Raw genomic sequence first — 56483 nt, forward strand, 5'->3', positions numbered from 1 at the left:
GCCGGCCGGAACCTCGAACGGGTTGCCGGCGATGCTCAGTTCGGTGAACAGGCGGTTGGGGCCGCCGATATCCCGCGACAGGCCAAAGGGGACCGTAAACTGGCCAGCCCGCAGGCCCAGGTGTTCACCCATTGCGTACTGCAACCAGATGTCGCGCATGGACACCTCGCCGCTGCTGAAGTCCGGTTGCAGGCGGAAACTCAGATCGGGGTGGAACAAAGTGCCCGAGGTGTCCAGCCAGGCGCGACGGAAGTCGAATTCGCTGCTGGAGCCATCCGGGTCTCGTTCGTAGCTGTAGCGGCCCTGGATCAGCGGATCCAGGGTGACGTGCAGGCCGTCTTCCGCGTCGCCAAACTCGAAACCGGCATGTGCCGGCGCGATGCCCGTGGCTGTCATCAGGCACAGGGTGGCCAGGACCGGAACGGCGTGTTGCCCCGGTCGGAGATGGGTATGGTTCATTGTCGGGTTGCTCCCTTGGACGCGCGACCCCGCACGCCGTGGATGAAACGACGCCGGGGACTGGACAGGGAGCAGGGAGGCCGGGCGATGCGGGCACGCCGGTCTGGCCCGCTCGGCCGCCCACCGCGGCGTCGGGTGTTCTCCAGGCCGGTCTCCGGACTCGCGGAGGAGATGCGCGATGCATCCAGGGTGGATCGCGTTCCCGCGGGCATCCCGGGGATGCGCCGCAGTGGCATTGGATCCGCCCGTCTCCGCCTACCGTTACGGGGGCAGTGCCGGCATTGCGAATGTCGATTCGCGCACCGGCTTCCCGATTATCCCCGGCGACTGAACGCCGGGGCACCTGGAGAGGGGCGAACCGTAGTGGAGGGAAATGAGGGGGGCAAGTTTGTCGGAATCCGGGGAAACGGTGCAGCGGGCGTACATTCGGGTTCCCCTGGAGGCCGCTGATTGATCCAGACCATCTCCCGGCCGGATTTTGATCGCGACCCGGTTCCCGCGTCTGCAGGGTGGGTTTCAGGTGGTTTGGACCGAGTCTGGTTCGGTCCGTGCCGATATCCATTCCTCCGAAGGATCGCTGGCGGGTCGGAGACGAGGGCGCGATGACCGAACAGCAGATGCGCGGGATGAAGCTGTTTGCCGACATTGGCTGTGTCGCCTGTCGGGCGGGCCCGGCGCTGACCTACCCCTACATGAACAACGGCGAGACCGCCACGCTGGACGAAGCGATCCGCATCATGGGGGAAGAGATGCCAGGGCAGGACTTCACGGACGATGAGGTTGCGGATATCGAAGCCTTCATGCAGGCCCTGCCGGGTGAGATGCCGCAGTTCGAGATCCCGGCGCTGCCGTAAGCAGCCGCATCCGGAGTCGACCAGACCCAGCCCCCTCCGTCTGTGGAGTGGGCTTTTTCGTGGGGCCCCTATTCGACCGTGATCGTGATTTTCTCGGAAACGACGGGCGGGTCGAAGCTGATGTGGCGGTAGTCCATGAACAGCAACTGCAGGGTGTATTCGCCGGGTTCCAGTTCCAGCTCGCCCTCGGTCTGCCCGCCGCCGAAATGACGCTTGTGGTCGGAGAACGGCAGGGAGGCATCCAGGTCCACTGCGTCGAGCGGCTTGTTCACCAGCAGGTGATGATGGCCGGTGTTATCCATCTCCACCCCGGCCGGGGCGACACCCATGCCGCGCAGTCCCATCCGGACCCGTACGGGGCTTTCGAGTGTTTCGCCATCCTGCGGACTGATGAAATAGGCCTTCGCGCCATCCGGAGGTGCAGTGCGATCGGTGGCCGTGGCGTTCCCGGCGAGCAGGAGGCCCCCGGTCAGCGCGAGCAGCGTAACGCAGCGAGTGAAGGCGGTCTTCATGATGACTCCTTGAGCCCGCATGCGGGCAGTGGCTGTGCCTATGCCGAGTATAGTCAGCCGTGCACGCGGCAGTACGGTGGCGTTCTGCTACCCTATGCGCCTTCGTTTTCCACCTCCCGATCGACGACGAGTAGCCCGCATGAGTTTTCGTACCCGCTTTGCCCCCAGTCCGACCGGCTATCTGCATATTGGCGGTGCCCGCACCGCGCTGTTCTCGTGGCTTTATGCCCGTCACCATGGCGGCGAGTTCGTGCTGCGGATCGAGGACACCGATCTGGAGCGCAGCACCGCGGAGTCGGTGAACGCGATCCTCGAGGGCATGAACTGGCTGGGGCTGACCTACGATCATGGGCCGTTTTATCAGACGGAGCGTTTTGATCGGTACAAGGAAGTGATCGACCAGCTGATGGCCGCAGGCCATGCCTATCGCTGCTACTGCACCAGGGAAGAGCTGGACGCGATGCGCGAGGAGCAGAAGGCGCGCAAGGAGAAGCCGCGTTACGACGGTCGCTGCCGAGCGCGCACCGAGCCGCGCGAGGGCGTGGACCCGGTGATCCGTTTTCGGACGCCGGACGAGGGCGTGACCGTTGTGGACGATATGGTGCGCGGCAAGGTCGCCTTTCAGAACAGTGAACTGGACGACCTGATCATCGCCCGTTCCGATGGCTCGCCGACCTACAACCTCACGGTGGTGGTCGACGACATGGACATGGGGATTACCCACGTGGTCCGCGGCGACGACCATCTGAACAACACCCCGCGCCAGATCAACATCCTGAAGGCGCTGGGCGTGGAGCCGCCGCGCTACGGCCACCTGCCGATGATCATGGGCCCGGATGGCGCCAAGCTGTCCAAGCGCCACGGCGCGGTCTCGGTGATGCAGTACCGCGACGAGGGCTACCTGCCGGAGGCGCTGTTGAACTACCTGGTGCGCCTGGGCTGGGCGCATGGCGACCAGGAGATCTTCTCGGTGGACGAACTGGTGCGCCTGTTCGACATCCAGGATGTGAACCAGTCCGCCTCCGCGATCAACCCGGACAAGCTCCTGTGGCTCAACCAGCACTACATCAAGACCCTGGACCCGGACCACGTGGCGCTGGAGTTCGGCTGGCACCTGGGTCAGCTGGGCATCGACCCAACCAGTGGCCCGGCGATGCGCGACGTGGTGATCGCCCAGCGCGAACGGGCGCGTACCCTGCGCGAGATGGCCGAGAACAGCGTGTACTTTTATCGCGAGTTCGAGGACTACGACGAGAAGGCCGCACGCAAGCAGCTCACCGCCGAGGCCCTCCCGGTGCTGCAGACGTTGCATGACGGTTTCAGCGCGCTGGGCGCCTGGGAGAAGGAACCGCTGCACGAGGTGGTGGTGCACACCGGCGAGCGTCTGGAGCTCAAGCTGGGCAAGGTCGCGCAGCCGCTGCGTGTGGCGTTGACCGGGGGGACGGTATCGCCCCCCATCGATGATACGCTGGTGCTGATGGGTCGCGAACGCGCCCTGGCCCGTATCGAGCGGGCATTGCAGAAAATTTCTGCGGAGGTGGGTTGACACATTTCGGGGGTCTGGCTACAGTACGCGCTCGCCTGACACGGGGCCATAGCTCAGCTGGGAGAGCGCCTGCATGGCATGCAGGAGGTCGGCGGTTCGATCCCGCCTGGCTCCACCAACCAGGGGAAGTGTGAGAGCATCAATGCATCGTTTTGGGGTCTTATTGATCTACATTGGATTGGTGCTTTCGATAGCTGGACTCATCGGCGGATTCGGACTGATGTTTACCGGGGAACAGACCTGGTCCAAGTTCCTGATCGCCATGGTTCCAACCGGGTTTGTGCTGGTTTTTACCGGTATGGTGACAACGATCCTGCATCGTGCACCGGGTAGCGAAGCCAACCAGCCGAAAGGCCCACCGGAATAGCAACAAGACGTTGCCTCTACGTCCCCATCGTCTAGAGGCCTAGGACACCGCCCTTTCACGGCGGCGACCGGGGTTCGAATCCCCGTGGGGACGCCATATCAAATAAAAAGCCCGAACCTCATGGTTCGGGCTTTTTTGTATGCAAACGTTCGCTTGAAACCCTCGAGTTGACGAGCACGTCCATGTGCTCGCCTGGCGTTCGAAACTAGAATTCGAACTGTGCTCGGGCAGCCAGCACGTGGTTGCCGTTCGCCACGCCACCGCGGCCCTCATAGTCGAAGTACATGTAGTTCAGCTTGAACACCATGTCCTGGTTCGGATACCAGTTCAGACCGAGGGTGTAGTGGTCCATCTTGTTGCCGCGCCCGACGCGTGTGTGCTCCATCGAGTCGGCATGGGCATAACGTGCTGCGATTTCCCAGCTAGGGAGTGCTCCTTGCCATTGATCGGCCACGCTGGTCACCAGCATGGCGAAGTAGGGGAGCAGCGTGGACAGGAAAAACAGGCCGCCGAACCAGGTCAGTGCCAGCAACCGAGCGCTCCAGCCCAGCTGGAACTGATGGGGTGTTTCCGGCTCGTAGCGTCCGCCGCCCATGAAGTTCGCCAGCAGGCGCGATCCGTACAGCGCGATCAGGGCGACCAGGCACAGCAGGGAGGACAGGGCCGTCGCCAGCGCCAGGTCGAGAGGCCAGCTGGTGACCAGATAGAAGATCTCCGCTGGCAGCAACGGGAGATTGGCGCGTGTACCCAGCACCGCCGGTACACCGAAGTTCGACAACGCCTCCAGAAACACCAGCAGGCCGGAGTTGAACAGCGCCGGCAGCATCAGCGGGATGATGATGGCGCGCAGGGTCTGGCCCCAGCTGGCGCCCAGCTGGATCGCGGCGATTTCCAGCCGTCGCGGGATGGATGCCAGCGCGGCCTCGGTGGCCAGTGCGACGTAGCCGAAGGAGGCCAGCGCCATGACCACGGTCACGCCCCAGAATGAAAAGAACCAGGCACGCAGCCCCTCGGGCATTGGGCCCAGCAGCTGGTCGAAGAACCCGCCGTCCTGCATCACCAGGATGTAGGAAAGCGCCGCGATGTAGGGCGGGGTCATGATCGGGACCAGCAGCGAGAGCCGGGCCCAGAGCTTCCCGGGCAGGTTGGTGTGTGCAAGCAGGTAGCCGCAGGGCACACCGAAGATCCAGCTGACGACCGTCGTTGCGGCCGCCCATGCGAAGGAATTCCACAGCATGGCCCCGATGCCCTCGGTTTCGCCGATACGGCGATAGGCATCGAGAAAACCGTCGAAGCGCCCCCCCCAGGATTTCCGGGAAGATGCTGGTCAGGAACAGCAGAACCAGGGGGTAGCCGGCACCGATCAGCAGCAGGATCCCGACCAGCAGCACGGGGAGTCGGGTGCTGGCCCAGGACAGGATAAACGGCCGCACGGCTGGGCGGGTGGCGGCCATCATGGCTGCCGGTTCCGCGGGGAGCGCGGGATCCGCGCGCGTTCGACCTCGAGCTGAAACTGCCGCAGCAGACGATTCTGGGCGGCCAGTGCCTTGCTCCGGTTCAACTCGAGGACCGGGGGCACGCCAGTGTACGCCGCCTGGCGTGTGGGGTTGACATCCACACCATCGCGAGCGGGGATCAGGTGATGCTCGGCGACCGCCTGCTGCGCAGGTTCGGAGAAGTAGAAGTCGACAAAGGCTTCGGCCCGATCGGGTGCGCGCGTCTCTTCGAGAATCACGATCGGGCGCCGAACCATGGCCGCGCCGCTTGCCGGGTAGCGCATCTCGAGGTCGGCGTTGCGTTCCTGCTGGCGCAGGACGAGGTAGTCCACCACACCCAGAATCGCATCGTAGGCGCCAGTCGCCAGGCCTCCGATGGCCTGGCTGTTGGCAGCGGCGAAATCGAGGCCGTGGGAGCGGGCTTCGATGAACTCCGGCCACAGCGCCTCACCGCGAACCTGGGCGAAATTGACCAGAAAGTCGCCGGTCGCTCCAGAGCGGGAGGGTGACAGCATCACCGCGCGCTCTGCGTAGGGGGGATGCATCAGATCGGACCAGTCGATCTCCGCGGCCTCTGCCACGGCGCGATCCGCGCGGACGGCGATACCCACGAGGGCGGCGGCGGTCGCGTGGAAATAGCCGTCCGGGTCGTGCCAGTCGTCGGGGGTGCGTGCGATTTCGGCCGGACGGTAGGGGCGCAGGCGCCCGTCGCGCTTCAGTGCCTCGGCGGCAAGTTCCGAGGCGAACACCACCACATCCGCGCGGTTGCGGTAGCGCTCCGCCTCCAGCTTGGCCATGACCTGTCCGGTCGTTGCCGCAAACAGTTCGATCTCCACGCCTTGTCGGGTCTCGAACTCTCGAACGATATGTTCGATCAGCGGGCGCGGACCCGCGGAGTAGACCACTAGGGTGTTGTCATCAGAAGCAGATCCGGAGCACCCGCTGATCAGAGCTGTGAGTGTGATCGCGACCGCGGGAAGCCAAAGGGTCCACCGCATGGTCATCATCCACGGACGACATGAGCGCGTTGCAAGTCCAGTCGGATGCCGACTTTCTCGCCACAGGAAAATCCGGAGCGGTGAAAGGCCCGCAGGCTGACGCCGCGCTCCAGATCCAACAGGATCTCGTGGCGGTCACCGAGGAAACGCGAGTGGCGGACGGCTCCCGGCAGGATGCCGTTGGGAGTCTTGTTGGCTGCTGTTGCCTCGCCGGGACACAGGTCGATATCTTCGCGCCGAACTACCAAGTGTCCGCTGGCTGGGAGGCCGTTGGTGGCGGCCATTCGGAGAGTGTCCTCAAGAACGATCTCGTCGCCTTGGCGCTGGAATGCCAGGACATTTGCGCTGCCGATGAACTCGGCGACGAAGCGACTGCTCGGGGTCTGGTAGATCGCCTCGGGAGTGCTGTTTTGCGCGATGCGGCCGTCCGACATCAGCGCAATCCGGTCACCGAGTGCGAACGCCTCGCCCTGATCATGAGTTACATACAGTACGGTCTGTCCGGTATCGCGGATGAGCATTGCGATCTCGGACTTCAGCTCCTCCTTGAGACGGGCATCCAGCGCCGAGAGGGGTTCGTCCATCAGCAATAGGCGCGGTTGGACTACCAGTGCGCGTGCGATCGCCACCCGCTGTTGTTGGCCTCCAGAAAGTGTCCCGATTGGCCGCTCGGCGAATTCCTCCATCTGAAGTCGCTCGAGGGTTCCCATTACCTGTTTGTGTCGTTCGGATGGATCGACACCACGCAGCTTCAATCCGAACTCCACGTTCTGTGAGACGTTCATGTGTGGCCAAAGAGAGTGGTGCTGAAACACCATCGCCAGACCGCGCTGCTGCATTGGCCGATGCATGCCTCGGGTCGGGTCATCAACGAGTTGACCGGCGATGGAGAGCGATCCAGCGTCGGCCTGGAGGGATCCAGCGACGAGATTGAGAAGGGTGGTCTTGCCGCAACCGGAGGGCCCAAGCAGTACCTGGCACTCCCCTGGTTGAACCGTTAGATCGATGGAGTCGAGGGCGGTTTTCGCCCCAAAGGTTTTCTTCAGCTGCCGACACTCAAGCAGCGGGGAACCGTTGGGCGTTTGCATGGCACGGCCTCGGAGCAAAAGCGAAGGCCTAGCTTAGGGCAGTACCGTTACGACCAATTTTCGCCTTTGTTGCGCGGCAGTGAAGCTTTTGTTTCGGGGCGCTGGGATGTTGAAAGAGTGCGTTTCAGGCCAGGCGTGGGTCGTGCTGACGCGGTTCGTCGGGGTGCGGGCGCGGGATGATGCAGTGGTTGACACGCTGAAGTTCGCGCTCGGCCCAGGACCGAATCCGGGCATCGGTGGCGAGGCGTCCGTAGTCGAGCAGGGCCTGACGTTCGATGTTCGGGTTGCCTTGCTGATGGGCGATATCGCGGGCGCGTTCCAGCTCCTGCCAGCCTGCGTCCATGCACTCATCGCCTGCTGCGAACAGCGCGGTCGCGCGCAGACGGCGAAGTGCTGGTTCAAAACATGCATCACCGTACTGTTTGCAGCCCGCAAGAGCCGCGTCGGCCAGTTCCAGGCGTCGGGTCGGGTCGGTGTCGCAGGCCTGCAGGGCGTCCAGTAGCAGCAACTGGAAGAGGGTGCTCACCCCGTCCATGATCTGCCGTATCGCCTCGATCTGTTCCTCAATGACGGGGATGGGATCGGATTGCCCCAACCGCGCCAGGGCCCAGCTCTCGAGGGTGATGCCGGCGGCACGCCATAGCGGATAGTCGTACTCGCGGGCGAGCGCCAGTGCCCGACGCGCGGCGGGCAGGGCGCCCTCGGCGTCGCCAGCGTAGAAGGCCAGGACCGCCTGGAAGCTGTTCATGAACGCCTCGGTGGGGCGGTGGCCGAGGTGGTGGGCCTGTTCGCATGCGACCTCGATTTCTTCCCAGGCGCGGGCATGGTTGCCCATGTGGAGCAGGGTCCAGGCGCGGAAACCGCGGGCGCTGATGGCCGGGTTCTCGGTATGTCGTGCGACCAGCGTTGCGTGGTCCTCGTCGCGATACAGCTCGATGGCCCGTGTCTGGTGTTCCATGGCCTCGGCGAACTGGCCGGTCCAGAAGTGGGTGTTGCCCTGGACGTAATGGGCGGCAATGCGCAGCAGGCGGTCGCTGGAGTGCTCCGCCAGGCGTTCCATCTCGTCGGCCAGGCGGTGTGCCTCGGTGAATCCGTGCCAGGAGCCGGCGCCGTGCCACAAGCCCCACAGAACCCGGAAGTACTGGACGGGGTCTTGCTCCGGAGCCGTCAGGCGCATTGCGCATTCGAAGATGTTGTTCACGGTGCGCGATCCATAGCCGAGCAGAGCCAGGTTGGATGCACCAAGGCCGCCCAGGGCGCGCAGGGTGTTGTGCTCGTATTCGGACGGGTCCGTTTCGGTCCGGTGTGCGTCCGGAAACCGTTCGAGGCAGGTGAGGGCGTCCTCGAAGTATTGCGAGGCCTCCGGCAGGGTGCCGCGGGCAAAGGCCGCTTCACCCGCCTGCAGCCAGGCATGGGTCGCCTCCGGGTAGCGTGCTGCGTGGTAGAGGTGGTATGCGATCTGCCCCCAGTCGGGCGTCTGTATGCCGTTCTCGCCGTCTTCCTGCAAGAGGTCGGCCAGCTGACCGTGGAGCCGGGTGCGTTCAGTGAGCAGCATGGATTCGTAGGCCGCCTGACGGAACAGCACGTGGCGGAAGCGATAGCGCACGCCGTCGACCATGCCGGCTGGCTCGATGAAGCCCTTTCCGGTCAGACGCGTGAGCTGGCGCCGGATGGTGTCGGCCGGTTGCCCGCGCAGGCGGCTGAGGGTGCGGGTGTCGAAATCGCGGCCAATGACGGCCGCCGAGTGGGCCAGTTCGCGCGCGCTTCCGAGTTGCTCCAGACGCGCGACCAGCAGATTCGAGAGGCCGGGTGGCAGGCTCTCGGGAGACGACCCGGTGTGCGCGGCGTCCAGGGCATAGCGCGTGAGTTCCTCCAGAAATAGCGGAACGCCCTCTCCGTGTGCGACCAGCTGCTGGCGCAGGTGGGCGGAGAGCCGGTGATGGGGGTCGAGCTGGTCCACCAGGCGATGGGCGGCGTCGGCGTCGAGACCATGCAGGCGGAGATGTTCGATGGTCAGGTCACGCCAGGAGGAGCGATAACTCATGCGTGCGGTCAGTACAGCCAGCAGCGGTTGCCGGTGCAGCCGCTGGTAAAGCCGGCGCAGTAACTCGGCGGTTCCCGAGTCCATCCAGTGGAGGTCGTCGCAGATCAGCAGCGTGGGGCCATGAGCCGAGCGGCGGCGGACGAGTTCGACCAGGGTGTCGATGATGCGGTCGCGGTCCAGCCCTGTCCGCGCAAGATTCTCCGGCCCTTCGGTATCGGGGTGAGTCAGCCAGAGGGTGAGCCGTGCGGCCGCGTCAGCGGCCAGGCCTGTTTGCACCAGGGCGTGCTGGAGATGTCGTTGCCGTGCCTCACGCAAGCGGTCCTGACCGATCCAGGCGGCAAAGGCCTGACGCACCGGGGCGAGCAGCTGACGCGAACGGTCTTCGCGACATTTCAGCAGATAGCGAGAACGGGCCTGGCCGCGGACCTGGAGATCGAGGCTTCGGGCCAGGCGGCTCTTGCCCAGACCGGCCTCGCCCTGAATCAGGACGAAGCGGACGGCCCCGGTCGTGAGTACCTGATCCCAGTGCGCGCGCAGGCGTTCCCGCTCGGGACAACGCCCCGTGAGGGGCGTCATGCCGTGTTGGGTTTGCGCGTCCACGCGGTCCAGCGGTCCGGGATCGGCGGTAACCCGGTAGACGCCGTTGTCCTCGGGGCTGAAGCCGAAGTAACCACCGATGCGAGCGTAGGTGGGCGCACTGACGCGCAGGCTGCCGGGGTCGCCGCGTTGAGCGCAGTCCAGAGCCCGGGCCGTCAGCTGTCCGGCGGGGTCCGGCCAGTCGGGATCGGTGCCGGTCACGATGAGGTCCGTATCGACCGCGAGACGTAACTGACATTCCCCGGGTGCGGTGGTGAGTGCCTGCCAGGCGGCGTGCACGGCGTCCACCGTGGCCTCTTCGCGACCGGTCGGGTAACCGAAGTAGGCCAGCAGGCCATGCCCGGGCGAGGGCACCACGTGGCCATGGTGACTGAGGAGCACGAAATCGACGTGTTCCAGGCTCCGGGTGACCTGTTGCTGCTGGATCTCGCAATCGGCAGTCGGGTCGGGCTGTACATGGCAGGCCACCACGGTGACGCGACGGCGCTCGGGGCGCAGGGCAGGGGGTTCGGCGGCGTCCGCCCCGGTATGTTGCTGGCTGGCCTCCGCGCGTTCTGCGCCCAGGATCTCTTCGCGGGTTCGGGCCAGCAACTCGCCGGGACTTTTGCCGGCTTTGGCCTCCAGGTGGGCGTAATGTTCCAGCGCGCGCTTGGTGTGGCCGAGATGGGCCAGCGCCTTCATCAGCAGGTGGTGCAGGGTCTCGTCGTCTGGCGCCATCACCAGCAGGCGATGCAGCTCGGCCAGCAGTGGTTCGCCCTCGTTCGGTTTGGCCAGTGCGGCCAGATGCTGGCTGATGAAGACCAGCAGGTTCTGCCAGTGGTGATCCCGTTGTGACTGGGCCCAGGCCGCCAGCTCCGGCAGGTCCTGCAAGGCCCTCAGACCTTCGAGGAAGTGGCCGCGATAGCCGGAGACAATGGCCAGGTCGGGCGGCGGCGCGCTGGTTTCGCGGCCTTCGGTCGTGCGCCGTTCGGCACGCGACCGGTGCAGGATCAGGAAGTCGATCCGGGATTCCGGTTGTGGCTGGAAGCGGACATAGCGAGGCGTGGTGTCCAGCAGGGGGGGCTCGCTGGCGGGGAGCTGACGGCGCAGCTGAAACAGGCCCTGACGCAGGTTGACCCGGGCGCTGTCGGCATCGAGCTCCGGCCAGAACAGTCGCGCCAGTTCTTCGCGCGGGATGCGGCGGGGGCTTTCGGCGGCAACGTAGGTGAGAAGCAGACCAAGCTTGGTACAGGAAAGGGCGGGTACGTCGCGTTCGCCAATGCGCACCCCCACGGTGCCGAAGGTGGTGATCTCCATCTGCACCAACGGGTGTTCATTCTTGCCGTCTCGGCCCTTGTTCGTCGCCATGTGCCGTCAGCTGCCGCGGGGCAGTCCGGTCGCGCGGGGTGGCACCCGGTATCGTTCCGGCCGCTACCACGAATTGATTTGCCGCAATTGTATCGAGATTCCGTAGGCGGGGTTAATCGATCCGAATGGTGGTGTAGCCCTGATTCTCGTAGCCCATGATGGACAGGAAGGTGTTGCCTACAAGGTACACCCCGGGGATCAGGTCATCCTGGCTCAGGTCGAAGCGGCGCGTGGCGATCTGGCAGGCCTCCATATGGATGCCCTCCAGTTCCATCAGCGCCTGCAGGCGTTCGTGGATATGCCGTGCAGCTGAAACGTCCTCGATCTCCAGGTGATCGGTGTCGTGGGCAATCAGGGCGGCGGCCCCGCCGCGAAAGGCAAACACCATGTCCGGTTCCAGGCCCTGGCGCTGCATGTCTTGGTAGGTCTCGTGGATCACGCTGAGGCGCGGGATCAGGCGTTCCGGTTCGCCGATGGTGATGTCCCACAGGATGCGGCCGTTGTCCATGCCGGCGATGGCGCGCTGGTCGTCGGGCTTTTCGGCCAGGGCAAGTCCCGGCAGCAGGAGGGCACAGTACAACAGGGAGGCAAGCAGGTTTTTCATGGCGTTGGTCCCCCGGGGGCGGTCTTTGGTTCTGCTTTGAGAGTAGCAGGAGGGGATGCACTGCGCCGGGACGGGGGGCGCCGTCGCAGGCCATTGTCGGGAGGGTTGGTCGCGTCCCGGGGAAACGTTGAACAGGGGAACGCTGAATAAAGTCATCCTGGAGGGGCGGTCGGATGCGGGACGGCTCACCTGCCCCGCGCGCGCCGCTGGCCCGAATTCGATCGGCGGCACGTCCTTGTGCCGCGGGAAACGTCGGGCAATCCGTGTTTCCTCAGTGGCCGTGATACCCCTTGTGCAGGTATTCGACGCCGTCGAGGCTTTGCACTTCGATCTCGCGAACCGGGGTGTAGCGGGAGGCACCGGGCTGGACGATCTCTTCGGTCAGACGGATGCGGAACGGGGCCTCGCAGTTCAACAGCTGACCGACATAGCGCTTGCCCTCGTGGTTGACCCGTACCGGCGAGGTGGTCTCGTAGCGGCTGAAGTTGTAGCTGACGTCCTTGGGGTACTGCAGGTTCTGTTCGGAAAAGGTCATGGTCGGCCTCGGTTTTTACGTGTTTTTGATGGCGTTGAAGGCCTCAAGAGCCGCTTGGCGGCTGGTCTTCAGGTCCACGATGGGCGCCGGGTAGTCGCGTGCGCCTCCGGCGCCTGGCGCGTGAATATACCGCGTTTCGGTGTTCTTGAGGGCGGGCAGGAAGCGGCGCACGAAATGGCCTTCCGGGTCGTACTGCTCGCCCTGGCGCTGCGGGTTGAAGACGCGGAAATAGGGTGCGGCATCGGCGCCGCAGCCGCCGGCCCACTGCCAGCCGAGGGTGTTGGCGGCCAGGTCGGCGTCGACCAGGGTGTCCCAGAACCAGCGTGCGCCGTGGTGCCAGTGCAGGCGCAGGTTCTTGGTCAGGAAGGAGCCCACCACCATGCGCAGGCGATTGTGCATCCAGCCTGTTTCCCACAGTTGCGCCATGGCCGCGTCGACCACCGGTACCCCGGTGCGCCCGCGTTGCCAGGCGACGAGGTCGGTCCCGGACTCGCGCCACGGGAAGGCCTCGAAGCGCGGGTTCAGGGGGCGTTCCGGTGTGTGCGGAAAGTGGTAGAGCACATGATGGGCGAAGTCGCGCCAGCCGAGTTCGCGCACAAAGGCCTCCCCGCCCCCGTGTTCCGTATCCAGCCCCGTCTGGCGCAGGGCGCGCAGGATCTGGCGGGGCGAGATCTCGCCGAAATGCAGATGCGGTGACAGCCTCGAGGTCCCGTCCTGATCCGGCCGGTCCCGAGTCCCGGCGTAATCCCGGGCGGTGCGGTCGAGGAAGTCCTGCAGGCGCGCGAGCGCCGCGGCCTCGCCGGGGTTCCAGGCGGCGCGCAGGCCGCCGGCCCAGTCGATGCCGGGCAGGAGCTGCAGTTGCTCGAGGGCGAGCGAGTCCGGTCGGCGTGCGGGTGGCTCCAGTGCGCCCGGTGCGGGCAGCGGGTCGTGGTCGATGCCGCGCTGGCGGCAGGCCTTCCAGAACGGCGAGAACACCCGGTAGGGCTGTCCCTGCCCGGTCGCGACCGCCCAGGGTTCAAGCAAAAGCGCGGCATTGAAGCTGCGCACCTCGAGGCCGTCGGTGCGCAGTGCGGCCTTGATGCCCTGGTCGCGCAGCACGCAGGCGGGGTCGTAAAGCCGATTCCAGTACACCGCGTCGGCACCAGTCTCCGCGACCAGGGTGCGCAGGGTGTCCAGGCTGGGGCCGGCGCGCAGGATCAGCGGGCTGCCGGCCTGCTCGAGTTCGGCGGCCAGCGCCTGCAGGCTGTGATGCAGCCACCAGTTGGAGGCGGCGCCCGGCTGCCAGGGCGCCTCTTCTTCCGGTGCATGGATGAATACCGGGATCACCGTTTCGCCGCGGGCGGCCGCCGCGTGCAGCGCGGGCTGGTCGGCCAGGCGCAGGTCGCGTCGCAGCCAGACCAGGGTGGGGCCAGGGGTGGTCATCAGATGCGGTCTCCTGCTGCCAGGGTCTTGCGCAGCGCGCCCGCGCGCTCGCGGATCGCCAGCAGACGTTCGGGGGCCATCTTTTCCAGGTGTTTCCATTGCAGCGCGGTTCGCGGGTGGCGGGCGAAGCGGTCACGGTGGCGCGCGAGGAAGTCCCAGTACAGGGTGGTGAACGGGCAGGCCTTTTCGCCCACGGCCGCGCCCGGATCGAACGCGCAGTGCTGGCAGTAGTTGCTCATGCGCTGGATATAACGGCCACTGGCGACATAGGGCTTGGAGGCCATGCGGCCGCCGTCGGCGTATTGCGACATGCCGATCACGTTGGGCAGTTCCACCCATTCCACGGCGTCCACGTAGATGCCGAGATACCAGGCGTGGATGGCCTCGGGGCGCACGCCAAGGAGCTGGGCAAACAGTCCGGTCACCATCAGTCGCTGGATGTGGTGCGCGTAGCCCAGCCGCAGGGTCTGACCCACGGCCTGGTGCAGGCACTGCATGGAGGTGTTGGCGTCCCAGTACAGGGCAGGCAGGGGTTCGCCCGCATCGAGGGTATTCCACTCGTGCCAGTCGGTGCCGAAGTGGTAGTACAGCCCGCGCACGTACTCGCGCCAGCCAAGGATCTGGCGGATGAATCCCTCGGTCGCGGCCAGCGGTGCATCGCCGTCACGCCAGGCCTGTTCCGCAGCCGTAATGACCTCCCGCGGGTGGATCAGGTGCAGATTCAGCGCGGCACTCAGGCGGGCATGGTAGAGCCATGGCTGATCGGTCCACATCGCGTCCTGGTAGGTGCCGAAATGCGGCAGGCGCTGGGTGATGAAGTCGTCCAGGGCCGCACGCGCCTGTTGTGGGGTGACCGGCCAGTCAAAGGCGGCATCCTCACCTGGCAGGTCCGGGAGGTGATGCCGGATGTCCTGCTGGCATTCGCGGGTGATGGCGTCGGGTGGGAAGCGCAGGGGTTCCGGCAGCAGGCCCGGGCCCTGGCGCCCGAAGTGGCTGCGGTTGTTGGCGTCGAAATTCCATTGTCCCCCGGCCGGCTCGTCGCCTTCCATCAGGATGTCGAGGCGCAGGCGCTGTTCGCGGTAGAAGTACTCCATGCGCAGTTGCCTGCGGCCCCGGGCCCAATTCGAGAAGGTGGCGAGCGGTACTAGGAAATGCGGGTCCTCGTGGATCCGGAGTGGTGTGGCCGCGGTGTGGCAGGCGGTCTCCAGCAGGCTCCGGACGCGGTGTTCCCCCGGTTGCAACACCTGGACCTGGCGTGGTTGCAGGCGTTCGAGGTCGGCCTGCAGCGCAGTGTCCAGGGTTGACTCGGGGTGTTGCCCCAGCCGCCGGTAGTGGACCGTCAGACCGCCTTCCTGACGTTCATGGGCAAAGTGCCGCATCGCGGCCAGGAAGAGGGTGGTGCGGGCCATGTGCGAGGCTACGTGCCGTGACTCGGCGGCGACTTCGGCCATCCAGAGGGCGTCCTGTTGCGGGTCAAGCTGCGCGAGGATGGGATGCTGCGGATCGAGCTGATCTCCGAGCACCACCAGCAGGGTGCGCAACCGGGCGCCCGGGCGTGACGATGCAGGAGGGATCACGAGGCTGGACGGGGCGACATCAGTTGAGCGCAACGCAGGCTCAGGAACATGTCTGCGGCTTGGTGGCCTTCATTGTGTGCCAGGAGCCTGTCGGATTGGGGACGGATCGGCTGCGCGTACGCGATCATGGGCCCGCGTTTCCCTGTGGCGTGAGCCGTTGTGTCAGGTGCCGGGCGGCCTCCAGCGGAGGTCGCGGCAGGACCTCGACCTCGCGTCCATGCGCCATCTGTGCCAGTTCCGGTGCGGCAGAGCCGGCGAGGAAGCAGGGCGGCCCGGACTGCTTCAGGATGGACTCGATACGCGGCAGTTCGGGGCTGCGTTTCAGCTGCGACGAGGCATGGATGATCACGGCCGGGGCGCCCAGACGCCGGACCAGGATCTCCAGCCCCTCCGGACTCATCGCATCGAACAGGGGTTTGGTCTTCAGCCCCTTACGCGCGCAGGCCAGTTGCAGGAGCAGTCCGCCGACCTGCTGGTGGCCTCCGCCAAGTACGAGAAAGGGGCAGGACGGGCCTTCGCAGGCACGCAGCGCAGTCCGCAGCTGGTCGGCGAGCGATGCGGTGGCCCAGGCGGCGAAGATGGCGAGGTGGACTTCGCCTTCGGCGCTTTGTCGGGATGCCTCGCGCAGATGGTGGTAGACCTCGAGAAACGCGCTGGCATGGACCCCCTTCCAGCCGAAACGCATTACCAGGCGGGAGTAGCTGCGGTCCAGTTCGGTGACGTTCAGGCCGGTGACCGCCCGATAAAGGGTTTCCACGATCGGGTCAGTCGTATGGGGTGGCACGCCCGGGCCGGGGGTTTCCCGGCTTGGGGACGCGACCGTATCCTCTTGTGTGGCGGGTGTGGGTTCATCGTTGAGTACGCGGTGAACCTGCGAGACCGGAATTCCCTGATCCAGTAATTCCAGGATGCGCTTGATGCGGGCGATGTCCCCGGCGCTGTAAAGGCGGTGACCCTTGGGGGTGCGCATCGGACGCACAAGCCCGTAACGACGCTCCCAGGCGCGCAAAGTCACGTCGGTGACGCCGGTCTCTGCACAGACATGCCGAATCGGGTAGAGCCCGTCCTGATCCTGCGAGTCGGTATGGGTCGTGCTGGTCATGGGATAATTGTACAACATCTATACAAACTTTGTGCACGACAGCGGATCGGGCCCGCGGCCTGCGAGGCATGCCCGTCCGAGGATGAACCTTCGCGCTGCTGGCGTCGACCAAACATCACAGTGACCCTTTCCAATCTGGTGCAAGGAGCCGGTATGCCGACACGAACCGAAACCCCTGGCCCCGCGGCTGCGCTGCTCGCTGTCTTGCTGAGCGGCCTGCTGGGTCTGTCTGTTGAAGTCCGGGCCAATCCGGAGATGGCCGACAGCATTTCGCCCTACCTGCGTCTGCATGTGGACGACCCGGTACAGTGGCGCGCGTGGGACCCGGCCCTGCTGGAGAAGGCGCGCGAGCAGGGGCGTCCTCTGCTGATCTCGAGCGGCTACTATTCCTGCTTCTACTGCCATGTGATGCAGGAAGAGAGCTTCCGCGACGAAGGGATTGCACGGCGTCTGAACGAGCATTTCATCCCAGTGAAGATCGATCGCGAGGTGGATGGTGCGCTGGATGCCTACCTGCTGGAGTTTCAGCGGGCGACGGCGGGCAGTGCCGGCTGGCCGCTGAATGTGGTGGTGACCCCGAACGGGCATGGCCTGACCGGCGTGGTCTACGTCCCGCGCGATGGTTTCGCCGAGTTCCTGGACCGCATTGCCGAACGCCTCGACGCCGATTACGACGCCTTGCTGGACCTGGCCCGGCGGGGCAGTGAAGAACTCTCGCAGCGGCTGCGTGAAGGCGAGGCGCCCCTGTCCGCAGGGCGGGCCGGGCGGTTGTCCGAGGTCCTCTGGAGCCGTCTGGAACGCGAGGCGGATGACCTCGGCGGCGGCTTCGGGCAGTCCGTCAAGTTCCCGCATTCGCCCTGGCTGCGGGCCATGCTCGAGGCCGAACAGGCGGGGACGGCGCCGGGCTGGGTCGCCGAGTTCCTGGAGATCACTCTGGATGAGATGGCGGGGGCGGGACTGCGGGATGTCCTCGGCGGCGGGTTCTTCCGCTACTCCGAATCGCCCGACTGGAACGAGCCTCATTTCGAGGTGATGCTGGAGGATCAGGCCCAGTTATCCTGGATCTATCTGCAGGCGGGGGCGCACTATGGCCGCGATGACTGGGTCGCGCTGGGTCTGGAGAACCTCGACTTTGTAAAGCGCGACATGGCCTTGCGCGAGGACGACATGGGGGCTTCGGCCAGGCCTGCAACGGATGGCTTCCGCGGCTACGCGTCCAGCCTGTCGGCGGTCGATGAGCAGGGTCGTGAGGGTGGAGCCTATCTGTGGCCGACGGATGACCTGGAGGCGGCGCTGGCCGATCACCCCAACCCGGAGCTGGTGCGCGCCCGGTTTGGCATGGAGGGGCGTTCGGTGTTCGAGCTGGGGTACCTTCCGCGCAGCGGGGCAGGGGTTGCCGCCCTGGCCGAACGCTTCGATGTGCCGGAGGACCGCGTGCGCGCACAGGTCGAGGCCGGTCGTAATGCCCTGATCCGGGCGCGCGAGGCGCGCGGGTTGCCGCGAGACGAGAAGGTCCTGACAGGAGCACATGGCCTGCTGCTGTCGGCCCTGTCGCTGGCGGCAGACCACGATGCGCGCTTCAAGGATGCCGGGGTAAGAGTGCGCGACTGGCTGCTCGAGGTGAGTGCCGACCCGGATCGCCTGCCGGCGCTGATGGGGTTGCCGGAAGATCAGGCGGGGGTGGCCACGCTCAATGACTATGCCTACGTCGCCCGGGGCCTGTATGACTGGGAACGCCGGCAGGGGGGGCGGGACTACGCGCGGCCAAGGGCACTGCTGGAAGCCGCCTGGGGGCGTCTGCGTGACGCGGATGGCTTTCGGGCAGAGCCGGAGCCGACGCTGCCGGGGATGATCTCCCAGCGCTTCCACCCGGCGGTACACCGGCCGTCGCCGACGACCCTGATCCTGCGGCTGAGCGATGAGCTGCAGGGAGAGAGCGAGGCGCTGACCACGGCCTTTGGCGGGTATGATCGACGTCCGGGACGGGCGCTGGAAAGCGAGCCGCTGCATCATGCACGACTGATCCTGTGGCTGGAGGGGCGCGACTGATTCGGACCCGGTGCCCCGCAGGAGTGGCCATGGCCGGAAAATCAGGAGACAAAACACATGGACGAACGTTTCTGGTGCGAGCGCTGGGAGAACAACCAGATCGGGTTTCATGAAGGGAGAGTGAATGCCCACCTGGAGGCCTGGTGGCCAGGGCTCGGGCTGGCACCGTCGGCGCGGGTGTTCGTGCCATTGTGTGGCAAGGCGGTGGATTTGTTGTGGCTGCGTGCCCGCGGTCATGAGGTGCTGGGCGTAGAGATCTCGGACATCGCCGTGGGCGATTTTTTTCGCGAGAATCGGCTCGATGCCACGGTCACACCCGGTGCGTGCGGTGAACGCTGGGAGGCGGACGGCCTGGTGATTCTGCGCGGCGATTTCTTCGACCTCGGGCCGGAAGATGTCGGTGACTGCGCGGGGGTGTTCGACCGCGCCTCGCTGATTGCCCTGCCGCCGGCTTTGCGTCGCGATTATGCCGCCCACCTGAAGGCGATCCTGCCGCCGGCGGCCGAGACGCTGCTGGTGACCCTGGATTACCCGCCGGGGGAAATGAACGGACCGCCCTTCGCCGTCACCGAGGCGGAGGTGCAGGATCTTTACGATGATCGTTGGTCGATCCGCCGTCTGTGGCAGCAGGACGTGCTCGCGGAGCATGGCCGCTTTCGCGAGCGCGGCGTGACCCGGCTGCTGGAAACCGTCTACAGGCTGAGTCCGCGATGAAGGAAAATCCGCTAATGCCGCCGAGCCACCCGCTGCGGGAGGTCATTCACGATGAAGTCCATGCGCGTTTCTACGAGCCGCTGGACGCACCGGCCCGTGCCTCCTGGCTGGCCCTGCTGTCCCCGCGCGAGGCGATCGAGCGCGAGCGCGAGCTGGTGGTGGAACTGTGCCGCCGCCATGGCAGGGAGGCGCCGCCGCCGGAGGAGAACTTCTTCGCCTGCGATCTGGGACCGTTCCGCCTGCGCTGGGAGCGCCACAACGAGTTTTCCACCTGGGCGTTCTTTGTGAACGACGGGCCATTCCGCGACCCGTTTGCCGACCCGCCGATCAACCAGGCGCCGCTGGACTGGCTGGGCAAGCTGCCGGGGGAGACCATCGCCGCGATTCATCTCGCGCTGGAATCACGAGACATGCCGGAGCGCTCGCTGGAGGAAATCGAGGCGTTGTTCGCCCCGCATCCGTTCGTGGGGAACGCCGTGTCCGGCGGCGATGGCCTGGTGTGGACGGATTTCCGTGTCCACGACGACGGCTTTTCGCGTTTCCTGATGCGCGAAGTCGATCTCACCCGGCGTCAGGCCGGGCGTCTGGCGCAGCGTCTGTTCGAGCTGGAGACCTACCGGTTGCTGGCGTTGCTGGCGGTACCGCTGGTACGCGAGCTGATGCCGGAGCTCAACGAGCTGGAGACGCGGCTGAACGACATCAACGATGAAATGGCGGGCATTACCGAGCAGTTCGCGGCATCGGAGCGGGAACAGCAATTGCTGGCGGCGCTTTCCGATCTGGCGGCCGATGTCGAACGCCTGAGCAGTTATTCCGGCACCCGGTTCCACGCCTCGCGCGCCTATGCCTCGCTGGTGGACAAGCGATCCGGAGATTTGCGGCCGGTGCGCATCCCGGGGCTGCAGACCCTGTGCGAATACCTCGGTCGGCGCCTGGACCCGGCCATGCGCACCTGCGAGTCACAGGCCGAACGCCTGGAAGCCCTTTCGACCCGCATCCACCGTACCGGCTCGCTGCTGCGCACCCGCGTGGACGTGGCGCTGGAACAGCAGAACCGTGACCTGCTCAGCTCGATGAACCGACGCGCCGACCTGCAGCTGCGTCTGCAGCAGACGGTGGAAGGGCTTTCGGTGGTGGTGATCAGCTACTACCTGACCAGTCTGGTGGCGTATCTGCTGCGCGGCGTGGATGAGGCGGTCGGGTTGCCGCTGCCAGTGAACATTGCCATCGGGATGGCCGTGCCGGTGGTGGTCGGCGGGGTGTGGTACGCGCTCAGGCGGATGCGCGCGCGGATCGAACGCAAGGCCGAACACACGGACTGAGATCGGGGGTTCAGGCTCCCCGCCAGCGATGTTGGGAGGCGAGGCAGGGCGCCTGGTGGCGGGGCGCGGTGTCCCTCAGGCGCTGTCGGACGCGCGCTCCCTCTCGGCCAGATGCAGGCGCTGGAGCATGGCCTTCAGGATCTTTGGATTGGCAGCGACGACGTCGCCACGTCGCATCACCTCCGGGTTGCCGGACCAGTCAGAGACGACGCCCCCGGCTTCCTGGACCAGCAACAGGCCGGCCGCGATGTCCCAGGGCTGCAGGCCCATCTCCCAGAAACCGTCGAAGCGGCCACAGGCCACCCAGGCCAGATCCAGCGCGGCCGAACCGGGGCGGCGCACGCCGGCGGTGCCGGGTACCAGGTGGCGCAGGCTGCTCAGATAGCGTTCCAGGTCCTGTCCCTCGCGGAACGGGATGCCGGTGCCGAGCAGGGCGCCTCGCAGGTCCTTGCGTTCCGATACCCGGATGCGGCGACTGTTGAGGAACGCGCCAGCGCCACGGGTTGCGGTGAACAGCTCTTCCTTCAGCGGGTCGTAGACCACCGCCTGTTCCAGTCGGCCCTTGTGTTTCAGGGCGATGGAGACGGCGTACTGCGGGATCTCGCGCAGATAATTGGTGGTGCCGTCCAGCGGATCGATGATCCAAACATAGTCATGATCGGTACCGCTTTGCTCGCCACCTTCCTCGGCCATAATGGCGTGGTCGGGGTAGGCCCGGCGCAGGGTCTGGACAATGGTCTGCTCCGCGGCCAGGTCGATATCCGACACCCAGTCGTTGCGGGCCTTTTCGCGGGTGTTCATGCGATCCGGCCGACCCCAGGCGCGGGTGGTGATGCGTCCGGCCTCGCGGGCCGCCGATACCGCCGTGTTCAGCATGGGATGCATGGGGTGTCTCCTGGTGTCCTGGGGGTGCCCGGCGGCGCGTGTCTCCGCCCGCGGGAAGGCCGCGAACAATACACAAGCAGCTCTTTTTTGGGAAGTCGCGGCCACGTCCGTGTACAATCCCGCCGCATTTTGCGGCGCGCGCTGGCGGGATAGCGAGGACAGGATGGAACAACGTTTGGCACATCTGCGGGTGGTCCTGGTGGGGACCACCCATCCCGGCAATATCGGTTCCGCCGCACGGGCGATGAAGGCGATGGGCGTGACCGATCTGGTGCTGGTAGCGCCGGAAAAGTTTCCGCATGCCGATGCCACGGCGCTGGCGTCGGGCGCCGATGATTTGCTGGGTGGCGCGCGTGTCGTCGACGACCTGGCGGCGGCCTTGGCCGATTGTGTCTGGGTGGTGGGCACCAGTGCCCGCCTGCGCACCCACTCGGTGCCGGTGCTGGGGCCCGATGTGGCCGCGGAGCAGGCCCTGACGCATGCGGCCGCGGGCCCGGTCGCGCTGGTTTTCGGTCGCGAACACAGCGGTCTGACCAATCACGAGCTGGACCACTGCAACGCCTTCGTGCAGATCCCGACGGTCCAGCACTTTTCCTCGCTCAACCTCGCGGGCAGCGTGCAGGTCATGACCTACGCCTTGCGCATGGCCGCGCTCGGTGCAATGCCGCAACAGGCTCCGGCGCAAGAGGAGCTGCGCGACCCCCCGGCCACTCAGGTGGAACTGGAGGGGTTGTTCGCGCACTTCGAGCAGGCCCTCACCACGATCGAGGTGCTCGACCCCGAGAATCCGCGCCACCTGATGCGCCGGTTGCGTCACCTGTATCTGCGCGCCGGCCTCAGCACCAGCGAGGTCCGCATGCTGCGCGGTATATTGACGCACACGGAACGGGGCCGCTGAGGTTGCGTGCGCGGCGCGTGATAACCTAGTGCAATACTCAGGATTGGGGCCGCAGGATGTTTGAAAGAATGCGCGAGGATGTTCGTTGCGTGTTTGCCCGGGACCCGGCGGCACGCAATGCCTTCGAGGTGCTCACGGCGTACCCCGGACTGCATGCGCTGTGGTATCACCGCATCGCTCACTGGCTGTGGACGCATCGCATGCGCTGGCTGGGGCGGGTTGTGGGCAACGTTGGCCGCTGGCTGACCGGTATCGAAATCCATCCCGGTGCCACCATCGGCAGACGTTTCTTTATCGACCACGGCATGGGCGTCGTGATCGGCGAGACCGCCGAGGTGGGCGACGATTGCACGATTTATCACCAGGTCACCCTCGGCGGAACCACCTGGGAGGGGGGCAAGCGCCATCCGACCCTGGGCAACGAGGTCGTGATCGGGGCCGGGGCGAAGCTGCTGGGGCCGATCCACATCGGAAATCACGCCCGTATCGGTTCCAATGCCGTCGTGCTGAAAGACGTCCCGGCCGACGCCACGGCGGTGGGTATCCCGGCACGGGTGATCGGGCCGCGTCCGGAGCCCGACCCGCGTTTTCAGCAGATGGCCGACCGCATGGGGTTCGATGCCTACGGTCTGTCGCGTGACATGCCGGACCCGGTCGCGAATGCGATCCATCGCATCGTGCAACGGGTACATGACCTGGACGAGCGCATGGAGCTCGCCTGCCAGGCGTTGAAGCGCGCCGGCATCGATCCCGGCGATGCCCTGGGGGATGACGTATCCGGCCCGCTGGAGGCCTGCGATCTGGAGGGACTGGAACCGGACGAGTGCGACGTCCCGGCGGCGAATGCACAACAAGGACGTAAACAGCAGGGGAATACTTGATCGTTTTTGTCAGGTATTGCTAAGCTTGCCTGCAAATGAACGACAAGTGCACTCAACCATGAAGCTGACGACCAAAGGCCGCTACGCCGTGACCGCGATGCTGGACGTGGCGATGCATACCCGTAACGGGCCGGTTTCCCTGGCTGAAGTGGCGCGGCGACAAAAACTGTCGTTGTCCTATCTCGAACAGCTTTTTTCGAGGCTGCGCCGCAAGGGGCTGGTCAAGAGCAGTCGCGGTCCGGGCGGGGGCTATGCCCTCAGCGGTGATCCCGACGGCATCAGCGTCGCCGACATCATCGTGGCGGTGGACGAACCCGTGGACGTGACCCGCTGCGGTGGCAAGGCCAACTGCAATTCGGACTCGCGCTGCCTGACGCACGACCTCTGGGCCGATCTGAGCGATCAGGTCTACGACTTCCTCAGCACCCGTTCCCTGGCGGATGTGCTGCAGCGTCACCAGGAACAAGTTGAAAAAGACGGTGTGCAGGAGGTCGTGTTGCACGGCGCCTCCCTGCAGGCCGCGACCGAACAAAGCCATGTGCCCGCGAAGGCGGCCGCCGAAAGGAGCTGAGACGCAATGAGTGACCTTAAACTGCCCATCTACCTGGACTACTCCGCGACCACGCCGGTGGACGAGCGTGTGGCCGAGAAGATGACGGCCTGCCTGACCAAGGATGGCCTGTTTGGCAACCCCGCCTCGCGCAGCCACAGCTTCGGCTGGGATGCGGAAAAGGCTGTCGAGAACGCCCGCGAGCAGGTGGCCGCGGCGGTGGGTGCCGACCCCAAGGAGATCGTGTGGACCTCCGGGGCGACCGAATCCGACAACCTGGCGATCAAGGGTGCGGCGCACTTCTACCAGCGCAAGGGCAAGCACATCATCACGGTCAAGACCGAGCACAAGGCCGTCCTGGATACGGCACGCCAGCTCGAGCGCGAGGGTTACGAGGTGACCTATCTGGGCGTGAAGGATAACGGCCTGGTAGACCTGCAGGAACTCCGGGATGCGATGCGTGATGACACCATCGTGGTCTCCGTGATGCACGTGAACAACGAGATCGGCGTGATCCAGGATATCGAGGCGATCGGCAACCTCTGCCGCGAGCGCGGGATCGTGTTTCACGTCGACGCGGCGCAGTCGGTGGGCAAGGTCGCGATCGACCTGTCCCGCCTGCCGGTAGACTTGATGAGCTTCTCCGCGCACAAGGCCTACGGGCCCAAGGGTATTGGTGCCCTGTACGTGCGCCGCAAGCCGCGGGTGCGCATCGAGTCCCAGATGCACGGCGGGGGGCACGAGCGCGGCATGCGCTCCGGCACCCTGGCACCCCACCAGATTGTCGGCATGGGCGAGGCCTTCCGCATCGCCAGTGCCGAGATGGGGGCCGAACTCGAGCGCATTCGTATGCTGCGTGACCGCCTGTGGTCCGGCCTTGACGGCATGGAAGAGGTCTACCTGAACGGTGACGCCGAGCAGCGGGTCGCCCACAACCTGAATGTCTCTTTCAACTTCGTCGAGGGCGAGAGCCTGATCATGGCACTGCGCGACATCGCGGTGTCCTCCGGCTCGGCCTGTACCTCGGCGAGCCTGGAGCCGTCTTACGTGCTGCGTGCCCTGGGGCGCGACGATGAACTGGCACACAGCTCGATCCGCTTCTCCATCGGTCGCTACACCACCGTGGAAGAGATCGACCATACAGTCGAGATCGTGCGTGCCGCGGTCGCCAAGCTGCGCGAACTCTCCCCGCTCTGGGAGATGTACCAGGACGGCATCGATCTGAGCACCGTCGAGTGGGCGGCCCACTAGGCCGCCGGCTCGATATCACGAACCCAACGCGTACTACGCAACAGGAGAACGGTCATGGCTTACAGTGACAAGGTTCTGGACCACTACGAAAATCCGCGCAACGTCGGCAGCTTCGACAAGAACGACGACACGGTTGGCACCGGCATGGTCGGCGCACCCGCCTGCGGCGACGTGATGAAGCTGCAGATCAAGGTCAACGACGACGGCATCATCGAGGACGCCAAGTTCAAGACCTACGGCTGCGGCTCGGCCATCGCCTCCAGTTCGCTGCTCACCGAATGGGTGCGCGGCAAGACGCTGGAAGAGGCGAGCCAGATCAAGAACACCCAGATCGCCGAAGAACTGGCCTTGCCGCCGGTGAAGATCCACTGCTCCGTGCTGGCCGAGGACGCCATCAAGGCGGCGGTGTCCAACTACCAGGAGCGCCACGGCCAGGCCGCGGAAGCCGAGAAGAAATCTGCCTGAGGGCCCTATGGCGATTACAGTGACCGAACCCGCGGCCGAGCGCATCCACAACTTCCTCGAAAAAAGAGGCAAGGGTGTGGGCGTCCGGCTGGGCGTCAGGACGACCGGCTGCTCCGGCATGGCCTACGTGGTGGAGTTCGCCGACGATATCGAGGACACCGATACGGTGTTCGAGGATCGAGGCGTGAAGCTGGTCGTGAACCCGAAGTCCCTCGTGTACCTGGATGGCACCGAGCTGGACTTCGGCAAGGAAGGCCTGAACGAGGGGTTCAAGTTCAACAACCCGAACGAGAAGGCTCGGTGCGGCTGCGGTGAAAGCTTTAATATCTGACTGAGCCTCCCAACACGGGGTGGTGCATGGCGGTTGCCCGGGGGTGTGTCCCCGGCCGGTGGCTGTCGTACCACCCCTTTTCTTTTGCAAGCCCGTTGCAAGGGACCCAATGAACGACCCATTCGAGCAGTTTGACCTGCCGGTGGCCTTCGAGGTCGACCGGCAAAGGCTGGACGAGCGCTTTCGTCGTTTGCAGGCGGAACTGCACCCGGACCGCTTCGTGCGCCAGGGCGACCAGGCGCGACGCATGGCGGCGGCGGTGGCGGCCGATGTGAACGAGGCCTATGCGATCCTGGGCGACGATTACCGCCGGGCGGTGCACTTGCTGGAGCGGACCGGGGTGACCTTTGACCCCGAACGCGATACCAGTCAGGACATCGAATTCATCGAGGCCCAGATCGAATGGCGCGAACGCCTGGAGGAGACCGCGGCGAGCAGCGATGCGGCCGGACTGGAAGCGGTGGCGACCGAGCTGGCGCAGGCCCGCGCCGAGGCACGGGCGAAGGTCGCGGACGCCCTGAAGGAGCCGGGGACCCCGGCGGCCGATGCCAAGGACCGGGTGCTGGAACTGCGCTTCTTCGACCGCCTGCTGGAAGAAACGAAACGAACCCGACAGAACCTGGCGCGCGGCAAGTAGCCCCCGCCGCGCCCGTGTGAAGGAGCCGAATACCCGATGGCGTTATTGCAGATCACCGAACCCGGAGTTGAGTCCGCGCCGCACCAGCGCCATCTCGCGGCCGGGATCGATCTCGGCACGACCCACTCGCTGGTCGCGACCGTGCGTAGCGGCGAGGCGGACACGCTGCCCGACGAACAGGGTCGGCATATCCTGCCGTCGGTGGTGCACTATGCCGCGGATACGGTGAGCGTGGGTCATGCCGCCGCCGAGCATGCCGCGGATGACCCGCACAACACCATCGCCTCGGTGAAACGGCTGATCGGGCGCGGCGCGGCGGATGTCGCCACGCTGTCGGGCGAGCTGCCGTTCCGTCTCAAGACTGGCGCTTCCAGCGTGCCACGCATCGAGACGGCGGGCGGCGACAAGACCGCAGTCGAGGTGTCCGCGGAGATCCTGCATACCCTGCGCCAGCGTGCCGAGGCGACTCTGGGCGACGAACTCGAAGGTGTCGTGATCACCGTCCCCGCGTACTTCGACGATGCCCAGCGCCAGGCCACGCGGGACGCCGCACAGCTGGCCGGCCTGAACGTTTTTCGCCTGATCAGCGAGCCGACCGCGGCGGCGGTCGCCTACGGGCTCGATCAGGGCGAGGAGAACACCATCGCCGTCTATGACCTGGGCGGCGGTACCTTCGATATCTCCATTCTGCAGCTGCGCCGTGGGGTGTTCGAGGTGCTGGCGACCGGCGGTGATTCCGCCCTGGGCGGCGACGACATTGACCGCGCCATCGCCGACTGGCTGCTGAACCAGGCCGGCATGGCCGGAGAGACCGATCCGCAGCGCCTGCGTCGCGTGCTGCTGGCCGCCCGCCAGGCCAAGGAGGCCCTGACCGATGCCGCGCGTACCCCGGTCGAGGTCGGGCGCGCCGACGGCTCCGCCTGGTCCGGCGAGCTGGATCGCGACACCCTGGTGGAGCTGGCGCGGCCGCTGCTGGAGCGGACCATGGCCGCCTGCCGGCAGGTGCTGGAGGATGCCGGGCTGGAGCCCGGCGCCATCGACGAGGTGGTGCTGGTCGGTGGTTCCACCCGCATGCCGGCGGTGCGCGAGGCGGTGGAGGGCTTCTTCGGCCGCACCCCGCACGCCGGTATCGACCCGGACCGCGTGGTCGCGATCGGGGCCGCGCAGCAGGCGGACATCCTGGCCGGCAACAAGCCGGATACCGAACTGGTGCTGCTGGACGTGATCCCGCTGTCGCTGGGGCTGGAGACGATGGGTGGACTGGTCGAGTTCATCGTCCCGCGCAACACCACCATTCCGGTCACGCGGGCGCAGGAATTCACCACCTTCAAGGACGGCCAGACCGCGATGTCGCTGCACGTGGTGCAGGGCGAACGCGACGTGGTGGATGCCAACCGCTCGCTGGCGCAGTTCACGTTGTCCGGCATCCCGCCGATGGTCGCCGGGGCCGCGCGTATCCGTGTGACCTTCCAGGTGGACGCCGACGGCCTGTTGAACGTAACGGCGCGCGAGCAGACCCAGGGCGTGGAGGCGCATATCGAGGTCAAGCCGAGCTATGGCCTGACCGATTCCGAGATCGAGCAGATGCTGCGCGATTCTGCCTCCTCGGCACGCGAGGACATGGAGGCGCGGCGCCTGCGCGAGGAGCAGGTCGAGGCGGACCGCGTGCTCGAGGCACTGGATGCCGCGCTGGCGACGGACGGCGATCGCTACCTCGAGGCCGACGAGCGCCAGACCATCGAACAGGCGCGCGATGCGCTGCGCGCCGAACGCGAGAAGGGTGTCGATCCCGACGCCATCGAGGCCGCGCGCAAGCGCGTGGAACAGGCCTCCGAGGCCTTTGTCGCGCGGCGCATGAATGACAGCATCCGGCGCGCGCTCGCCGGACACAACGTTAGCGAATACGACGCAGGGAACTGACGACATGCCCCAGGTAATCTTTCTGCCCCATGAAGAAATCTGCCCGGAGGGGGCCTCCATCGAGGCCGAGCCGGGTATCAGCATCTGCGATCTCGCCTTGAAGAACGGGATCGAGATCGAGCACGCCTGCGAGAAGTCCTGTGCCTGCACCACCTGCCACGTCTATGTGCGGGAGGGGCTGGACAGCCTGGAGGAGGCCACCGAAGACGAAGAGGACATGCTGGACAAGGCCTGGGGCCTGGAACCGGACTCCCGACTCTCCTGTCAGGCGCTGGTGGCCGAAACCGACCTGGTCGTCGAGCTGCCGAAGTACACCATCAATCAGGTCTCCGAGAACCACTGAGGGCACGGCTATGAAGTGGACCGATACCCAGGAAATCGCGATTCAGCTGGCGGACGAACACCCCGATGTCGACCCGCGCAACATCAACTTCGTGGACCTGCGGCAATGGGTGATGAACCTGCCGGAATTCGACGATGACCCCAACCGCTCCGGCGAACGCATCCTCGAGGCGATCCAGGCCGCCTGGATGGACGAGGCCGACATCGACGACTGACCGGGTGCCGCCCCGGCAGTCCGGGGCGTTTGTTCATCACAAGGCCCACGAAAGCGGGAAGCAAGTCAAAAGCGGTCACCAGGAAGACCGGAAGCTTCCGGATGCAGGCCTTAGTGCCATGCCCGGAGGGGCGGGCGCGCCGTGTCGTCCATCGACTTGCAGGCGCACCAAAAACCAAAGCCTGCCGATCTTCCCGTTTTCCTGTGCGCCCTTGAACTTCGTTCGCGGGCGGCGTGGTGGAAGCGCGGTTTGCGGCGGCCAATTGCCGCGGCGGCGGCGGACCGCTAGACTACGCGCCGCACGTTGTGTCCGCGTCGTTTTGCGTTGGGAACCCGCCGTCCGGCGGGTTCTCGCGTTTGTGGCGGGACCTGACCATCGCCTTATTCAACCCAAGTAGCAGGAGAGCCGTCCCATGGCCGTAGAACGCACCCTTTCCATCATCAAGCCCGATGCCGTTGCCAAGAACGCCATCGGCGACATCATCGGTCGCTTCGAGAAGGCGGGCCTGAAGGTCGTCGGCGCGCGCATGATGCACCTGAGCCGCGAGCAGGCCGAAGGCTTCTACGACGTGCACAAGGAGCGTCCGTTCTTCAATGATCTGGTGGAATTCATGATCTCCGGCCCGGTGCTGGTTCAGGTCCTGGAAGGCGAAGATGCCATAGCCCGGAACCGCGACATCATGGGTGCGACAAACCCGAAGGAAGCGGCCCCGGGCACCATCCGCGCCGATTTCGCAGTGTCCATCGACGAGAATGCCGTCCACGGTTCCGATGCCCCGGAAACCGCCGAGCGCGAGATCGCCTTCTTCTTCGGCGATGACGGCGTCTGCCCGCGCACCCGGTAATCCGCCCGGATCTTGTCTGTATGCACTGCGGACCCGGTGACCGGTTTGCCGGGTCCGTAGGCAGGCATCCCTTCCGCGCAGTACACTAGGAAAACACTGAAACGCGACGTGTACGCGAGCCTGTACATTTCTCAGTGTTTCCCTAGCGGGCTTCAGTCAATCGGTCCCTGTCATGGCACACGTATCCTCCTTCCCTCCGAATCTTCTGGGTTACAGCCACCAACAGCTCGTCGAGCTGCTGGCCGAGTGGGGTGAGCCGCGTTTCCGGGCCACCCAGCTGGTGAAATGGATTCACCAGCGCGGGGTGATCGACTTCGATCAGATGACTGACATGTCGCGCAAGCTGCGCGAACGCCTGGCGCGTGAGACCGAGATTCGGGTGCCGGAGATTGGCCTGGAAAAGGCCTCCGCTGACGGTACCGTCAAGTGGGTGCTGCGTCTGCCGGATGGTAATGCCATCGAGACCGTATTCATCCCCGAGGGCGGTCGTGGCACGCTGTGCATCTCCTCCCAGGTGGGTTGCGCCCTGGACTGCACCTTCTGTTCGACCGCCCAGCAGGGATTCAACCGCAACCTGACCAGTGCCGAGATTATCGGCCAGGTGTGGCTGGCGATGCAGCGCCTGCCGGCCCCGGAGGGGCGCAAGCGGGCGGTCAGCAATGTGGTCCTGATGGGGATGGGCGAGCCGCTGGCGAACTTCGATGCGGTGGTGACGGCCTGCCAGTTGATGACCGACGATAATGCCTATGGCCTCAGTCGACGCCGGGTGACCCTGTCCACCTCCGGGCTGGTGCCGGCCCTGGACCGACTCAGCGAGCACACCGATGTGGCACTGGCTGTCAGCCTGCACGCGCCCAACGATGCCCTGCGGGACCGCCTGGTGCCGATCAACCGCAAGTATCCGATCGCCGAATTGCTGGCGAGCTGTCGCCGTTATGTCGAGGCCACGGAGGCCCACAGCGGTGTAACCTTCGAGTACGTGTTGCTGGCGGGCATTAATGACCAGCCGGAGCATGCGAACGAGCTGGCGGGCCTGCTGCGGGGCATCCCGGGCAAGATCAACCTGATACCGTTCAATCCGTTCCCGGGGGCGCCGTTCGACCGCCCGCGGGAAGAGGATGTCCTGGTGTTCGAGCGGCGTCTGCAAAAAGCCGGGTATGTGACGACCGTACGCCGTACCCGGGGTGACGACATCGATGCCGCCTGCGGGCAGCTGGTGGGACAGGTCGAGGATCGCACCAACCGTGGCATGCGCATGTTCCGGCTGCATGCGGAACTGCCCCGGACGGATCGGAGCGTTCTGTGACGGCGCAGACGGGATATCGGGGGGCCGGGGTGCTGGCCCTGGCGCTGCTGGTGGGCGGGTGCACCGCCACTGCCGAGCGGCCGGTTACGGGCGAGCGTGCGGAGGCCGCCGAGGTCTATGCCGAGCTGGGCCTTGGCTACCTGCGTGAGGGAGAGTTCGAACAGGCCGAGCGGAACCTGGATCGAGCGCTCGACTACGCGCCGGAGGATGCACTGGCGAATATCGGCATGGCAGCCGTCATGGAACGCAAGGGTGACACTGCAGCCGCGGAGGGTCACTACCGGCGTGCGCTGCAAAGCGATCCGGATAACCCCTTTGCCCAGACCAACCTGGGGGCGTTGCTGTGCGGTCGCGGCGACTTTGAAGAGGCGCAGACGCTGTTCGCCAGGGCGCTGGACAACCCGGATTATGAGCGCCGTGACATCGCCTATATGAACTCCGGGGTCTGTCATTTTGATGCGGGCGACCGTGATGAGGCAGAGCGCCAGTTGCGGCGCGCCCTGGAGTTGAATCCGCAATATCCGCGGGCCTTGCTGGAGATGGCCCGCCTGACCTACGAGGATGGACGTCCGATGCAAACCCGCGCTTTCCTTCAGCGCCTGGACGGGCAGGGTGTGCAGAACGCCGAAACGCTGCTGCTTTGCTACCAGGCGGAGATGGACCTTGGCAACCGCCGTTCGGCCAGCGCCTGTGCCGATCAGCTCAACCGCCAGTTCCCGGACAGTCCGGAACTGGATGAACTGCGTCGTCTGGAGCGTAAAGAGTGACGGACCCAAGGGACAAGGAACCGGGCCTGGGCCGGGTCGATGCCGTCGATGATTCCGTTGGTTCGATGGATCCCCTGCGTGCGGGAGCCGCAGATCCCGATCCCGACCCGGGTCCGGCGTTGTCGGCCGCCACCGGCCTGACCAGCCGAGACCAGCCCCCGCAATACGTGGTTGATCAGAGCGATGAAGAGCCGGGCGCAGGCCTGCGTCGGGCGCGCGAGGCAGCCGGGCTCGACACCGCCACGATGGCGCGGCGCATCCATCTCGGCCGCGGCATCCTGGAAGACCTCGAGGCGAACCGGTTCCAGCACATGCCACCGGCGTATGTCCGGGGCTATCTGCGTTCCTGCGCGAACGAACTCGGTGTGGACGCGGGGCCCTGGATCGCGGCCTTCGAACAACACGGGATGATGGACCCCGAACTGCGCGCGGTCGCGACGCCATCGGGGCGCGGGCGCCAGCGTCGCCTCGGGCGCGGGATTTACGGACCCGCCATTTTGCTGGCGCTGGTGCTGCTCGGTCTCGGTGTGTACGCGTGGACGGAGCGCAGTGATCGCGCGGACCTGCCCGCATTGAGCGAGGATGACGCCACCCCCGCGGCCCCGCACACCGAACCCGGGCGTGAGGACGCGGCGGTCGCGGCCGTGCCCGACGTCGACGAGGCCGAAGGGCCGGAAGCGGTTGCCGAACCGGCGGTCGAGCAGCCCGAGGTGCCCGCTCGCCAGGAAGAAGAGGCCGTCGGGGCCGATGCAGTACCCGAGGATCCGGTTGTGACCCCCGAGGCACTGGCCGAGCCGGTAACGCCACGCCCGCAGCCCGAGGCGGCAGAGCCGGCCGGGGTCGCGCCGGAACCGCTGGAGGCGCCGAGCCCGGCGCTGGCCAGCGTCCCGGCGCAGACCGACCCCGAAGCGGCTCTGGTGCTCGAGATCAGCGAGACCTCCTGGGTGGAGGTGCGCGATGCCGCGGACGCGGTCATCCTGACCGGCGTGCTGAGTCCGGGTGATCGCGAGGAACTGCGCGTGGAACTGCCGGCCCGGGTCGTGCTGGGCAATGCGGCCGGGGTCTCGCTGAGCGTGGACGGCGAGGACTTCGATTTCGCGCAGCATATTCGGGGCGACCGTACCGCCCGCTTTGATCTGGAGCCCTGAGCTGCGCCGGCTCGTGAATCACGCAATGAACCAGAAGGCCACATGAAAGCGCTCAAGTCGATTCGCGGGATGCACGACATCCTGCCCGAGTCCATTCACGTCTGGCAGCACCTGGAGGCCACCCTGCGGGAGGTCGTGGAGGGCTACGGCTATCACGAGATCCGCATGCCGGTGGTCGAGGCGACCGAGCTGTTCAAGCGCTCGATCGGGGACGTGACCGACATCGTCGAGAAGGAGATGTACACCTTCGAAGATCGCAACGGCGACAGCCTCAGCCTGCGACCGGAGGGCACCGCGAGCTGCGTGCGCGCGGGCATCCAGCACGGCCTGCTGCATAACCAGGTACAGCGGCTCTGGTATCTGGGGCCGATGTTTCGTCACGAACGTCCGCAGAAGGGCCGCTACCGCCAGTTCCATCAGATCGGGGTGGAGGTCTTCGGCCTGTCGGGGCCGGATGTGGATGCCGAGATGCTGGCAATGACGGCCCGCCTCTGGCGCAGGCTGGGCCTGAACAACGTGCGCCTGGAACTCAATACCCTCGGCACGCCGGAGAGCCGCCAGCGTTATCGCGAGCACCTGATTGCCTATTTCGAGGGGCATCGCGAGGCCCTGGACGAGGAGGCCCGGCGGCGGCTGTACGAGAACCCGATGCGCATCCTCGACAGCAAAGACCCGGAGACGCGTGCCGTGGTGGCCGGGGCACCGAGCCTGATGGATCATCTGGATGCCGAGTCCCGCGCCCACTTCGACGGGCTTTGTGCCCGGCTGGAGCAGCTCGGGATCGCGTTCGAACACAACCCGCGTCTGGTGCGCGGGCTCGACTACTACACCCACACCGTGTTCGAGTGGATCACCGACGACCTCGGGGCCCAGGGAACCGTGTGCGCGGGCGGTCGCTACGACGGGCTGGTGGAACAGCTCGGGGGGCGCGCTACCCCGGCGATCGGGATGGCCATGGGGCTGGAGCGCCTGGTCGCACTGCTGGAAGAAAGCGCGGCGGCCCCGGCGGCCACCGCGCCCGACGCCTATCTGATCGTCGGCGGTGACGAACTGGCGGGGGATGCCCTGCAACTGGCGGAGGAGCTGCGCGACGCGCTGCCGGGCCTGAATTTGATCCAGCACTGCGGTGGTGGCAGCTTCAAGTCGCAGATGAAGCGGGCCGACCGCCTGGGTGCACGCTATGCGCTGGTGCTCGGCTCGGACGAACACGCGGCAGGCACCGTGACCGTCAAGCCGTTAAGATCGCAGGGCGGGGAGCAGCAGGAGGCGGTCGCGCGGGCCGCCCTGGCCGATCATCTGCGCACGGCCCTGAAGTAGTAACCCACGCGCGACGCGCAACCGACAGAGAAAAGCATGAGCTACCTCACTGACGAAGAGAAAGCGGAACGTATCAAACAGTGGTGGTCCGAAAATGGCATGGCCATTGTCGCGGGTCTGGTGCTCGGGATTGCCGGCCTGTTTGGCTGGAACTGGTGGAGCGACCGCGAGGAGACCCGGGCCCAGATGGCATCCGAGATGTATCAGGCCCTGCAGTCTGCCGGTCAGGTGGGGCATACCGAGCGCGCCGCCGAGCTGGCGGATGCCTTGATCGAACAGGGCCGCGGGACGCCGTATCGTGCGCTGGCCTGGGTTTACCGTGCGGATGCCGCGCTGGCGCAGGACGATCGCGATGCCGCGATCAATGCCCTGCAGGCGGCCCGTGATAGCGCGTCCGATCGCGGCTACCGCGAGGTGTTCAGCCTGCGTCTGGCGCGGCAGTTGATCCTGGCCGAGCGCCTGGACGAGGCCGAGGATGTCCTCGCGGCGATCCAGGGAGAGGCCTTCGCCGGCCTGCGGCTGGAACTGGAAGGTGACCTGGCACGGGCGCGCGGAGACCGTGACCTGGCGCGCGAGCACTATGGCGCTGCGCTGGATACCGGGCATCGCCCGGAGTACCTGCAGCTGAAATACGAAGAACTCTCGGTCTGATGCCACGATGCACACGCCCGCGTATGGCCACCGCAGGACCGAATGAACCTTGCCGGCGTGCCCTTGCACGGGCGAGTACGCCTTGAGTGCAGGCGTGCCCGTTACCCCGTGTTTTTCCCGTCCGTCTTTTCCCGGAGGATTCGTCTCCCGATGTCAGTGCCTTCCCTAACGAGTTCGGCCGTACGCCTGCTGTTTGTCAGCGCGTTGATTCTGTCCCTGAGCGCCTGTGGTCTGTGGCAGCGCGATACCACGGAGCCCCCGGCCAGCCTGCCGGAATTCGAGGCAGAAGGTGACGCGGAGCGCCTGTGGTCGCAGTCCGTGGGGCGCGGCGGCGAGCGCTTTTTGTGGCAGATGTATCCCGGCACCGACGACGACCTGGTGGTGATCAGTGACGCCGCTGGTCGGGTGACGGGCCTGGACCCGGAAAGTGGCAGCCAGCGCTGGGAAATCCGGCTGGATGACGCCCGGATCTCGGCAGGTGTCGGCGTCGGCGAGGACATCGCCGTGGTCGGCACGCTGGACGGTCATGCGATCGCGCTGGATCTGGAAGGGGACGGCGAGCGCTGGCGTGTCACGCTCTCCAGCGAGGTGCTGGCGGTGTCCGACGTAACCCGCGGCCTGGTGGTCGTGCGTACCAACGATGGCCGTGTCCATGCACTGGATGCCGCATCCGGCGCGACCCAGTGGACCGCGCTGCGGACTACGCCGTCACTCAGCCTGCGTGGTGCCCACCGTCCGCAGATTACCGCCGGGCGGGTGCTGGCCGGTTTCGATAATGGCCGCTTGCTAATGCTGGGGCTTAATCGTGGCAATGTGCTGTGGGAGACGACCCTCGGCGTTCCCAGCGGGCGTACCGAGGTCGAGCGCATGGTGGACGTGGATGGTTACATCCCGCTGTATCGCGGGGCTGTGATTGCCACCACCTACCAGGGTCGCCTGGCGGCGCTGGACCTGAACTCCGGCGAGATCTTCTGGACCCGCGATTTCTCCTCCTACCAGGGGGCGGATGTCGACACTGCATCCGATGTGCTGGTGGCAACCGATGCCGAGAGTCATGTCTGGGGCCTGGACCCGCGCAACGGGGCCGATCTGTGGCAGACGGATGCCCTGCGCCTGCGCGGGGTGACCGCCCCGGTGGTGGTCGGTTCGCATGCGATTGTCGGCGACTACCAGGGGTATCTGCACTGGCTGGATCTCGAGGACGGGCGCATCGTGGCACGCGTTCGTGCGAGCTCCGGTGCGGTGGTCACGCGTCCCGAGCTCGTCAATGGCGTACTCTATGTGGTGACCGACAACGGCCAGATCACCGCGGTGAACCCCGAACTCGGGGGCCACGAGTGAACAACCGCCTGGCGGCCCGGATCGGCACATGATCCCGGTCATTGCTCTGGTGGGTCGGCCGAATGTTGGCAAATCCACCCTGTTCAATCAGCTCACGCGTACGCGCGATGCGCTGGTGGCGGATGTCGCCGGCCTGACCCGTGACCGCCAGTACGGGATTGGCAAGGTGGGCGGTTTTCCCTATCTGGTGGTGGATACCGGCGGTTTGTCGGGCGAGGGCGCGGAGATGGACCGGGCCATGGCTGAACAGACCCGGCGTGCGGTCGCCGAGGCCGATCATGTGCTGTTTCTGGTGGATGCCCGTGACGGTCTGACCCCGCAGGATCAGGCGATTGCGGACCAGCTGCGCAGTGCCGGTGTCCGGGCGCGTCTGGTGGTCAACAAGACCGACGGGCTGGACGCCGATTCGGTCAGTGCCGAGTTCTATGCGCTGGGGCTGGGACAGGTCACGCCGATTGCCGCCGCCCATGGACGCGGCGTGCAGGGCCTGATGCAGGCTGTGCGCAAGGATGTGGCCGCCTTGCGCCGCAGCGCCGCGGGTGAGGTCCGGATCGAGGACGCCGGGGCTGAAAAGGCCGGTTCCGAAGACATCGGGGCCGACGCTGCCGAGGCGGGGCTGGTGAGTGATGGCCTGGACGAGGCCTCACAGCAGGCGGCCCTCGACGACTGGCCCGGCATCCGCGTGGCGATCGTCGGACGCCCGAACGTCGGCAAGTCCACGCTGGTCAATCGCATCCTTGGTGACGAGCGGGTGGTGGCCACCGATGTGGCCGGCACCACGCGCGACAGCATCTTCGTGCCCTTCGAACGCGACGGGGTGGATTACACCCTGATTGATACCGCCGGTGTACGGCGCCGCGCCCGGGTCCACGAGGCCATCGAGAAGTTCAGTGTCATCAAGACCCTGCAGGCCATTGAAGCCGCGCACGTGGTGATCCTGGTGGTGGATGCGCAGGCCGGTCTGTCCGACCAGGATGCCCACCTGCTGGGCATGGTGATCGAGGCAGGCCGCGCCCTGGTGCTGGCGGTGAACAAGTGGGACGGGATGCAGGAACATGCCCGCGAGCGCGTCCGGGACGAACTGGATCGGCGGCTGGGGTTTGTCGATTTCGCGCGCATGCGCCTGATCTCCGCACTGCACGGGACCAATGTCGGGCATTTGCTGGATGACGTGCGCGAGGCCCATGCCAGCGCCTTTCGCAAGGTCTCCACGCCGGAGCTCACACGGCTGCTGGAGGCTGCGGTCGCCGAACATGCCCCGCCGATGGTCAGCGGGCGCCGCATCAAGCTGCGTTACGCCCACCAGGGTGGCCAGAACCCGCCGGTGGTCGTGCTGCACGGCAATCAGACCGATGCGCTCCCGGGCAGCTACAAGCGCTATCTGGAGAACTTCTTCCGCAAGCACCTGAAGCTGGTGGGGACCCCGCTGCGGCTGGAATTCCGCTCCGGCCGCAACCCCTACGCCGGGCGCCGCAACAAGCTCACCCCGCGCCAGCAGCAAAAGCGCAAACGGCTGATGCGGCACGTTCGCCGCTGATATCGTTCCCGACCGTGGTGCGCACCCCCTCTGATCGGCTCGCGAGTGGCCCGGCGCTGTCGGCCTTTGCCGAGGTGGTCGAGCCGTTCCGGGTCATGGATATCCTCGCGCGGGCCCAAGCGGCCGAGCGTGCCGGGGCCGATATTATCCATCTGGAGGTGGGGGAACCGGACTTTCCGACGCCACCGGGGGTGATCGCTGCCGGGGGCTCTGCGCTGGCGGACGGGGACACGCGCTACACCCCCGCCCATGGCACCGGCGCCCTGCGCGCGGCGCTGGCCGCCGATTATGGTGCGCGCCATGGGGCCGAGATTGATCCCGAACGCATCGTGATCACGGCGGGCGCATCCGCCGCCATCCTGCTGGCGCTGGCGGCGGGAGTGAACCCGGGTGAGGAGGTACTGCTGCCGGACCCCGGCTATGCCTGCAACCGCCAGTTTGTGGCTGCCCGCGGGGCCTGCCCCGTGGCCATTCCGGTGCATGCGGAAGACGGGTTCCAGCCGACTGCAGAGGCGATTGCGGCGGCCTGGGGCGCAAACACGCGTGCGGTGCTGCTTGCCTCGCCGGCGAATCCGACCGGGACCTGCCTGTCGCGGGCGCGGCTGGCCGCGATCGTCGAGGTCGTACGTGCCCGTGGCGGGCTGGTGATCATGGACGAGATCTATGCCCAGATCGTGTTCGAGGACCCGGAGCCCAGCGCCGCTGCCGCATTCCCCGACGTCGTGGTGATCAATTCGTTCTCCAAGTATTTCGCGATGACCGGCTGGCGGCTGGGCTGGATGGTCGTGCCCGCGGCCTGGGTGGAGCCGGTGCGGCGCCTGGCGCAGAATCTTTTCGTAGCCCCGGCGACAGTGGCCCAGACCGCAGCCCTGGCGGCCTTCGACGCTGGGACCGAGGCCCTGTTGCAGGCGCGGGTGCAGGAGCTGCGCCAGCGCCGCGACCTGCTGCTGGAGGCGCTTCCGGGGCTGGGCCTGGAGGTGCAGGCGCGGCCTCAGGGGGCGTTTTACCTGTATGCCGACTGTACCGCCCATGGGCCGGATTCCGAGGTCCTCTGTGCCCGTATCCTGGACCGCGCGGGGGTGGCGCTGACGCCGGGTACGGATTTCAGTCCCTCGCGCGGGCGCGACTACCTGCGTATTGCCTACACGCAGTCACAGGATCGCCTGCGCGAGGCCGTGGAACGTCTGGCCCGGGTGCTTTAGGGAACGCGGATGGATTGGCGTTTCCTCGCGGTACCGGGCTGTGCGGCCGGAATCGGCCGCGGCCAGCCGTCTGTCGAGTTTGGGTGATCGTCGCGAGCGTGGTGCAGGAGAGTGGGAAAGGGACTGCTCTGCTGCCCACGCGCAGCAGGTCAGCCCCCAATCCGCCAGGCTCCCGGACCCGGCGAGTGGCGGAATCTCGTTGCCAGGCAAGAAACCCTTGCAATGCCGCCCGCGTTGAAAAAGCCAGGATGGCTTTGTTCAGCGCTGCCTCGGGAGGCAAGGGGCATCTGCACGCCCGCCATGAATATCCCCATCGGCCAGCCCTGCGAAGGTGTTGCCACGGCGCTGGCAGTGCCGTGGCGGTGATGTGCGTGGCGTGCTGGCGCGGCTGTGGTCAGGTGATGACGTCGGGTCTTTCGCGACCGGTAAGCCCCGGGATGTCACCCAGTTGCGCGGCGGCGTCGATCAGGGGCCGCAGCAGGACCTGGGGGTCGGCATCCAGGTGATCGGGGCGGGTCTCGTGTTGCTCGATATACAGGCGCAGGGTGGCCCCCTCGGTGCCGGTGCCGGATAAGCGGAATACGATGCGCGCCCCCCCCTCGAACAGCACGCGCAGTCCCTGGTGTTCGGTCAGGCTGGCGTCGACCGGGTCACGGTAGGCAAAGTCGTCGGCCGCCGCCACCTGCATCCCCGCAAGGGACTGGCCGGGCAGGGCCGAGAGCTGGTCGCGGATGCGGGCCATCACCCGCTCCGCGCGTTCGCTGTCCACGGCTTCGTAGTCGTGTCGGGTGTAGTAGTGGCGGCCGTACTGGCGCCAGTGGTCGCGCACAATCTCCTCTACTGATTGGCGGCGGGCGGCCAGAAGGTCGAGCCAGAACAGCACGGCCCAGAGACCGTCCTTCTCGCGCACGTGGTCGGAGCTGGTGCCAAAGCTCTCCTCCCCGCACAGGCGGATGCGGCCGTCATCCAGCAGGTTGCCGAAGAATTTCCAGCCGGTCGGGGTCTCGTAGCAGGGGATACCCAGGGCCCGGGCGACGGCATCCACGGCCTGACTGGTCGGCATGCTGCGGGCAACGCCCTTCAGACCGTCGGCGAATGCAGGGATCCGATGGGCGTTGGCGGCCATCACCGCCAGGCTGTCGGAGGGCGTTACGAAGAAGTGACGGCCCAGGATCATGTTGCGGTCGCCATCGCCATCGGAGGCGGCGCCGAAATCCGGGGCATCGCGCCCGAACAGGGCCTCGCGCAGTTCGCGCGTATGGGACAGGTTCGGGTCTGGGTGGCGGCCGCCAAAGTCGGCCAGCGGCTCTGCGCGCAGGATGGTCTCGGGGGGCGCACCCAGGCGCTTGACCAGGATCTCTTCGGCATACGGGCCGGTGACGGCATGCATGGCGTCGAAGCGCATCGCGAAGAAGTCGGAGCGAAGCAGCTCGCCAATGCGCTCGAAGTCGAACAGCGCTGCCATGGCATCGGCATAGGGGCCCACCGGGTCCAGGACCTCCACCTGCATCTCGGCCAGCGTCCGGGTGTGTAGGTGATCGATGTCCACATGTTCCGATCCGTTGACGATGCGGTAGTGGCTCAGTTGGGTGCTGCGTGCGTGGATTGCGTCGGTGACTGCCGGGGTGGCCGGGCCGCCGTTGGCGGTGTTCAGCTTGATCCCGAAGTCGCCCTCCGGGCCCCCGGGGTTGTGCGAGGCCGAGAGGATCAGCGCGCCGGTCGCACCACGGCTGCGAATCAGGTGGGAGGCGGCCGGCGTCGACAGCAGGCCCCCCAGACCCACGCTGATCTTCTGTGCACCATTCGCCGCCGCCATGCGCAGGATGATCTGGATGGCCTCGCGGTTGTGGAAGCGCCCGTCGCCGCCCAGCAGCAGTTCGCCGCGCAGCAGTTCCGGACAGGCGTCGAAGATGCTCTGAATGTAATTCTCGAGGTAATGCGCCTCGCGGAACTGCTGGACGCGCTTGCGCAGACCGGAGGTACCGGGCTTCTGGTCGGGGAAGGGCCGGGTCGTGATGACGCTGATATCCATGGGTCGTGCATCCTTGTTGTTCCATGCGAAGTTACCAAAAAGCCCCGGGGGTGTCCTGCCTCGTGCTGCGCGGACGGGCGACGGGGTGGATGCCCGAAACGGGAGGACGGTGTCCCCTCCAGCGTGCCGGTCCTCGAAAAGTCCGGGCTGCCAACGTGGATGTGTACATTGATCGGCCTTTCCTTACACTGTCGCGATGCTGCTGGAACGCCGGAACCCCGCTTACCTCGATTCCCGGCCCGCGACGTTCGCGGCGCTGATGGAGATGTACGAGGAGAACTACCTCGCACTGCGGCGCCTGTGCCCGGAACCGGCGCGGCTGCCGCCGCAATCGGTGTCGCGGGTGTCAGGGGCGCTGGATCTGCATCTGGAGGTTCTGGAACGCACGCGCTATACCACGACCCTGCACCTGACTTACCACTTTGACCATGACGGCGAGCCGCGGCGGCAGCCGGACGTGCGAGTGCGCATGTTCCACGATGCGCATCAGGCAGAGGTGCTGGAATTGCACTGCCGCGGGATCGGCGCCGAGCTGGCCGCGGAGATGCGTACCGGGCATCCGGGCCTGATGTGTCGCTGGCGGCACAACCGCTTCCTCTACAAGTGGCTGCGTTATTGCCTGCGTCAGGGCCACCGGTTTCGGGTGGATGCCAGCCCGGAGGTGGTCGCGCTGGACTGACCGCGGCGGGTTCGCACGGGCGAGTCGCGATGTACGCGCCGGGCGCCGTGGGGCGGGGTTATGGCCGCGTCGGTTCTGTTGGTGAGGCGGGCAGGGCAAGGTCAAAGCGGGTACCGACACTGGTGCTGGTGAAGGACAACTGGGCTCTGACCTCTTCGGAGAGGCGCTTGACGATACTGAGCCCGTGACCGGAATAGCCGCTCCCCTTGGTGGAGGCGGCCGGTGTGACGGCCGCGGCCTGAACCTCGGGTGGCAGGCCCGGTCCGCGGTCAGCCACCGAGAGCGGTACCATCCGGTTCCCGCCGATCGTCGTCGGCGCCTGCGTGGCAACGATAATCTCGCCGCCACGGGGCTGTGCCTCCGCAGCGTTCTTCAGCAGATTGGTCAGGATCTGGCGCAGGTGGTTGGCGGGCACGGTAAGCGGCGGGTCTGCCGGGCTCAGGTCGAGATAAAGGCGGATGTTGCGGGTTCGGCATAACGAGGTGTCGACGATGTCCGCGATCTGGCGTACCAGGGCATTGAGCGAGGCCGGACCCCGGTCTTCGCCGGGCGTCGCGTCCGGGTCCCGCAGCCGCAGCAGGATGCGGCCGACGTGATCAATCTCTGCCTTGACCAGGTCCGGTTCGAGGCGGGCCTCGGTGTCCGGGTCCAGCCCGCGATGCAGCACGTTGAGATAGTTCCGGATGAGTTCGATGGGGGTGCCGGCCGCGTGTCCCTGCGCGTGGATGCTGCGACTCGCCGCGCCCCGGGGGGTGCCGGTGAGCGCCCGGGCGATCTCGCCGGTCAGTGCCGGGATGAAGTCTCTGCGTGCCTGCAGGTGCTCGGCCTCGTGTTCGCTCAGGCCCAGGATCAGTACCCCGGACGGCCGGCCACTGTCGGCCAGCAGGGGGTAGCTCCACAACCGCTCGGCCTGGCACAGGCGCAAAAGCTGCTGGTCGATGGGCGGGAGTCGGTCGGCACGGGTTACTTCGTGTCGCAGGGTTGCGCGGTCCAGCAGGGTATCCGTGACCAGGCTGCGTCCGGGCAGCAGCGGCAGGGTGAGAGCCGGCGTTTCCTGGCCCTCCACCCAGGTGCAGACGGCCTGCTGGTCGGCGTCCGCCAGGAACAGCAGCGAGTGGCGGACCCCGAAGGTGAGAGACAGGGCGCGCCGGGCGGACAGGCAGCGCGCCCGCAGTCCGGCCGTCTGCGCGCCCCCGACGTCGGATCGGTTCGGTTCGCTGACATCGTGCACCCGGAGGTCGCCGGCATCTCCTTGCGCGCAGTCATGAGTCCCTGCGACCGGCGCGGCAGCGGTTGTGCCGGCCGGCAGATCAATCTCCAGCGCCCCCGCCATGCGGCGTATGTCGTGGTCGGCGCGGCTGCGCAGCTCGCGTGTGAGGCCCTCGTTCAACCCGAACAGCGTATCCGCCGCGGCCAGGGCCACCTCGTTGCACTCGGGTTCCGCGGTTGGGGACAGGGTGGTGGGCAGACAGCCAAGCGTATGGGCGAGGTTCACCAGTTTGACCAGGTGATGGCCCTTGCACACTCGGCTGACCGGGTCCAGGTGGCCGCGAACGGCGTCCGCCAGGGGCGGCCCCAGGCCCCAGGCAGCCAGGCAGTCGCCTCCCAGTTCGCCATAGTGGCGACCGTAGGTCTCCTGTTCGATCGCCATCAGGTGCCAATCGTCCACGGCTGTCTGCAGGAGTGGCCAGTAGTGCCCCTCATCCTGCGTGAGCCGAACCAGACGGCCGATGTCGATGAGCAGCCCGGCCAGATAGGCCTCCTCGGGATGGCGATAGCGGGTGAGTGTCGCCAGGGAGCGGGCCAGCCCGGCGCAGGTCAGGGCCCGTTGCCAGACACTGCGAAGATACGCGCGATGGCGCATGCGGAACGCGCCAAACAGCGGCTGGATCGCGGCGGTCAGGGCGAGGCTGCGGACGGTATCCAGGCCTAGACTGAACAGGGCGCGGTCGATGGTGCGGCAGGGCGAACCACGGGAGTAGAACGGGGAGTTGGCGGCCTGCAGCAGACGGCTGGAGATGTCGGCATCCTGCTCGATCGCGCGTGTCAGGGGCTGGAAGTCGGCCTCGTTGGCCCGGGTGGCATCGAGCACGGCGGTCAGGGCCCGGGGCAGGCTGGGGAGACCCTGCATTACCGTGTTGACATTCGTCATCGCTCTCCCCGGTGGTGATGCGGGCGGCTCGTCGTTACCACGCACGAATTGTCCGGGCCCCTGCGTGAGCTCCGCGCACGGGACACCGACTCGAAAGACTGAATATAAGGTTCGATCTTGCCCGACGCCAGCGAATCCGGCGGCCCGGGTGTGAGTTGGTCGTCATTCTCCGGCCCGGGCGCCGGCTCGCCTGACGTGCGGTGGCGGTACGGCCGTCACCGCAGTATCCCGCCCGCGCAACAGCGACGCAGCCACAAGCGGCGCAACGCAGGATCGGGCCATATTCATTCAGAATCGGGGGGCACCAACCCCACGTGCCATTGAAAGCAGGGGCTTGGCCGCCCGTTGTTGATCAAGCACGGGCGCGCGCACGGCGTTGGGGTTCACCTGTAGCAGAGTGACTGCACGGCAGTCACCGCGCATTAAACGCACGCAAAAGCGACTCGAGCGCGGACGCGCGATTCAATCAGCGTCTCCCTAGCGTGGTCCGAGCAGGAGCCAAGCGATCAGGCCCAGCAGGGGCAGAAACAGCAGGATAAGTATCCACAATACCTTCACGATCGGGCCGGCCGGGCTTTGCGCCGTTTTTACAATCGCCCAGATCAGGACGAGCAGCCAGAGCAGGCCCAGAATGCCGGTCACTTCGATGATCATGCGAGGCTCCTTGGAGAGACACTGACGAGTGTACACCCTCGCGTTGGCACACAGGGGTGCGAGCGCCGCTGCGCTGTGCGGCGGGACGTGGTTTCGGGCGGCGCTGGCAGCGGTGATCCCGGGCCTCGAGGACGCGTCGTTGCTGACCACATCCGTGGCATGAGGCGGGGGAAGTCGGATGCAAAAAACCGATATCCTGCAATCAATGCAAAACGGACGAACACAATGAAAATCTGGGTGGATGCGGATGCCTGTCCCGTTGTGATCAAGGAGATCCTGTTTCGTGCCGCGAAGCGCACGGAGACCCCGTTGACCCTGGTCGCCAATCAACCCATGCGGACGCCGCCGTCGAAATGGATCGATTCGATCCAGGTGGGGGCGGGATTCGATGTGGCCGATAACGAGATCGTGCGCCGGCTCGGTCCCGGCGATCTGGTGATTACCGCCGATATCCCGCTGGCCGCGGAGGTGATAGAGAAGGGCGGACAGGCGCTGAACCCGCGCGGCGAGCTTTACACCCGGGACAACATTCGCGAGCGCCTGAGCATGCGCGATTTCATGGATACCCTGCGCAGTAGCGGTGTCGAGACCGGCGGTCCCGCCGCCCTGGGCCCGCGCGATCGCCAAGCCTTCGGGAATGCCCTGGATCGCTGGCTGGCGCAGAACGGTCCGGGCCGGGGCTGACGACAGGCTCCTAGGCGCGGAGCTGGCGGATCAGCTGCAGGGTCTCGTGGGCGATGCGGAGACAGTCGTCCGTCGTGTCGTCGGGAGGGTGGTGCGGGCTCGAGGGCGTGTGTTCCGTCTCCGGCGCAGCAGCGTCCTCGGGGCCCCGGGAGCCGGTGCGACGTTGCGGCTGCGTATGGCGATGGCGGTTCGGTAGCGGATTCACGGGGGCTCCTCGAAGCGGATGGCACCAGGCGGTGTGATATGTCGGCGTAACGGCACTACGGGGACGGACTTGAATCGGGGTGTGGATCGATCCCGATCAGGCGCCCACGACAGGATTGTCCGGGGTCCCCATGGGGTACGCGAACCGGGGTTAATCGACGTGGCGAGGGTGGATTCCGGTAGGGTGGCGATCTTCGCGACGATCGCAAAGGAGTCATCGCAGTGGGTAATCGATCAAGACTGCTGGTGTTGGGCATGCTGGCCGGGTACCTGCTGGCCGGCTGTGGCGGCGAGCGGGTCTCGCCGGTCACGCTGGAACAACTGGCGGCGTCCGCACCGGCCTTCAATGGCGAACTGGTGGAGACCGAAGGGGTCGTGAGGCGGTTCGAGGACCCGGAGCATTACTGGCTGGAAGACGACGCCATTAACCGCGTTGCGGTGACGCCGAAGTCGGCCGTGCGCGATCACGTTGGCGATAGCCTGCGTGTGGTCGGGCGTTTTTCCTACCACCCGGCGGAAGGCCGCCGGATCGAGATCGACCCCGCGGCAACGGCCGCGCTGCGCGCCTCTGCGCGTTGAACGACCGGTTATCAAACGAGAATTGAAAGGCTGGTGCGCATGTCGGAATGGATTGACGTCGCCCCGCTGGGGGACATCGAGGACGGTGATCATCGCCTGGTGGAGGCGGCGGATACCGAGATCGCCGTGTTTAACCTGGGTGGCGAGTACTTCGCGGTGGAGAACCTCTGTACGCATGAGGATGTGCCCATTGCCGATGGCGAGATCGACGTAGATGACTGTATCACCTGCCCGATGCATGAAGCCCAGTTTTGCCTGCGTACCGGCGCGGTGATGGCGCCGCCGGCGGAGGATCCGCTGACCCGGTTTCCGGTCCGTGTTGAGGGGGCCGTGGTCCAGGTGGGTGCGCAGCCGCTGGACTGACAGCCGCCTATGCCCCGGCCCGGGGCCCGTGCTCCGCGTTGGGCGACCCCGCCGCATGCCCCCTGACGGTGTGCATCACAGGGGATCGCCAGTGCCGCGACTTGGCTGACGCAGCTGGCGGCGAACGTGCAGGTGGGTGGCGCCAATGACCGCTGCGGGGACCAGCAGGAGATTGAGCAGCGGCACCATGGCCAGCAGCGTGGTGCCCGCACCAAAGGCCAGGGTCTCCAGCCGCCGGTGGCGCAGGGCCGCAAGCACCGTTGCAAAGTCCGGCCCGTCATTGGCCAGCGGCGGTTCCTGGAACTCCACCGCCAGTACCCAGCTGCCGAAGATGAACCAGGCGATCCCGGCCAGCAGGTTGAGCCCGGGTATCGCCGTGATCAGTAACACCGGGATGAACAGCAGCGCGTAATAGCCCGTTTTGCGCAGCGCCGTGATGCCGGCATGGCCCGTTTCCGCGAGGAAGGACCGTGCGGGGCGCTGTGGCGGGTAGCCGAGATGGCAGGCAGTGCGGTAGGCCAGCGGCCCCGCAAACGGGCTGGCGATGATCGCCGCGAGGGCGACTGCGGACACCGAGAACGCCACCAGCAGGGCCAGTGCGAACAGGGGCCACAGCAGCCAGGCCAGCCAGTCCCAGCCACCCGGGAGCCAGGTGGCCAGCAGCGCCTCGAAGCCGAACGCGGCCGCCGTGGCGAGGCCGATCACCACGGCGCTATTGATCAGCAGCGGGATGATGACCAGACCGCGCAGGGCCGGGTCGAACACACGCGAAAGGCCGCGAAACGGTGCCAGAAACGCGAACAGGGGGTTTGCGACCCCGGGCACTCGCTGCGCCATGGTTTGCTTCAGCGGCGGATACCGAAAACGGCCAGCAGCAATCCGACGACGGTCAGGACGCCACCCGCTATCAGATACCAGCGCGTCTCGTCGGTGTAACGCCCCGTGAATTCCCGGTGCAGCTCCTCGCCCACACTTCCGGTCGCGTTGTAGCCCATCAGCAGCAGGATGATCCCGCCGACCAGCAGGCCAATGCCGAGAATTCGCGTCCAGTGCATGCAGTGTCCCTTTGTCGTGATCGCCCCTTCCGAATGTAGCATCGGTCGCCGCCACGGGGGGCACGGCAGGAGCGGCCTCGGGATTGTCGATTCTGGCGTTGGCGCGGGCAGCACGGCCAGGGCCGCTCCTGCAAGGGCTTTCCCGGCGGGGGCGGGTCAGTCGGTGAAGCCGGGCTCCAGACCGACGCCAATCCGTGCCAGGCGGGCCGCACCACGGGCCGCGTCGTCGTCTGCGGCCGGGGATACCGGCAGTCCCAGGACCCGGCTGCGGATGCGCGTCCATACGCGGTTCCGGGCACCGCCGCCAAGCGAGATCACACGTTCCACAGGCGGGGCGCCCAGCTCGGTCAGGCGCTGGTATCCGTCGCGTTCGATGCGGGCGATCCCCTCGAACAGCCCCTGCAGGAAGCGCGCGTCGTCCTCGGCCCGGGGGGTCAGGCGCGGCTGCAGTTCGGGGTCGTTGACCGGGAAGCGCTCGCCCGGGCGGGGCAGGGGCAGGTAGTCCAGCCCGCTGTCGGTCTCCGGGTCGATGGCGGCGCTCAGGCGGTGCAGGGCGGCATCGTCGAAATACTGGCGCAGCACGGCGCCGCCGCTGTTGGAGGCGCCGCCGACCAGCCAGCGCCCCAGCAGATGATGGCTGTAGATGCCCAGTTTCGGGGCGTAGACCGGTTCCGGCGCGAGTTGCTTGATCACCAGGGTCGAACCCAGGCTGGTGACACCGGTGCGGTCGTCGTCCACGCCTGCGGCCAGAAACCCCGCGATGCTGTCGGTCGTCCCCGCCACCACGCGGCAGGCCGGGTTCAGGTGCAGGGATTCCGCCATGCCGGGGTCCAGAGGACCGAGCACGGTTCCGGCAGGCACGACCGTCGGCAGCAGGGCCGCATCCGTCCCCAGGATGTCCTGCAGCCAGTCCGGCCAGCCGCCCCACAGCGCGTCGTAGCCCAGCTTCAGGGCGTTGTTTTCATCCATGCGATCAAAGCGGCCGCGCAGGCGCCCGGCGATCCAGTCCGCCTGGTGCAGCACGTGGCGTACCCGGGACAGACCCTCGTGGCGGCGCAGCCAGAGCAGCTTGGCGGCCGAGGAACTGGGGCTGTGTACGGCGGATTCGGTCGGGGCGACCCCGGCCAGCACCGACTGCATGTCCGTGGCACGGGCATCGTTGTACATCAGTGCCGGATGGGTGGGCCGGCCCTCGTGATCCACGCGCAGCAGTGTGGCAGAGGTGCCGTCCACCGCGATGGCTGCGGGTGCCCCGTGCAGCCACCCGGCAGCCTCGCGCAGCAGATCGCGTACATGGCCCCACCACAGCATCGGGTCCTGTTCCGCGTGGCCTTCGGCCGCGCCAGCGGCTGCCGGCAGCGCGCGCCGGGCCGTATGGAGGTGGCGCCCGTCCGGATCCAGCAGGGCCAGACGGATGCCGGAGGTGCCGAGGTCGAGGCCGAGCGCGTACATCGCAGTGGCGTCAGCCGTTCATGTCCAGCGGGCTGCGGGCCGGAGCGGGCAGCTGGACCGGCGCCGGCGGATTCCAGCCCGGCTTGCGGTGTTCCGCCACCACGCTCGTGTAGATCCCGCCGCGCACGTTGAAATACGCCGTCAGACGCATGTAGCGCGGGTCGGTTGCCGCCACCAGGTCGGCCAGGATGCGGTTGGTGACCGCCTCGTGGAAGGCGCCTTCCTCGCGAAACGACCAGATGTAGGTCTTCAGCGATTTCAGTTCCACGCATTTCTGATCCGCCACATATTGCAGGTGCAGTTCGGCGAAGTCCGGCTGGCCGGTGGCGGGACACAGGCAGGTGAATTCCGGAATGCGCATGTAGATCGCGTAGTCGTTCTCCGGTGCCGGATTGTCGAAGGTTTCCAGGGTCTTGCTCGGCTGGCTTGGCATGTCGCGTTCTCTTTCGTGGATGAATGACTCGCGCTGACCCTGCCCCGTAGGAGCCTGCTTGCAGGCGAAGGCCCTGCCAAAGTCGGACATGTGCAGGGGCCTCGCCTGCAAGCAGGCTCCTACGGGGGCAGAGGACAGGTGTTCGGGGGCAGGGCACGGTCGGGTTGTAAGCGTGTACCATTCTAACCCCGAGATTCCTGACCGCGGATAGCGCCGAACGTGCGACTCGCCCGAATCAAACTGGCTGGCTTCAAGTCGTTTGTCGACCCGACCACCCTCGTGCTCCCCGGCAACCGGGTGGGCGTGGTCGGGCCGAATGGCTGTGGCAAGTCCAACACCATCGACGCGGTGCGCTGGGTGATGGGCGAATCCTCGGCCAAGCATCTGCGCGGCGACTCCAGCGAGGACGTGATCTTCAACGGTTCCTCCAGTCGCAAGCCGGTGGGGCAGGCCTCCATCGAACTCGTCTTCGACAATTCCGACGGCCGCCTGGGGGGCGAGTACAGCGGCTATGGCGAGATCGCCGTCAAACGCGCGCTGACCCGCGACGGCCAGTCCAAGTACTTCCTCAATGGCCAGCGCGCCCGCAAGCGCGACGTGGTGGACCTGTTCCTTGGCACCGGCCTGGGGCCGCGCAGCTACGCCATCATCGAGCAGGGCATGATCGCGCGCCTGATCGAGGCGCGGCCGGAAGAGCTGCGCGTGTATCTGGAGGAGGCCGCCGGCATCTCAAAATACAAGGAACGCCGGCGCGAGACCGAAAACCGCGTGCGCCACACCCGCGAGAACCTGGAACGCCTGGACGACGTGCGCGGGGAGGTGGCCAAGCAGGCCGAGCGCCTGAATCGCCAGGCCGCGACCGCCGAGCGTTACCAGACGCTGGCGGCCGAGCGCCGGCGCAAGCGCGCCGAGGCCATCCTGCTGCGCCTGCAGGCACAGGAACGGGAGATGGAGTCCGGCCGCAGCCGGTTGCATGACGCCGAGACCGCACTGGCCGCAACCCAGGCCGAGGCGCAGAAGGCGCAAACGGGTACCGAGCAGGCGCGCCAGCAGCGGGTGGACCTGGAGGCCGCCACGACGCAGGCACAGAGCGCCTATTACGACCGTGCCGCGGAAGTCTCGCGCCTGGAGCAGTCCATCCGCCACGCCGAGGATGAACTGGCGCGCGAGCAGGCCGAACTGCGCCAGCTGGACACTCGCATCGAGGCCGCTGCCGGCGAGTATCAGGCGGTGGAGGCGCGCATCGCCCAGGCCGAGCAGGAAAGCGCGCAGTGTCAGCAGGCCGCTGCGAGCGCCGAAACCGAGCGCGAACGCCTGGAGGCCGCTGCCGAGCAGGCCGAAAGCGGATATCAGACCGCGCGCGAGGCACTCACCGAATGGGAACGGTCGCTGGCCGAACCACGCCAGAACGCCCAGCTCGCGCGTTCGCGCATGGACAGTGCGGAACACCTGCTCAAGCGCGTGGGACAGCGCCGGGAGCGTCTCGAGGCCGAGCGCGCAGCCCTGCCCCAGACCCACCCGGGCACCGAGGCGGACCGCCTGGATACGGAACTGACCGGCCTGCGCGAACGGCGGCAGACGCTGCAGGGCGACCGTGACCAGCAGCAAACCGCGCTGGCAGAGCTGGAACAGGCGCAGCGCGAGGAACAGGAGCGCCTGCATGCCACCGAACGCGAGGCGCGCGAAATCGCCGGCCGGCTGGCGGGTCTGGAGGACTTCGCCGGCGAGGATGACCCGCAGGAGACGCGGGCCCGGCGCGAGGCCTGGGCGCGTGAACACGGGCTGGACCTGTCGCGTCCGCTGGTGCAGCAACTGGAGGTGGCCGAGGGCTGGGATACCGCGGTCGAAATGGTGCTCGGCGCCTGGCTGGAGGCCGCCGTTACCGAGCGGCCGGAGGCGGCCCCGGATCTGCCCGCGGCGATGTTGCGCCTGGTCGGCACGGAGGCACTACCCACGGCGCCGCCCGCAACCGGCAGTCTGGCCGCGTGCGTACAAGGTTCGCCGGTCGTCACCGCCTGGCTGGCCGCAGTGCATTGTGCGGAGGATCTGGATGCCGCGCGGGCACAGGTGGCAACGCTGGGGCCGGGCGAGAGCGTGATCACGCCCGATGGCACCTGGCTGGGACCGGGCTGGGTTGCACATCGTACGCTGGAGGGCGGGGCCAGTGGTGCCGTCGCGCGCGTGCGCCTGGCGCGCGAGCTGCGTGAACGCCAGGAAGAACTGGCCACCCGGGTGAATCAGCTACAGGCGGCACTGGACGAGCGCAACGAGGTGATCGCCGCCACCCGTGCCCGGCGCGAGGCACTGGACGCGCAGATCCGCGAACAGCAGGCGCAGATCGACGATCGCGAACGCCGTGTGCAGCGTTTGCGCGACCAGGCACGGCAGCTGGAACAGCAGCAGGAGCGCATCGACCGCGATGCCGGCGAGCTGGACGAGGAGGCCGCGCGTGCCCGAGAACAGTTCGGAGCCGCGGAGGCCGAGCGCAATGAGGCGCTGGCGCGCATCGAGACCCTGGAGGCCGATCGCGCCGCGCTGGAGGCCCGGGTCGAGGCGGCCCGCAGCGCCCAGTCCGAGGCCCGCGATGCACTGCGCACGGCGCGTGACGCGGCGAACCAGGCACGCATGGCCGAACAGGAGGCGCGCCACCGCCTCGAGCGCGAACATCATGAGCGCGAGCGCCTGGAACGTCAGCGCGAGGATGATGCCCAGCGGCGCGCACGTCTGGCGCAGGGGCTGGGCGAGCGTCAGGGGCCGCTGGAGCAGTGGCGCGTGGATCTGCAGACCGCCGCAGAGCAGCGCCAGGAGGCGGAGGCGCGTCTGACCCGAGCGCGCGCCGATCTGGAGGCCTGCGATGCGCGCTTGCGCGACCTGGCCGGGACCAGCAGCGAGCTTGGCAACCGTGTGGAGGGACAGCGTGCCGCCTGCGAGGAGCTGCGCCTGGACCTGCGCGAGCGTTCCGTGCAGATTGAGCAGTTGAAGTCGCAGTTCCAGGAATCCGGCTTTGCCAGCGAGGCGCTGGCCCCGGAGCTACCGGAGGATGCCAGCGTCCCGGCCTGGGAACAGGCGATTGGAGAACTGGATCGCAAGATCGAGAAGCTGGGGCCTATTAACCTGGCAGCGATCGACGAGGCGCGTAGTCTGGAAGAGCGTTCGCGTTATCTTGAAGAACAGCACGCCGACCTGATCGAAGCGCTGGAGACACTGGAGGCGGCGATGCAACGCATCGACCGCGAAACCCGGGCCCTGTTCAAGCAGACCTTCGACCAGGTCAACGCCGGGCTGGGGCACAAGTTCCAGCGTCTGTTCGGCGGCGGGGAGGCGCGCCTGGAAATGACGGGCGACGATCTGCTGGATACCGGCGTCACCATCATGGCGCGCCCGCCCGGCAAGCGCCTCTCCACCATCCATTTGATGTCCGGTGGGGAGAAGGCGCTGACGGCATCGGCCCTGGTGTTTGCAATCTTCGAGCTGAACCCGGCGCCGTTCTGCATGCTGGACGAGGTGGATGCGCCGCTGGACGAGGCCAACGTGGGTCGCTTCTGTGACCTGTTGCGCGAGATGTCGGAGCAGATCCAGTTCATCTTCATTACCCACAACAAGGCCACCATGGCGATGGCCGAGCAACTCATAGGCGTTACCATGCACGAGCCGGGCGTGTCGCGCCTGGTCAGCGTGGATATCGACGAGGCCGTGGAGCTCGCTGAGGCCTGAATGCCTCCCGGGCGCGCGGACCCGTGGACCACCCGACGGCAATCTTCGGGGCTGGCAAAGCGGGGGGCCGCATGGCCCGGAGACCCTGCGGCATAACACTGCAATTAAACGAGGTATTGCGTGGATTGGATGCGCATCAGTCTGATCATTCTGGGGGTTGTCCTGATCGCGGTGATCCTGCTCCCCTACCGCTGGCATATCCGCAAGGCACAGCAGCTGGATCGCGAAGAAGAAGCCGCGCGCTGGGACGAGGAGGCGGTGCACATCCGTGCCCATGAATCGTCCGTCCAGACGCGCCGTTCCGACGTTTCCGCGCCGCGCGCCGATCCCGAAGCAGAGCGGGACTGGCGTGATCCGCTGGACGATCATGCGCGTCAGGGCACCGCAGACAGCGTCGAACCCGAGCTGGACATGCCGCCCATCGCGGCGGTGCCGGGCGAGGATCGCCACGAACCCCATCTGGGTGTGACCAGCAACGACGATGCGTCCGAGCTGGAACCGGACTTCAATCACCGCGGCGAACGCCCGCAGGACATCTACGGCGTGCTGGATAATGACGAGGAGCCCCTGGCCTCCCCGCCGCAAGAGGACGCCGAGCTTTCTGCCGAGCCGTCCGCAGAGGGTCGGCCCGTGCGTGCGCCACACCAGGATGTAGCGGCAGAGCCGACTGCGAGCGAGCCCCGCCCGCAGGGCGGTGTGATGGCCCGCCTGCGTTCGGGCATGAAACGCTGGCGCCGGGGCCGGCGTGGAGGCGCGCGCACTGATGACACCCTGGGTGCAAAGCTGCATCCGGACCACGCAGTGAATCCGGAATTGATCGAGGAACCGGCATCGGACATGGACTCACTGGGCGAGTACGTTTCCGAGCCACGCGTGGTCGGACGTAACCCCAAGGCCCGGTGGCACAAGGAAGAGCAGAAGATCCTGCTGCTGCATGTGGTTGCCCCGAACGACAAGCCCTTTACCGGCGTCGCCCTGGGTGCTGCGCTGCAGCGTGCCGGCATGCAGCCCGGGGAGATGGATATCTACCACTTCCACGAGCCGGACACCGACAGCTCCGCACCGCTGTTCTCTGCCGCCAACATGGTCGCTCCGGGCACCCTGCGCGACGAGGACCTGGCCGACATGATGACGCCGGGCGTTACCCTCTTTGCCCAGATTCATCTGGCCGTCGAGCCGCAGCGGGCCTTCGAGGCACTGCTGGAACATGCGCACGTGCTCGCGCGTGACCTTGGCGGCAGCATCCTGGATGCGCAGCAGTCCACCGCCACCAATCAGACCCTGGCCTACATGCGAGAGGACCTGAATGACTGGCTGCGCCGGCACCGTCCGGACCTGTTGCGCCGGCGCAGCGCGCGATGACCCTGTCGAATGCCCGGGCCCCCGAGGCCGGCTCGAACGCCGCGGCCGCGGCGCGTATCGAGGTGCTGCGGCGGCAGATCGAGCATCACAACTACCGCTACTACGTGCTCGATGACCCCGAGGTGTCGGACGCCGAGTTCGACACCCTGATGCGCGAGCTGCAGCAACTGGAGACCGAGCACCCGGAGCTGATTACCGCCGATTCGCCCAGCCAGCGCGTGGGGGGTGCCCCGGCGGCGGGCTTTGCCACCGTGCGCCATCGTCTGCCGATGCTGTCTCTGGCCAACGGCTTCGATGCGGACGAGATCCACGACTTCGACCGCCGTGTGCGCGAACGGCTGGCGAAGCAAACCGGCGATGCGGCGCGTCTCGATGCGGCCGTCACCTACATGGCCGAACCCAAACTGGATGGCCTCGCCATCAGCCTGATCTACGAGGACGGGCGCCTGGTGCAGGCCGCCACTCGGGGTGATGGCGAAACCGGCGAGGACGTGACCGCCAATGTGCGCACCGTGCGCCCCATCCCGCTGCACCTGGGCGATCGCTTGACCGCTGACGCGCCGCGCGTGCTGGAGGTGCGCGGCGAGGTCTTCATGCGCCGTGCCGACTTCGAGCGCCTGAACGCCGGCCTGGAGGCCGAAGGCCAGCGTGGCTTCATGAACCCGCGGAATGCGGCGGCCGGCAGTCTGCGCCAGCTGGACTCGAAGGTGACCGCGCGGCGCCCGCTCAGCTTCTTTGCCTACTCCGTGGGCTTCGTGGAAGGCGGGACCCTGCCGGACACCCAGTCCGGCACGCTGGACTGGCTGCGGGAGCTGGGCTTCCCGGCCTGCCCGGAACGGGAGGTGCTGGAGGGTGTGGAGGCCTGCCTCGACTACTACGAGCGGCTCGCCGCCCGGCGCGCGGCGCTGGATTACGAGATCGACGGCATCGTGTACAAGGTGGATACCTTGGCCGACCAGCAGGCGCTGGGGTTCGTCTCGCGCGCGCCGCGCTGGGCCATTGCTCACAAGTTCCCGGCCGAGGAACGCACCACCACGCTGCGCAATGTCGAGTTCCGCGTCGGCCGCACCGGCGCGCTGACGCCGGTGGCGCGCCTGGAGCCGGTACTGGTGGGCGGCGTCACGGTCAGCAACGCCACCCTGCACAACATGGACGAGATCGCGCGCAAGGACGTGCGCATCGGCGATCGCGTGATCGTGCGCCGCGCCGGCGACGTGATCCCCGAGGTGGTCGGCCGCGCCGGCGGCGAACGCCCGGCGGACACCCGCGCCATCGAGATGCCTTTGAGTTGCCCGGAGTGCGATTCGCACATCGAACGCCCGGAGGGCGAGGCCGTGGCCCGCTGCACCGGCGGGCTGGTCTGCCCCGCGCAGCGGCGCGAGGCGCTGAAGCACTTCGTCTCGCGCCGCGCGATGGACATCGAGGGCTTCGGCGAGAAGATCATCGAGCAACTGGCCGACGGCGGCATCGTGCAAAGCCCGGCCGACCTGTTCGCGCTGGGCGCCGAGCGCCTGGAGGCGCTGGAACGGGTCGGCCCCAAGCTCGCAGCCAACCTCGTCAATGCGCTGGAACAGGCGCGCGAGACCACGCTGGCACGCTTCATCTTCGCCCTCGGCATCCGCGAGGTGGGCGAGGTCACCGCCCGTAACCTGGCCACGCACTACGGCGATCTCGACCGTCTGCTTGAGGCCGATGCGGAAGCGTTGCAGGAAGTGCCCGATGTGGGCCCGATCGTCGCCGAACACATCGCGAACTTCTTCGCCGAGCCGCATAACCTGCAGGTGATTGCTGCCTTGCGCGCGGCCGGCGTCCACTGGCCCGATCCCCCGTCGGCGCCGGTCGCCGAGACCGCTGCCGCGGATGATGAAGCCCCACTCGCGGGCAATACCTACGTCCTGACCGGCAGTTTCGACGACATGACCCGCGATGAGGCCAGGACCGCCCTCGAGGCCCGCGGCGCCAGGATCACCGGCTCCGTCTCCAAAAAGACCACCGCAGT

General features: G+C 66.8%; 51 protein-coding genes, 2 tRNA genes, 1 pseudogene and 1 riboswitch (2 of these 55 running past the window's edge). Of the genes and pseudogenes, 34 read left to right on the plus strand and 20 right to left on the minus strand.

Going from position 1 to position 56483, the window contains the following annotated elements; genetic code table 11:
* Positions 1-459 carry the 5' portion of a porin gene (locus G332_RS0109620; RefSeq protein WP_019626786.1) on the minus strand. 657 nt of this gene lie to the left of the window's left edge, so the window shows 459 of its 1116 coding nt (coding positions 1-459); the start codon lies at positions 457-459; its stop codon lies beyond the left edge, outside the window.
* A 127-nt stretch (positions 460-586) separates the two neighbouring features.
* Positions 587-821: riboswitch (cobalamin riboswitch) on the minus strand.
* A gap of 204 nt (positions 822-1025) precedes the next feature.
* On the opposite strand from G332_RS0109620, the pseudogene G332_RS0109625 reads away from it, so the two are divergent.
* Positions 1026-1313, plus strand: a pseudogene (locus G332_RS0109625) (cytochrome-c peroxidase); the annotation flags it as partial.
* 68 nt (positions 1314-1381) lie between these two features.
* On the opposite strand, the gene G332_RS0109630 reads toward G332_RS0109625, so the two are convergent.
* A complete protein-coding gene (locus G332_RS0109630; RefSeq protein ID WP_019626788.1) occupies positions 1382-1825 on the minus strand; it encodes a DUF4399 domain-containing protein in 444 nt (147 codons plus the stop codon).
* A gap of 139 nt (positions 1826-1964) precedes the next feature.
* Here G332_RS0109630 and gltX point away from each other — a divergent pair, with 139 nt between their 5' ends.
* The 4 genes from gltX to G332_RS0109650 all read left to right on the plus strand — a co-directional run bounded on the left by gltX (position 1965) and on the right by G332_RS0109650 (position 3834).
* A complete protein-coding gene (gene gltX, locus G332_RS0109635; RefSeq protein ID WP_019626789.1) occupies positions 1965-3371 on the plus strand; it encodes a glutamate--tRNA ligase in 1407 nt (468 codons plus the stop codon).
* Between the two features lie 42 nt (positions 3372-3413).
* Positions 3414-3489 (plus strand) — tRNA-Ala (locus G332_RS0109640).
* A gap of 24 nt (positions 3490-3513) precedes the next feature.
* Positions 3514-3738 (plus strand): hypothetical protein, encoded by a 225-nt coding sequence (locus tag G332_RS0109645; protein ID WP_026340760.1) that lies wholly within the window; start codon positions 3514-3516, stop codon positions 3736-3738.
* A gap of 20 nt (positions 3739-3758) precedes the next feature.
* Positions 3759-3834, plus strand: a tRNA-Glu gene (locus G332_RS0109650).
* A gap of 109 nt (positions 3835-3943) precedes the next feature.
* Here the strand turns inward: G332_RS0109650 and G332_RS12855 are convergent.
* The 9 genes from G332_RS12855 to G332_RS0109695 all read right to left on the minus strand — a co-directional run bounded on the left by G332_RS12855 (position 3944) and on the right by G332_RS0109695 (position 16566).
* On the minus strand, positions 3944-4975 hold the full coding sequence (locus tag G332_RS12855) for a porin (RefSeq protein WP_019626791.1): 1032 nt from the start codon (positions 4973-4975) through the stop codon (positions 3944-3946).
* Positions 4976-5191: 216 nt separating this feature from the next.
* On the minus strand, positions 5192-6139 hold the full coding sequence (locus G332_RS0109660; protein WP_019626792.1) for an extracellular solute-binding protein: 948 nt from the start codon (positions 6137-6139) through the stop codon (positions 5192-5194).
* A 98-nt stretch (positions 6140-6237) separates the two neighbouring features.
* Positions 6238-7320 carry an ABC transporter ATP-binding protein gene (locus G332_RS0109665; protein WP_026340762.1) on the minus strand — a complete coding sequence of 361 codons (1083 nt, stop codon included), beginning with the start codon at positions 7318-7320 and terminating at the stop codon, positions 6238-6240.
* Between the two features lie 124 nt (positions 7321-7444).
* Positions 7445-11257 carry an AAA family ATPase gene (locus G332_RS0109670; protein WP_026340763.1) on the minus strand — a complete coding sequence of 1271 codons (3813 nt, stop codon included), beginning with the start codon at positions 11255-11257 and terminating at the stop codon, positions 7445-7447.
* Positions 11258-11420: 163 nt separating this feature from the next.
* Positions 11421-11912: a DsrE family protein gene (locus G332_RS0109675; RefSeq protein ID WP_019626796.1), complete on the minus strand. Its 492-nt coding sequence runs from the start codon at positions 11910-11912 to the stop codon at positions 11421-11423.
* A 271-nt stretch (positions 11913-12183) separates the two neighbouring features.
* Entirely contained in the window at positions 12184-12447 is a 264-nt protein-coding gene (locus G332_RS0109680) for a hypothetical protein (RefSeq protein WP_019626797.1), read from the minus strand.
* Between the two features lie 15 nt (positions 12448-12462).
* On the minus strand, positions 12463-13869 hold the full coding sequence (locus tag G332_RS0109685; RefSeq protein ID WP_019626798.1) for a deoxyribodipyrimidine photo-lyase: 1407 nt from the start codon (positions 13867-13869) through the stop codon (positions 12463-12465).
* Complete coding sequence (locus tag G332_RS0109690; RefSeq protein ID WP_019626799.1) at positions 13869-15410, minus strand: cryptochrome/photolyase family protein; 1542 nt, start codon at positions 15408-15410, stop codon at positions 13869-13871. Before G332_RS0109690 ends, G332_RS0109685 begins: the two co-directional genes overlap by 1 nt.
* Positions 15411-15570: 160 nt before the next feature.
* Complete coding sequence (locus G332_RS0109695) at positions 15571-16566, minus strand: MerR family transcriptional regulator (protein WP_019626800.1); 996 nt, start codon at positions 16564-16566, stop codon at positions 15571-15573.
* Between the two features lie 135 nt (positions 16567-16701).
* Between G332_RS0109695 and G332_RS0109700 the strand changes: the two genes are divergently transcribed.
* From G332_RS0109700 to G332_RS0109710, 3 genes are read left to right on the plus strand one after another with little or no spacing between them, the layout of a single operon-like run.
* Positions 16702-18597, plus strand: coding sequence for a thioredoxin domain-containing protein (locus tag G332_RS0109700; protein ID WP_019626801.1), 1896 nt, complete (start codon positions 16702-16704; stop codon positions 18595-18597).
* A gap of 57 nt (positions 18598-18654) precedes the next feature.
* A complete protein-coding gene (locus G332_RS0109705; protein WP_019626802.1) occupies positions 18655-19311 on the plus strand; it encodes a thiopurine S-methyltransferase in 657 nt (218 codons plus the stop codon).
* Positions 19308-20633 (plus strand): DUF3422 family protein, encoded by a 1326-nt coding sequence (locus G332_RS0109710; RefSeq protein WP_026340764.1) that lies wholly within the window; start codon positions 19308-19310, stop codon positions 20631-20633. Before G332_RS0109705 ends, G332_RS0109710 begins: the two co-directional genes overlap by 4 nt.
* 75 nt (positions 20634-20708) lie before the next feature.
* Here the strand turns inward: G332_RS0109710 and G332_RS0109715 are convergent, their stop codons facing one another.
* Positions 20709-21518, minus strand: coding sequence for an inositol monophosphatase family protein (locus G332_RS0109715; RefSeq protein WP_019626804.1), 810 nt, complete (start codon positions 21516-21518; stop codon positions 20709-20711).
* Between the two features lie 163 nt (positions 21519-21681).
* On the opposite strand from G332_RS0109715, the gene G332_RS0109720 reads away from it, so the two are divergent.
* The 19 genes from G332_RS0109720 to G332_RS0109810 all read left to right on the plus strand — a co-directional run bounded on the left by G332_RS0109720 (position 21682) and on the right by G332_RS0109810 (position 39121).
* On the plus strand, positions 21682-22416 hold the full coding sequence (locus G332_RS0109720; protein ID WP_019626805.1) for an RNA methyltransferase: 735 nt from the start codon (positions 21682-21684) through the stop codon (positions 22414-22416).
* Positions 22417-22472: 56 nt separating this feature from the next.
* Complete coding sequence (gene cysE, locus G332_RS0109725; protein ID WP_196800060.1) at positions 22473-23297, plus strand: serine O-acetyltransferase; 825 nt, start codon at positions 22473-22475, stop codon at positions 23295-23297.
* Positions 23298-23355: 58 nt separating this feature from the next.
* Positions 23356-23868 (plus strand): Rrf2 family transcriptional regulator, encoded by a 513-nt coding sequence (locus G332_RS0109730; RefSeq protein WP_019626807.1) that lies wholly within the window; start codon positions 23356-23358, stop codon positions 23866-23868.
* 6 nt (positions 23869-23874) lie between these two features.
* Entirely contained in the window at positions 23875-25098 is a 1224-nt protein-coding gene (locus G332_RS0109735) for an IscS subfamily cysteine desulfurase (RefSeq protein ID WP_019626808.1), read from the plus strand.
* Positions 25099-25152: 54 nt separating this feature from the next.
* Positions 25153-25563 (plus strand): Fe-S cluster assembly scaffold IscU, encoded by a 411-nt coding sequence (gene iscU, locus G332_RS0109740; RefSeq protein WP_019626809.1) that lies wholly within the window; start codon positions 25153-25155, stop codon positions 25561-25563.
* Between the two features lie 7 nt (positions 25564-25570).
* On the plus strand, positions 25571-25894 hold the full coding sequence (gene iscA / locus G332_RS0109745) for an iron-sulfur cluster assembly protein IscA (RefSeq protein ID WP_019626810.1): 324 nt from the start codon (positions 25571-25573) through the stop codon (positions 25892-25894).
* A 109-nt stretch (positions 25895-26003) separates the two neighbouring features.
* On the plus strand, positions 26004-26531 hold the full coding sequence (gene hscB, locus G332_RS0109750) for a Fe-S protein assembly co-chaperone HscB (RefSeq protein WP_019626811.1): 528 nt from the start codon (positions 26004-26006) through the stop codon (positions 26529-26531).
* 36 nt (positions 26532-26567) lie between these two features.
* Entirely contained in the window at positions 26568-28451 is a 1884-nt protein-coding gene (gene hscA / locus G332_RS0109755) for a Fe-S protein assembly chaperone HscA (RefSeq protein WP_019626812.1), read from the plus strand.
* Positions 28452-28455: 4 nt separating this feature from the next.
* Positions 28456-28794, plus strand: coding sequence for an ISC system 2Fe-2S type ferredoxin (gene fdx, locus G332_RS0109760; RefSeq protein ID WP_019626813.1), 339 nt, complete (start codon positions 28456-28458; stop codon positions 28792-28794).
* Positions 28795-28804: 10 nt separating this feature from the next.
* Positions 28805-29008 (plus strand): Fe-S cluster assembly protein IscX, encoded by a 204-nt coding sequence (gene iscX / locus G332_RS0109765; protein WP_019626814.1) that lies wholly within the window; start codon positions 28805-28807, stop codon positions 29006-29008.
* 412 nt (positions 29009-29420) lie between these two features.
* Positions 29421-29852 carry a nucleoside-diphosphate kinase gene (gene ndk, locus G332_RS0109770; protein ID WP_019626815.1) on the plus strand — a complete coding sequence of 144 codons (432 nt, stop codon included), beginning with the start codon at positions 29421-29423 and terminating at the stop codon, positions 29850-29852.
* 172 nt (positions 29853-30024) lie between these two features.
* On the plus strand, positions 30025-31158 hold the full coding sequence (locus G332_RS0109775; RefSeq protein ID WP_019626816.1) for a bifunctional tRNA (adenosine(37)-C2)-methyltransferase TrmG/ribosomal RNA large subunit methyltransferase RlmN: 1134 nt from the start codon (positions 30025-30027) through the stop codon (positions 31156-31158).
* Positions 31155-31925: a type IV pilus biogenesis/stability protein PilW gene (pilW, locus tag G332_RS0109780; protein ID WP_019626817.1), complete on the plus strand. Its 771-nt coding sequence runs from the start codon at positions 31155-31157 to the stop codon at positions 31923-31925. Before G332_RS0109775 ends, pilW begins: the two co-directional genes overlap by 4 nt.
* A complete protein-coding gene (locus G332_RS0109785; RefSeq protein ID WP_019626818.1) occupies positions 31922-33073 on the plus strand; it encodes a helix-turn-helix domain-containing protein in 1152 nt (383 codons plus the stop codon). Before pilW ends, G332_RS0109785 begins: the two co-directional genes overlap by 4 nt.
* Before the next feature lie 42 nt (positions 33074-33115).
* Positions 33116-34390: a histidine--tRNA ligase gene (gene hisS / locus G332_RS0109790; protein ID WP_019626819.1), complete on the plus strand. Its 1275-nt coding sequence runs from the start codon at positions 33116-33118 to the stop codon at positions 34388-34390.
* A 36-nt stretch (positions 34391-34426) separates the two neighbouring features.
* Complete coding sequence (locus G332_RS0109795) at positions 34427-35041, plus strand: tetratricopeptide repeat protein (RefSeq protein ID WP_019626820.1); 615 nt, start codon at positions 34427-34429, stop codon at positions 35039-35041.
* 150 nt (positions 35042-35191) lie between these two features.
* Positions 35192-36382, plus strand: a complete 1191-nt coding sequence (gene bamB, locus G332_RS0109800) for an outer membrane protein assembly factor BamB (RefSeq protein ID WP_026340765.1) — start codon at positions 35192-35194, stop codon at positions 36380-36382.
* A gap of 28 nt (positions 36383-36410) precedes the next feature.
* On the plus strand, positions 36411-37919 hold the full coding sequence (gene der, locus G332_RS0109805; protein WP_019626822.1) for a ribosome biogenesis GTPase Der: 1509 nt from the start codon (positions 36411-36413) through the stop codon (positions 37917-37919).
* Between the two features lie 95 nt (positions 37920-38014).
* A complete protein-coding gene (locus G332_RS0109810; protein ID WP_038059695.1) occupies positions 38015-39121 on the plus strand; it encodes an aminotransferase class I/II-fold pyridoxal phosphate-dependent enzyme in 1107 nt (368 codons plus the stop codon).
* Between the two features lie 394 nt (positions 39122-39515).
* On the opposite strand, the gene G332_RS0109815 is transcribed toward G332_RS0109810, so the two are convergent.
* Entirely contained in the window at positions 39516-41153 is a 1638-nt protein-coding gene (locus G332_RS0109815) for an alpha-D-glucose phosphate-specific phosphoglucomutase (protein WP_019626824.1), read from the minus strand.
* A 196-nt stretch (positions 41154-41349) separates the two neighbouring features.
* On the opposite strand from G332_RS0109815, the gene G332_RS0109820 reads away from it, so the two are divergent.
* Positions 41350-41832 (plus strand): DUF1249 domain-containing protein, encoded by a 483-nt coding sequence (locus tag G332_RS0109820; protein ID WP_019626825.1) that lies wholly within the window; start codon positions 41350-41352, stop codon positions 41830-41832.
* 58 nt (positions 41833-41890) lie between these two features.
* Here the strand turns inward: G332_RS0109820 and G332_RS0109825 are convergent, their stop codons facing one another.
* Both G332_RS0109825 and G332_RS13330 read right to left on the minus strand, forming a co-directional pair.
* Positions 41891-43984 carry an HDOD domain-containing protein gene (locus tag G332_RS0109825; protein ID WP_019626826.1) on the minus strand — a complete coding sequence of 698 codons (2094 nt, stop codon included), beginning with the start codon at positions 43982-43984 and terminating at the stop codon, positions 41891-41893.
* A 477-nt stretch (positions 43985-44461) separates the two neighbouring features.
* Positions 44462-44638, minus strand: coding sequence for a PLDc N-terminal domain-containing protein (locus tag G332_RS13330; RefSeq protein WP_019626827.1), 177 nt, complete (start codon positions 44636-44638; stop codon positions 44462-44464).
* A 225-nt stretch (positions 44639-44863) separates the two neighbouring features.
* Here G332_RS13330 and G332_RS0109835 point away from each other — a divergent pair, with 225 nt between their 5' ends.
* On the plus strand, positions 44864-45322 hold the full coding sequence (locus G332_RS0109835; protein WP_019626828.1) for a YaiI/YqxD family protein: 459 nt from the start codon (positions 44864-44866) through the stop codon (positions 45320-45322).
* A 10-nt stretch (positions 45323-45332) separates the two neighbouring features.
* Here the strand turns inward: G332_RS0109835 and G332_RS13530 are convergent, their stop codons facing one another.
* Positions 45333-45527: a hypothetical protein gene (locus tag G332_RS13530; RefSeq protein ID WP_156000810.1), complete on the minus strand. Its 195-nt coding sequence runs from the start codon at positions 45525-45527 to the stop codon at positions 45333-45335.
* Between the two features lie 254 nt (positions 45528-45781).
* Between G332_RS13530 and G332_RS0109840 the strand changes: the two genes are divergently transcribed.
* Both G332_RS0109840 and G332_RS0109845 read left to right on the plus strand, forming a co-directional pair.
* Positions 45782-46105 carry a hypothetical protein gene (locus tag G332_RS0109840; protein WP_051080549.1) on the plus strand — a complete coding sequence of 108 codons (324 nt, stop codon included), beginning with the start codon at positions 45782-45784 and terminating at the stop codon, positions 46103-46105.
* Positions 46106-46144: 39 nt separating this feature from the next.
* Positions 46145-46468 carry a non-heme iron oxygenase ferredoxin subunit gene (locus G332_RS0109845; RefSeq protein ID WP_019626830.1) on the plus strand — a complete coding sequence of 108 codons (324 nt, stop codon included), beginning with the start codon at positions 46145-46147 and terminating at the stop codon, positions 46466-46468.
* A gap of 75 nt (positions 46469-46543) precedes the next feature.
* Here G332_RS0109845 and cysZ read toward each other — a convergent pair whose 3' ends face one another.
* The 4 genes from cysZ to queF all read right to left on the minus strand — a co-directional run bounded on the left by cysZ (position 46544) and on the right by queF (position 49408).
* Positions 46544-47305 carry a sulfate transporter CysZ gene (gene cysZ / locus G332_RS0109850; RefSeq protein ID WP_019626831.1) on the minus strand — a complete coding sequence of 254 codons (762 nt, stop codon included), beginning with the start codon at positions 47303-47305 and terminating at the stop codon, positions 46544-46546.
* An 8-nt stretch (positions 47306-47313) separates the two neighbouring features.
* On the minus strand, positions 47314-47523 hold the full coding sequence (locus G332_RS0109855) for a DUF3185 family protein (protein WP_019626832.1): 210 nt from the start codon (positions 47521-47523) through the stop codon (positions 47314-47316).
* A gap of 156 nt (positions 47524-47679) precedes the next feature.
* Positions 47680-48975, minus strand: a complete 1296-nt coding sequence (locus G332_RS0109860; RefSeq protein WP_019626833.1) for an FGGY-family carbohydrate kinase — start codon at positions 48973-48975, stop codon at positions 47680-47682.
* Between the two features lie 10 nt (positions 48976-48985).
* Positions 48986-49408, minus strand: coding sequence for a preQ(1) synthase (queF, locus tag G332_RS0109865; RefSeq protein ID WP_019626834.1), 423 nt, complete (start codon positions 49406-49408; stop codon positions 48986-48988).
* Between the two features lie 219 nt (positions 49409-49627).
* Between queF and smc the strand changes: the two genes are divergently transcribed.
* The 3 genes from smc to ligA all read left to right on the plus strand — a co-directional run.
* Positions 49628-53122 (plus strand): chromosome segregation protein SMC, encoded by a 3495-nt coding sequence (gene smc / locus G332_RS0109870; RefSeq protein WP_019626835.1) that lies wholly within the window; start codon positions 49628-49630, stop codon positions 53120-53122.
* Positions 53123-53251: 129 nt separating this feature from the next.
* Positions 53252-54484 (plus strand): cell division protein ZipA, encoded by a 1233-nt coding sequence (gene zipA / locus G332_RS0109875; protein WP_019626836.1) that lies wholly within the window; start codon positions 53252-53254, stop codon positions 54482-54484.
* Positions 54481-56483, plus strand: partial view of an NAD-dependent DNA ligase LigA gene (gene ligA, locus G332_RS0109880; protein ID WP_019626837.1) — the 5' portion only. 97 nt of this gene lie beyond the right edge of the window; only the first 2003 of its 2100 coding nucleotides appear in the window; the start codon lies at positions 54481-54483; its stop codon lies off the right edge, out of view. The genes zipA and ligA overlap by 4 nt, the downstream gene beginning before the upstream one ends.

This window comes from Thioalkalivibrio sp. ALJT (assembly GCF_000381825.1).
Lineage (GTDB): Bacteria > Pseudomonadota > Gammaproteobacteria > Ectothiorhodospirales > Ectothiorhodospiraceae > Thioalkalivibrio.

Excerpts from the sequence above, each read along its gene's own strand:
- G332_RS0109630 (WP_019626788.1), bottom strand. The coding sequence starts at position 1,825 with ATGAAGACCGCCTTCACTCGCTGCGTTACGCTGCTCGCGCTGACCGGG.
- gltX (WP_019626789.1), top strand. The coding sequence starts at position 1,965 with ATGAGTTTTCGTACCCGCTTTGCCCCCAGTCCGACCGGCTATCTGCAT.
- G332_RS0109645 (WP_026340760.1), top strand. The coding sequence starts at position 3,514 with ATGCATCGTTTTGGGGTCTTATTGATCTACATTGGATTGGTGCTTTCG.
- G332_RS12855 (WP_019626791.1), bottom strand. The coding sequence starts at position 4,975 with ATGCTGTGGAATTCCTTCGCATGGGCGGCCGCAACGACGGTCGTCAGC.
- G332_RS0109665 (WP_026340762.1), bottom strand. The coding sequence starts at position 7,320 with ATGCAAACGCCCAACGGTTCCCCGCTGCTTGAGTGTCGGCAGCTGAAG.
- G332_RS0109670 (WP_026340763.1), bottom strand. The coding sequence starts at position 11,257 with ATGGAGATCACCACCTTCGGCACCGTGGGGGTGCGCATTGGCGAACGC.
- G332_RS0109675 (WP_019626796.1), bottom strand. The coding sequence starts at position 11,912 with ATGAAAAACCTGCTTGCCTCCCTGTTGTACTGTGCCCTCCTGCTGCCG.
- G332_RS0109680 (WP_019626797.1), bottom strand. The coding sequence starts at position 12,447 with ATGACCTTTTCCGAACAGAACCTGCAGTACCCCAAGGACGTCAGCTAC.
- G332_RS0109685 (WP_019626798.1), bottom strand. The coding sequence starts at position 13,869 with ATGACCACCCCTGGCCCCACCCTGGTCTGGCTGCGACGCGACCTGCGC.
- G332_RS0109695 (WP_019626800.1), bottom strand. The coding sequence starts at position 16,566 with ATGTTGTACAATTATCCCATGACCAGCACGACCCATACCGACTCGCAG.
- G332_RS0109700 (WP_019626801.1), top strand. The coding sequence starts at position 16,702 with ATGCCGACACGAACCGAAACCCCTGGCCCCGCGGCTGCGCTGCTCGCT.
- G332_RS0109705 (WP_019626802.1), top strand. The coding sequence starts at position 18,655 with ATGGACGAACGTTTCTGGTGCGAGCGCTGGGAGAACAACCAGATCGGG.
- G332_RS0109710 (WP_026340764.1), top strand. The coding sequence starts at position 19,308 with ATGAAGGAAAATCCGCTAATGCCGCCGAGCCACCCGCTGCGGGAGGTC.
- G332_RS0109715 (WP_019626804.1), bottom strand. The coding sequence starts at position 21,518 with ATGCATCCCATGCTGAACACGGCGGTATCGGCGGCCCGCGAGGCCGGA.
- G332_RS0109720 (WP_019626805.1), top strand. The coding sequence starts at position 21,682 with ATGGAACAACGTTTGGCACATCTGCGGGTGGTCCTGGTGGGGACCACC.
- cysE (WP_196800060.1), top strand. The coding sequence starts at position 22,473 with ATGTTTGAAAGAATGCGCGAGGATGTTCGTTGCGTGTTTGCCCGGGAC.
- G332_RS0109730 (WP_019626807.1), top strand. The coding sequence starts at position 23,356 with ATGAAGCTGACGACCAAAGGCCGCTACGCCGTGACCGCGATGCTGGAC.
- G332_RS0109735 (WP_019626808.1), top strand. The coding sequence starts at position 23,875 with ATGAGTGACCTTAAACTGCCCATCTACCTGGACTACTCCGCGACCACG.
- iscU (WP_019626809.1), top strand. The coding sequence starts at position 25,153 with ATGGCTTACAGTGACAAGGTTCTGGACCACTACGAAAATCCGCGCAAC.
- iscA (WP_019626810.1), top strand. The coding sequence starts at position 25,571 with ATGGCGATTACAGTGACCGAACCCGCGGCCGAGCGCATCCACAACTTC.
- hscB (WP_019626811.1), top strand. The coding sequence starts at position 26,004 with ATGAACGACCCATTCGAGCAGTTTGACCTGCCGGTGGCCTTCGAGGTC.
- hscA (WP_019626812.1), top strand. The coding sequence starts at position 26,568 with ATGGCGTTATTGCAGATCACCGAACCCGGAGTTGAGTCCGCGCCGCAC.
- fdx (WP_019626813.1), top strand. The coding sequence starts at position 28,456 with ATGCCCCAGGTAATCTTTCTGCCCCATGAAGAAATCTGCCCGGAGGGG.
- iscX (WP_019626814.1), top strand. The coding sequence starts at position 28,805 with ATGAAGTGGACCGATACCCAGGAAATCGCGATTCAGCTGGCGGACGAA.
- ndk (WP_019626815.1), top strand. The coding sequence starts at position 29,421 with ATGGCCGTAGAACGCACCCTTTCCATCATCAAGCCCGATGCCGTTGCC.
- G332_RS0109775 (WP_019626816.1), top strand. The coding sequence starts at position 30,025 with ATGGCACACGTATCCTCCTTCCCTCCGAATCTTCTGGGTTACAGCCAC.
- hisS (WP_019626819.1), top strand. The coding sequence starts at position 33,116 with ATGAAAGCGCTCAAGTCGATTCGCGGGATGCACGACATCCTGCCCGAG.
- G332_RS0109795 (WP_019626820.1), top strand. The coding sequence starts at position 34,427 with ATGAGCTACCTCACTGACGAAGAGAAAGCGGAACGTATCAAACAGTGG.
- bamB (WP_026340765.1), top strand. The coding sequence starts at position 35,192 with ATGTCAGTGCCTTCCCTAACGAGTTCGGCCGTACGCCTGCTGTTTGTC.
- der (WP_019626822.1), top strand. The coding sequence starts at position 36,411 with ATGATCCCGGTCATTGCTCTGGTGGGTCGGCCGAATGTTGGCAAATCC.
- G332_RS0109810 (WP_038059695.1), top strand. The coding sequence starts at position 38,015 with ATGGATATCCTCGCGCGGGCCCAAGCGGCCGAGCGTGCCGGGGCCGAT.
- G332_RS0109815 (WP_019626824.1), bottom strand. The coding sequence starts at position 41,153 with ATGGATATCAGCGTCATCACGACCCGGCCCTTCCCCGACCAGAAGCCC.
- G332_RS0109820 (WP_019626825.1), top strand. The coding sequence starts at position 41,350 with ATGCTGCTGGAACGCCGGAACCCCGCTTACCTCGATTCCCGGCCCGCG.
- G332_RS0109825 (WP_019626826.1), bottom strand. The coding sequence starts at position 43,984 with ATGACGAATGTCAACACGGTAATGCAGGGTCTCCCCAGCCTGCCCCGG.
- G332_RS13330 (WP_019626827.1), bottom strand. The coding sequence starts at position 44,638 with ATGATCATCGAAGTGACCGGCATTCTGGGCCTGCTCTGGCTGCTCGTC.
- G332_RS0109835 (WP_019626828.1), top strand. The coding sequence starts at position 44,864 with ATGAAAATCTGGGTGGATGCGGATGCCTGTCCCGTTGTGATCAAGGAG.
- G332_RS0109840 (WP_051080549.1), top strand. The coding sequence starts at position 45,782 with ATGCTGGCCGGGTACCTGCTGGCCGGCTGTGGCGGCGAGCGGGTCTCG.
- G332_RS0109845 (WP_019626830.1), top strand. The coding sequence starts at position 46,145 with ATGTCGGAATGGATTGACGTCGCCCCGCTGGGGGACATCGAGGACGGT.
- cysZ (WP_019626831.1), bottom strand. The coding sequence starts at position 47,305 with ATGGCGCAGCGAGTGCCCGGGGTCGCAAACCCCCTGTTCGCGTTTCTG.
- G332_RS0109855 (WP_019626832.1), bottom strand. The coding sequence starts at position 47,523 with ATGCACTGGACGCGAATTCTCGGCATTGGCCTGCTGGTCGGCGGGATC.
- G332_RS0109860 (WP_019626833.1), bottom strand. The coding sequence starts at position 48,975 with ATGTACGCGCTCGGCCTCGACCTCGGCACCTCCGGCATCCGTCTGGCC.
- queF (WP_019626834.1), bottom strand. The coding sequence starts at position 49,408 with ATGCCAAGCCAGCCGAGCAAGACCCTGGAAACCTTCGACAATCCGGCA.
- zipA (WP_019626836.1), top strand. The coding sequence starts at position 53,252 with ATGCGCATCAGTCTGATCATTCTGGGGGTTGTCCTGATCGCGGTGATC.